Raw genomic sequence first — 54,687 nt, 5'->3', positions numbered from 1 at the left:
CGCGGCGGCTAGGCAGCGGCCCCTCCCCCGCGCTATGGGAGGGGCCATGCCGCAATCCGACCGCCCGACCGTCTACGTCCTCAACGGACCCAATCTGAACCTCTTGGGTCTGCGCGAACCCGAAATATACGGCACTGCGACGCTCGACGACATTGCCGACCTTCTCGAAGATCGTGCGCGTGAACTCGGACTCGCGATCGACATGCGCCAGTCCAACCACGAGGGGCATCTCGTCGACTGGCTGCACGAGGCACAGGCGGAAGCCGCCAAGGCGGTGCTGCTGAATGCCGCTGCCTACACCCACACCTCCATCGCCCTGCTCGATGCCATCAAGGCGATCAAGACGCCGGTGATCGAAGTCCACCTGTCCGATCCGACGCAGCGCGAGCAATTTCGCCATCATTCCTTCGTCGCAATGGGCGCGGTCGAGACAGTGCAAGGCCGCGGACCGCAGGGCTATGTCGATGCGCTGGAGATTGCCGCGCGCCTCTGACCGGGATGTTGATTGCCGACTCCGAACCGGCCCGCCCCCCTTGCCAGTCGGCCAAGCCCCGCGCATAGGGGCCGCAACCAGCAAACAAGGGGCATTCATGGCCGACAGCAAGGGTAGCACCGGGCGCAAGACCGGGATGAACGTAGATACCGACCTCGTCCGCGAACTCGCGGAACTTCTCTCCGAATCGGGATTGAGCGAGATCGAGGTCGAGGACGGCGAACGCAAGATCCGCGTCGCGCGCGGGGGCATGCAGATGCCTGCCTATCAGGCAATGCCGATGGCGCCCCCCTCTCAGCCGCAAGCGAGCGCCCCTCAGGGAAGCGCGAGTGACTCCGCAACGGGCGGAGAGGCCGAAAACGTCGCTGCCGATGCGCTGAAGTCACCCATGGTCGGCACGGCCTATCTCGCGCCCGAGCCCGATGCTGCCGATTTCGTGAAGGTCGGCGACAAGGTCGAAGCGGGCGACACGCTGCTCATCATCGAGGCGATGAAAGTCATGAACCCCATCACCGCGACGAAGGCTGGGACCGTGAAACAGATCCTCGTCGAGAATGCCCAGCCGGTCGAATTCGACCAGCCGCTGGTCGTGATCGGGTAACGACGCCATGGCAATTTCCCGGATCCTGATCGCCAATCGCGGCGAAATCGCCTTGCGCATCCATCGCGCCGCGCATGAAATGGGTATCGAGACGGTCGCCGTCCATTCGACCGCCGATGCCGATGCTATGCATGTTCGCCTCGCCGACCATGCAGTCTGCATCGGCCCGCCGCCTGCGAGCGAAAGCTATCTCAATGTGGCCTCGATCATCGCAGCCGCCGAGATCGCCCATTGCGACGCCATCCATCCCGGATACGGCTTCCTTTCCGAGAATGCGCGCTTCGCAGAGATCGTCGAAACGCATGACATCGCGTGGATCGGTCCCAAGCCCGAGCACATCCGCACGATGGGCGACAAGGTCGCGGCAAAGAAGAGCGCGGGTGAACTCGGTCTGCCGCTCGTGCCCGGATCGGACGGCGCGGTCGACAACGTGGAGGAAGCCGCCCGAATCGCCGAGGAAATCGGCTATCCGGTGATCATCAAGGCAGCGAGCGGCGGCGGCGGGCGCGGCATGAAGGTCTGCGACAGTCCCGAAAAGCTGCAGACGCTGATGCAGCAGGCCGGTAGCGAAGCGAAGGCGGCTTTCGGCGATGCCACCGTCTATATCGAGAAATATCTCGGCAATCCTCGTCACATCGAGTTCCAGATCTTCGGCGACGGCAACGGCAATGCGATCCATCTGGGCGAACGCGACTGCTCGCTTCAGCGCCGTCACCAGAAGGTGCTGGAAGAAGCACCCTCGCCCGTGATTACCGCCGAAGAGCGCGAGCGGATGGGCGGGATCGTCGCCAAGGCGATGGCAGATATGGGCTATCGCGGCGCGGGAACGATTGAGTTCCTCTGGGAGAACGGCGAATTCTACTTCATCGAAATGAATACGCGCCTGCAGGTCGAACATCCGGTGACCGAAATGATCACTGGCCTCGATCTCGTGCGCGAGCAGATCAGGATCGCTGACGGCAAGCCGCTTTCGGTGACGCAGGACGAGATCACCTTTACCGGCCATGCGATCGAATGTCGCATCAATGCCGAAGACCCGTTCACCTTCGCGCCCTCGCCGGGCAAGGTAAGCGCGTATCACGCCGCCGGCGGTATGCATGTGCGCGTCGATAGCGGGCTGTATGCGGGCTACTCGATACCGCCCTACTATGACAGCATGATCGCCAAGCTGATCGTCTATGGCCGCAACCGCGACAAGTGCATCATGCGCCTTCGTCGGGCGCTCGAGGAAATGGTCATAGAAGGCGTGAAGACCTCCATCCCCTTGCATCAGCAGCTGATTAAGCAGGACGACGTGTTGAGCGGCGACTATACGATCAAGTGGCTCGAGGAATGGCTCGCCGAACGGGACAGCGAAAAAGCCGAGTGAGCCTGTAACGGGCTTCGGTTTTTATTCAAACTTTCAGCCCGGCTCTCCGCTAGATCGGAACGCCTGGTGCGTGTTTCGCAGTGCGGATCGTTAGCGAGGTCTTGACGCTTTCCACATTTGGAGCAGGCGTCAACTTGCCGGTCAGGAATTCCTGAAAGCTTTGCAGGTCGCGGCAGACGATCTTCAGGATGAAGTCGATCTCCCCGTTCAGCATGTGACATTCGCGTACTTCGGGAAATTCGCGCATGGCGTTCTCGAATTCTCGCAGGGCGTCTTCTGCCTGGCTCTTCAGGCTGACCATGGCGAAGACGGTAATCGTGAAGCCGAGCTTCGACGGATCGAGATCGGCGTGATAGCCGCGGATGACGCCATCCTCTTCCAACCCCCTCACGCGCCGCAGACACGGCGGAGCGGTCAGGCCGACCCGATGCGCGAGTTCGACATTGGTGATGCGACCTTCGTCCTGCAATTCGGCTAGCAGCCGGCGATCGATTTCGTCGTATTTTTCCATTTGCTTCTCGTCCCTCGCGCAGTTTTCGCGCTCAGCCGGTGGCAAGAATCCTTCCGGATAGACAATGGCAGCATATCAGCCATTGCCAGAATTGCTAAGATTATTTCCTTAACCATCTTCCGTCCCGCTTTGTGACGCGCCGCGAGGTTTCGCGGCGGACGGCTATCAAACGTCCTAAATAACGCATTAAGGAAGCGCCGCGCCCTCCCGATGGGAAGGGGTCCGGGCAGCGAGACAGGGAGTGCCGCTTGTATATCGACGATCGCCTTAAAACGGTGCTGAGCCAGCGCGTTACGGGCGAGCGTGCGATCCGCACTCAATATCGTCAGTTGCTCGATATCATGGGCCATATCCATACCATGATCGACGACGAGCTGATGGCCGAAGCGTGGCAACGCATGGACGCGCTCGAAGCGCAAATCGCGGAGAAGGAGCGGGCGGCAATCCTGCGCGAGGCCGGCTGGCGCTTTCGCAATGCATCGCTCGCCTCGTACTTCGCCGGCGAATCGCCCGACATCGCCTCAGCTGCGCTGGGCAAGGTCAAATTGAGCCCGGAGGAATGGGCCGATCTCATCCCCGCCCTGCCGGTCCGTGCCCGCGGTTTCCTTCGCCTCCGCGACGATTTGCCGCCCGCAGCGACGCAGGTTCTCGAGCGGCTGGGCGTGCATGATCGCGCGCTTCCCTTGCCGGACAACTGGGTCGCCGATGATGCAGCGGCAGACCCGGCGAACGACGATGGGGCGGACATACAGGACGATACGCCGGAAGAGAGTGAAGCGGATGGTCCAGCAATCGACTTCGAGCGGGACGCGAGCCCGGTCGAGCGCGAACTGATCGAGTGCGAAACGGACAAAGCCAATGACAACATCACGTCGATCGGCGGCATCGTTCGCCGGATCGACGCTTACCGACAGAACCGCGAAGCGACCGAACAGCGCACTGCCAAGCGCAGGCAGCGCGACGATGCGGGCCCGTCGCACTTCCGTTTCCTCAGCGATGCCGAGGGTCGCATCGTCTGGGCCGATCCCGAGATCGCGCCGAGCGTCATCGGCGCTTCGCTGCTCGCCCAGCGAACGACCGGCGACACGTGGGAATTACGTCAGGCAATCCGGACGATGCAGCCGCTGGAGAATATCACGCTCGAACTCGTCGGGGCTCCAAGCATAACAAGCCGCTGGATCGTCCGGGCATTTCCGCAATTTGCCGATGCGACCGGCGCCTTCATCGGGCATGGTGGCAGCTTCTCCCGCGTCGCGCCGCCAGAAGTGCGCGCGGCGGGCATTAACCGCGAAGCCTCGGACCAGGTTCGCCAGATCCTTCATGAATTGCGCACCCCGGTGAACGCGGTTCAGGGCTTTGCCGAACTCATCCAGCAGCAGATGCACGGCAGCGTGCCGCATAATTATCGCGCGCTCGCCGCTTCGATTGCCGGCGACAGCGCCGCGATGATGGCCGGCTTCGAGGAGATCGAGCGCTTCGCCCGGCTCGAAACGGGCGACAGCATCATGGCGGAGGGCGAGTGCGACCTCCTGCCGATCGTCAAGCGACAGCTCGACCGCCTGCGCGGCGCGATGAGCGAGCGCGTACGCTATTTCGAAAGCCAGTTCGAAACGCGCAGCGCCGTCGTTGCCCTGAATTGTCCCGATCTCGAGTCGCTCAGCTGGCGCATCCTCGCGACCATTGCCGGCTGGTGCGAGCCGAGCGATGTTTTCGCCATCGGCATCCGGCAGGTGCGCGAAGGGCGCTTCACCCTGCTGTCGGTCGATCTTCCGGCCGCGCTGGCCGCACAGGAAGACGTGTTCGCATTGGAAGGCGTGACCGAGACCGGAGCGCCGGTGCGCAGCGGGATGCTCGGCGACGGGTTCGCCCTGCGCCTTGCACGCAGCGAGGCGCGGCGCGCGGGCGGCGACCTGCTACGCGAAAACGGCAATGTCGTGCTCGTCCTGCCCTCGCCCGATCCGGAACGCCGGGAAACTGGCGAGGAACTGACCACCGACGCCTAGGGTCGAACGGGAGCGCCCCGGCCCGCGAATGCGAATTTTGCGATGGATGCTTGCCAGCGCGAGCGCGCCGGGCTACGCGCTGCCGCAGTCAATCGGGGACGCCCTTTGCGGGCATCCGACCAAGCGGCATCAGGCGGGCCTGTAGCTCAGTTGGTTAGAGCTGGCCGCTCATAACGGCTAGGTCGCGGGTTCGAGTCCTGCCGGGCCCACCAGATGCACTTTGGCGTGGTCGTTCGGATTGGCTCCGGTCGGGGAGTGGCGCAGCCTGGTAGCGCACCTGTTTTGGGTACAGGGGGTCGCTGGTTCGAATCCAGTCTCCCCGACCAACTTACGCAGTCTCTTGCGCTTTCATGACTTAGATGAACCTCATATATAATGGCCGCCGAGATTAGCTGCATCGCTGAAATTGTCGGTCGTTAGGACTTGTTGAAGCGTCAAGACGGTCGACGATCTAAGGGGCCTCGGAAGATCGTATCTCGCTATCGGTCCGACGCGACATAATTTTATTGATTATGACCGAAAGCTCGCCGGACAAAGTCTTTACGAAGTATTCGGTCAGATGATTGGTGTCCCGATAGATCACTTGCCCACTACGTTCGACTGGACAAATTGAACCGGGACAGATTCGATCAGTAAGATCAAGGCCGGTTACCAGCCTTCTCGCGGCAATCTCACTATACTCTCCCTTATAACGTTCGGTATTTAAGGTGCCCGCGCGTTCGAAGCGGCAGTCTTGCGGCGGCAAGCCGAGCGACCGACGCCATTCCGCCCCCCAGCTCGCCTGTGACAAGCAAGCCACTACATCGAAGCCTGGTCGCGGATTGTCGCGTAGTTGGAGAACGTGGCTTCCAGAAGCAGTTAGTTCATCAAATAATTGACCCGTGCCAGTCCGCCAAGCTTCAGGGTCTACCGCGTAAGCTAGCGACCCTGTTACTACGACAAGCTCGGGGGCTAACTCCGATATGTATTGCAGTGCCGCGCCGCGCCATTGTTCACACTCGCGATAACGACGTCCCAGAGACTGGTAATAAAAGCTTACATGCGCCGGAGGACAGGCGACTTTTACCAGAGTGATCAATTTCCATCCCCGCCGCTCGGCGATCTCACGAATTGGCGTGAACCACTGCGCAGCGTGGCTGTCCCCAAGAAGGACGATCGTGCGACTGCCATTTTGAGTTCCAAAGCGGCAAGGACGTACCGCGCGCTCGTAGAAGTCTGCAACGCAGCCCGCATCGCGCAACGTCGTATTCTGAACCGCTGCCGCCGCGTAGACTTTCTGATCAGGCTGCATTTTCCAACCTTCGGCAGCCAATCGCCAAGTAAGAGCAGCGACGATGCCGACGCAGCTAAAGACGACGAGCATGGAGATAGATCGAAGCGGCTTGCTCGATAGCACTCGACTATGGCGGACAGGATTTTCAATGCAGTGGTAAGAGATTATCGCAACAATAAAAGAAATAGCGACAAGAAAGAGTCGCTCGATAATATGTTCTCCCGTCCCCAATTCGTCGGCCAATAGCAAGATAGGCCAATGCCAAAGGTAGAATGAATAGGATATCGTTCCAACGTAGCTTAGTGGTTTTACTTTCAGAGCCCTCGTCATCGGTCCGTCGTTCGTCCATGAACCTAGTGCGAGCAAAACGGTAGTTGCTATTACAGGAATCGCCGCTGCCGTGCCGGGAAACAGAGTTTGCTCATCGAATATTGACGCAGTCGCCAGCAAAATGACGAGAGCTGCGAACGATGCGAGGGACAGCCATCGATTTCCGCCATAAATACTAAACAGTCTCGTTGAGAGCGCCGCTGCGCCCCCGGCGGCGAACTCCCATATTCGTGTCGGCATCATAAAAAACGCGAAGGACTGATACGTGTCGGTCAACCAGACCGAGGAAGCGAACGACAGCGCACCAGCAAGGCCAATCCCCGATATTACGGCGAAATAAACGCCCTTTTGTGTTCGTCGACCTATCCTGGCGAATGCGAAGATAGTTAACGGCCAGATGAAATAGAATTGCTCTTCGACTGAAAGAGACCAAGTGTGCAGGAGTGGGCTCTCACTTAGATTATCGGCAAGATAATCCGTTTGCCTCCAAACGAACAAAAGATTGCTCGCATATACCGCGCAGGAGAGAACCGTATTGGCAAGCTCGGAATGTTGATAAGGAGAATAAATGAGCAAACCGGCCAGGCCGGTGAAGATCAGAACGACTATCATTGCCGGAAGCAGACGCCTGATGCGGCGAGCCATAAAATTAAGAAAGTCGATGCGCCCTTCCCTCAGAACTTCGTCGTACAGGATGGGTGTTATAAGAAAGCCGGAGATGACGAAGAAAACGTCGACACCTACAAATCCCCCAGACAATCCAGGGACCCCAGCGTGATAGAGGACGACGAGCAAAACCGCGATGCCACGCAAGCCTTGTACATCGTCGCGAAATGGCCGGACCGCGGACCTCCCACCCTTGCCGTGGAACATCGTAGAGACCGGTGAGGTTTGGCTTGCCATTGAATGTCGACCTCGTCCTCGCAACTAGTCGCTAACGCAGATCGACAAGACGCTCGTTAGTCTTTTGGGGCGCTTTCTATCCGCGCGAATTATCGCTTGCGTCAGACAGCGGAAGGTAGCTCGTCCGCAAGAATTTACCCGGTCCCGCCACGAGTAACGCAACGCTCCTAGGAAGGTTCGAACGCGAAGTAAAGTACGGGCAAAATTAGCAAATTTAAGAAAAGCCTAGACAGTCGGTCATCGTCGAATCGGCGTACGAGTTCCATTCAAACTGCGTGCGATATATCGATTTGCTTCCCTGTTTCCCGAACAGGAACAAGCGTTCAATGATTCAGTTCGACGATTTTTCGATAGTAGTCAGGTAAGCAAGTTTCGATGTTAGAGACTGCCTCATGTTATGATCCGCGAAGACGCGATTGAAGAAAGCTGGTTGGCATTATCGTTTCGCAAGATAGCCGCCCGACCATAGACCGCCGCGCGATCTGGGCGATTGCCGTCCCGGCGATGATCACCAATGTCGCGACCGCGCTGATCGGTCTCGGCGATATGTGGATCGTCGGGCGGATGGGCGATACCGCGGCGCAAGGCGCGGTGGACGTAGGAGCACGCCTGTTCGCGCTGCTTTTCACGGCGATGAACTTCCTCAAGACCGGGACGACCGGACTGGTCGCGCAGGCAGGCACGCGGGAGGGCGACACGGCGCAGGTCGGCGTGCTCGTGCGCGGCCTCTTCGTCGGTCTGACGATCGGGCTACTCCTGCTTCTCTTCAAACCCGTGCTTTTGCCCCTGCTGCTGTCGGCGCTGGGAGCGGAAGGTGACGTCCTTGCCGCCGCCGGGACCTATGCGGGGATCCGCTACTGGACCGCGCCCGGCGTCATGTGCAATCTCGCGCTTGTCGGCTTCATGGTCGGGCGCCGCCAGATGCGTGCGGTCCTGCTGATCGAGGTGGCCTACAATCTCGCCAATGTCGGGCTCGGCCTGTGGTTCGTGCTGAGCCTCGATTGGGGCATCGCAGGGATCGGATGGTCCAGTCTCATCGCGGAATATACCAAACTGGCGGTCATCGCCGCATTCCTTCGGCGGGATGCGGTCTTCACGCGGGTCGGGCGACTTCGCCTCGATGCAGCATTGATCGGCTGGCAAGCCGTTCGCCCGTTCCTGTCCGTCAATCGCGACCTGTTCCTGAGAACGATCGTCCTTATGGTGGCGCTGGCCGCCCTCACCCGGTTGAGCGCAGAGCGCGGCGATGCAGTGCTCGCGGCGAACGGCATTCTCTATCAGCTGTTCGTGCTGACCGCCCTGCTGCTGGACGGTTTCGAGAATGCGGCGCAGGTCCTGAACGGAGAACGTTTCGGAGAACGCGACGCCGCCGGCTTTCGCCACTATATTCGCGCGATCATCCTGCGCGGATTGGCGGTCGCCCTCGCTGTGTCGGCGGTCTTCATCATCCTGGGAAAGCCGATCATCGCCAGTTTCGCCGCGACACCCGCCGTTCTCGACGCGGCCTACGAGGTCTGGCCGTGGCTGCTTGCCTTTCCGGTCGCAGGCGTTCTCGGCTTCATCTTCGACGGCGTCTATGTCGCGGCGAGCTGGACGCGCGCGCTCCTCGTCTCGATGATCGGAGCCTCGCTGCTTTATGCTGTGAGCCTGTGGCTGACCTGGCCCTTGGGAAGCAACGGGTTGTGGATTTCCTTCACCCTGTTCCTGCTCGCACGCGCGGCGATCCAGGCGGTTATGCTGCGCCGTTTGTCGAGCAGGATCGCCTGACTATTCGCTCGGCTTGATCGGTCGCGGTTCGTTGGCGAGAATTGCCGTCACGGCGGTCCAGACTGCGACGTTCTGCCGCAACTGGGCGGGATCGATTTTGTCGAGCGTGTCGTCCGGCGTGTGATGCAGATCGAAATAGCGCGTTCCGTCCTGCTGCAAGTCGATGATCGCCGTTCCTCGTTCGCGGGCGATATTGATGTCCGCCCCGCCGGTCGCGACTTCAGCTGAAGGCGCGACGCCGAATGGTGCGACCGCTGCCGCGATGCGACGATAAAGATCGGGGTTGCTCTCGGTGAAATTGCTGTCGAAGCGCCAGATCCGGTCCGCCCCGAAATCACTTTCCAGTGCGACCGCGATGGGTTCGTCGGCATGGGCCGCGGCATAAGCCTTGCTGCCCCAGAGGCCGGTTTCCTCTGCGCCCGCGAAAAGAACGCGGATGGTGCGGAGCGGCTGACCGGCTTCCGCAACATGTTTCGCGGCCGCCGCGACGATCCCGCAACCCGCGGCATCGTCGAACGCGCCCGTCCCCAGATCCCAGCTATCAAGGTGACAGGCGAGCAAGACGGGCGGCAGCGAGGGGTCGCGACCGACGATCTCGCCGACGACGTTGCCGCTTTGCGTCTCGCCGAGCAGGCGGGGCGTCAGGACCAGCTTCATGGTGATGGCTCGCCCGTTCGCGCGTTCGAACATCCGGATTAGATTATCGGCATCGGGCAGCGAGAGTGCGCCCGCCGGAATGGGTTCCACACCTTCTGCGAAGGTCGTGCCGCCGGTATGGGGATTGCGGTGATAGTCGGTCCCCACGGAGCGGATGACGGTAGCGACCGCCCCCTTGCTGGCGGCTAGTGAGGGGCCGGTCCAGCGTGCGGGTCCGGCGAAACCGTATTGCGAACCGTCCTGCGTCGGGCTCATCGCGTGCGAGATAAAGGCGATCTTGCCGGCGAGGCTGCCTTCCGGCGCTGCTTGAAGCGCAGCATAGGTCGGGAAATAGACGACCTCCGCAGTAATCCCGTCCGGACCGGTCGAGGCCGAATTGCCGAGCGCGGCAATGGCGAGCGGCTGCGCAAAGGGAGAAACGATTTCCGCCTCTTCCTCGCCGCGCACCCAGGTATCCATCATGAAGGGCTCGTCCGCCACATTGGTAAAGTCGTTGGCGGTCAGCCATCGCTCGGCCCAGACGCGGCCGCGCGCCTCGGCTTCGGTACCTGCCTGACGCGGGCCGACTTCGGTCGTGATGCCTTCCACGAAATCGTAGGCGATGGTGTCTTCGCTCAGCGCCCGCTCGGCTTGCGGATTGGTCGAACCCGTCGCCTGAGCGTCGGCTTCGGCAGGGTTGATGGCAAGGGCGACAAGGGCGACGGGGGCCGCGAACGTTCTGAAAAAATCCATGGTCACAGGCGCATAGCGATGCCCGTGCCGAATGGAAAGCGGCCTCGGCCCGGCAAGCCCACCCCTTAGAGACCAAGGCTTGCTCCTTTGTCCGGCACGACCTATCTGGCGGCCAACGCATTTACCCACAATCGAAAGCGGCCATGCTGCCGCGCGAACGAGGAAACCGACCAATGGCCGCGCAATACGCCTATGTCATGAAGAACATGACCAAGACCTTCCCCGGTGCGAAGAAGCCCGTGCTGGAGAACATCAACCTGCAATTCTATCAGGGCGCCAAGATCGGCATCGTCGGTCCGAACGGGGCCGGCAAGTCGACGCTCATGAAGATCATGGCGGGCATCGATACCGATTTTCAGGGCGAGGCCTGGCCGGGCGAGAACATCACTGTCGGCTATCTGCCGCAGGAACCCGAACTCGATCCCGACAAGACCGTCCTCGAAAACGTGAAGGACGGTGCCCGCGAAACCGCCGACATGGTCGATCGCTACAATCAGATCGCCGCCGAGATGGCGGAGCCGGATGCCGATTACGAGAAGCTCGGCGACGAAATGGGCGAATTGCAGACCAAGATCGATGCGGTCGACGGCTGGACGCTCGACAACCAGCTCGAGATCGCGATGGAAGCGCTGCGCTGTCCGCCATCCGATGCAAGCGTCGCCAACCTGTCGGGCGGGGAAAAGCGCCGCGTCGCCCTCACCCGCCTGCTGATCCAGAAGCCTTCGATCCTGCTGCTGGACGAGCCAACCAACCACCTCGATGCCGAAAGCGTGGAATGGCTCGAGAACCACCTCAAGGAATATGCCGGCGCGGTCCTGATGATCACCCACGACCGCTACTTCCTCGACAATGTCGTGGGCTGGATTCTCGAACTCGATCGCGGCTCCTACTATCCTTACGAGGGCAATTACTCGACCTATCTGGAGAAGAAGTCGAAGCGCCTCGCACAGGAGGAACGCGAGGAATCCGGGCGGCAGAAGGCGCTGAGCGAAGAACTCGAATGGATCAGGCAGAACCCCAAGGGTCGCCAGACCAAATCGAAAGCCCGCTTGCGCAAGTTCGAGCAGTTGCAGGACGCGCAGAACGACCGCAAGCCGGGCAAGGCGCAGATCGTTATCCAGGTGCCGGAGCGGCTCGGCAGCCAGGTGATCGAGGCGCACAACATCTCGAAGGCGTTCGGCGACAAGCTGCTGTTCGAGAACCTCTCCTTCACCCTGCCGCCCGGCGGGATCGTCGGCATCATCGGTCCGAACGGCGCGGGCAAATCCACGCTGTTCAAGATCATCACCGGTCAGGAAGAGCCCGATAGCGGCCACATCAAGATCGGCGAGACGGTGCATCTGGGCTATGTCGACCAGAGCCGCGACGACCTCACCGCCAGCAACAATGTCTGGGAGGAAGTCAGCGACGGCCTCGACTACATGAAGGTCAACGGCCACGACATGTCGACCCGCGCCTATGTCGGGGCGTTCAATTTCAAAGGGCAGGACCAGCAGAAGAACGTCGGCAAGCTGTCGGGCGGAGAGCGCAACCGCGTTCACATGGCGAAGATGCTGAAACAGGGCGGCAACGTCCTGCTGCTCGACGAACCGACCAACGATCTCGACGTCGAGACGCTCCGCGCGCTGGAAGATGCGATCGAGAACTTCGCGGGCTGCGCCGTGGTGATCTCGCACGACCGCTTCTTCCTCGACCGCCTGGCGACCCATATCCTCGCTTTCGAGGGCGACAGCCATGTCGAATGGTTCGAAGGCAATTTCGAGGCTTACGAGGAAGACAAGCGCCGCCGCCTGGGCGATGCCGCCGATCGTCCGACGCGCCTGCAGTACAAGAAGCTGACACGCTAGGCGCCGTCGCCGGATTGCTCCGGCAAAATAATACGAGGGGGGTGATCGGTCTTACCGGTTACCCCCTTCTTGTTTGCTAAGGGATCGTCTTTCGCAACCGGGAATTGGGATTGGGCTCGTCGAATTCCGAGAACTTGGGTGCGAGTTTGCGCAGTTCGTAAAGGTCGTAGATCGAGAAGCCGACTTTCGAGAAGATAGGCAGGATGACGAAGAGGGCCACTTCGGTCGTGCTGTCGATGACGCCGATACCCGAAGGTCCCAGCGCCCAAACCGTGGGATAGCCGAGCCACATCAGGGTAAAATAAGTATTCACCCTCGTGAAGGCACCGCCGATTTCCGCGTTGTGGGCGAACGCCTCGCGCCTTACCCGTCCCCAGAGGATGCCCAATATCAAGGCGAGGCAGACGCAGCCAGTTGCGTACCAGAACCATTTCGCGGCGCTCTCGCCCGACAGGTCGGCGAACAGACCCGACAGGATCATGATGACGTCCAGTCCCACAAGCGTGAAGATCGTCGTCTTGTCGAGCGGCCTGAAGAACATGCCGGTCGATGCTAGGACGAACAGTATCAGCGGCGTCGTGACGAGCCAGTCGAGATAACGCGCAAAATAGACGGTCTGGCCGCTTACCTCGATCGTCCCCTGCCCCAGCGCCATCGCGGTATAGGCAAGCCCGGACCAGACCGGAATCATGATCGCGACGGCATATTCGTATTGCGGCACGTGGCGCGGATCGCGGCTCCAGAAGAAGAACAATACCGCGCCAGCGGCCATGCAGGCGACATAGGTCCAGAGCCAGGAAGTCTCGGTCAAGCTATTCTCCGATTGGGCCGCTCGACGTTGCAGCCACCTTCAAGCATCGAACCGGGGGCTTCACCGATCGTTCCGCGATAGCCGCCGCCAAATAACCTTAGTGGATTCTAGCACGAGCTCGCATTCATGGCCTAACCGGCCTGCTCCAAACCAAATCTGAGAGTTTCGCACGGCCTTAAGCCCGCGCCTACTCCGTCAGCACCGTGTTGATTGCATGAACGACGCCGTTGTCACCGGTAATATCGGCTTCCACCACCCTCGCTTCGACACCGTCGGGCGAAGTCACCATGATCTGGCCGCCTTGGTTGTTGATCGTCAGCGTTTCGCCTGACAATGTCTGAAGCTGCGTCTCGCCTTCGGCTATATCCTCGGCGCGGATAATCCGGCCCACGGCGTGCCGCTGTAAAATTGCGACAACCTGTTCCTGTGACATCTGGTCCAGCCCCTCTACCGCGCCGAATGCTTCGTCGATCGGGGCAAAGATGGTGACCGCGTCGGCGTTGGCGAGCGTTTCGCCGACGCCGTTGGACACCGCTACCTCAAGGAACCTATCGAGATTTCCGTTGGCACTCGCCGCCTCGACCACATCGACCGAGGACGGCGTCATGTCGCCGCTTACTTCGTCCGAGGCGGCGCTGTTATCTCCGGTAGTTGCGTCCCCGTCGGCCTCGGTCGAGCAAGCGACGAGCGACAGGGCGATGGCGCCGGTGGCAACAAGGGAGCTAAAGCTATGGGTCATCTTGATCCTTGTTCTCAACAATAGGCGATTTTTCCTTTCTTATATTCTTGGTTTGGGAAGTCGTTCCAGCGAGGTCGATGCAGCCCCGTCCGCCCCATTTGACTCGCCCGGCCTCGTTTGCGAGACTCACGCGTGAGGGCGCCCGGTACGCGGGCGCGACCATGACGGCGCCAATCCCCGTGCGCCGGACACACGAAATCCGAGAAGGACATATCATGCAGACTGCAAAACACGGTGACACCGTATTGATCGACTACGTCGTCAGCAAAACCGACGGGACCGTCGTCGGCAATACCGAGGAAGCCGGCCCCCAGGAAATCTCCATCGGCCAGGGCCAGACCTTCCCGCAGATCGAGGAAACGCTCACCGGCATGGAAGTCGGCAAGCAGGAAACTGTCGAAATCGACAGCGACAAGGCTTTCGGCCCGCGTCGTGACGAACTCGTGATCGATATTCCCCGTCAGAGCCTGCCCCCGGAACCCGAGCCGCAGCCCGGCATGGCTCTGCAGGCACAGCAACAGGACGGTACGCCGGTAACGCTCCATGTCGTGTCTGTTGGCGAAGAGTCGGTCAAGGCCGACGGCAATCACCCGCTCGCAGGCGAAGACCTGACTTTCGGCGTAACCCTGCGCGAAATCAAGCAGGCTGCCTGAGCGCGGTCCCGGCCCGCCGGTTCGAAGCACTGCGCTTCGGACCGGCGAGCCCGGCTTTATCCGAGACCGCTCGGCTCGGCGGAACTCGCATTCCAATCCCCGCCTGCCCTGTTCCAGGCGCGATCGTGAAAGTAATAGGCGAACGTCTGAACGAGCGGTTCAATGAGGCCGATCGCCAAAGCCGCCTGCCAGTTGCGGGTCAGAGCATAGGCCACGGCGATAGCGACGACCAAGTGCATGAGCGCGTAACTGGCCGTCTTCATGCAGGTAATCTTGAAACAGCTCGCGGGCGAATGGGACATCTCTATTTCCTAACTGCTTGAAGCAATCTGAAGCGAAGTATTCACTAAAACCAACCCGACATTCGGCGATTGGTTTCGTGCTGCCGGGCACGAACGCGCACCCGGCACTGCACCAGAACTATTTCATCTGTTCTTTTTGAGCCCCACTATGCGGCGGCGCCGGACCGAGCATCTTCTTCATTCCCGGGTCCTCCGTCGCGTTCCACAGGCGTGACGCAAGGATGCGCCCGGTTCGTGCAGCGGTGAGGTTGCAATACATGTCCGCGGCGATGTTTCCGCTGGCGTAGATATGCGACATGTCGAACGGCACGCCATCGGAGTTGGCCGGATACGCCGCCATTCCCGAGGCGACCATGCGGCACGTTGGAGCGCCACCGGGCGCGATTGCATTTTCCTACCGTCGGCCCAGCCCGGTAAAAGGGCGCCGTGATCGGCCGACTTCTCTCTCATGTAGATGCTGCCAACTCGCGGAAGCTATCGCGGGCGGCGGAGCTCGTTGTCGGCCTACGGTTTTGTATCGCCAGGACCGTGTTCCATGTGTTCCATCGCGTAGGATTTTTTGCCCCTTCCGCCCCGGAACTCTGCCATTTTGCCGGGTTCCCGAAAGTACGGTTCCGGCATTTGCAATTCGTCAAGAATTCTTGCCTAAACGATGGTCGAGACGAAGGGCGCAGCAGTGATCGACATCGAAGTCCAGAACGAAACGCACCAGACGAACGAGCGATTGCAGTTCGCGATCGTGCCGCGCATCGGCGAGGGAATTCGCCTGCGCGAACCGGACGGCTTCTGGGCTTCCTACGACATCATCGATCTCTGGTATCAGCAGGCCGAATACGGAAAGGTCTGGGTGCCCTACATCCACGTAAGAAAGACGCCGGGCGAAAAGGACGCGATGCCGCTCGCGCCGCTCGGCACTCACCGACAGGAGGCTGCACCATGCGCCATCTCATAAAGCGCGCCGGCAGCAAGGGGCGCATTGCCCAGTCGGACCCGCTCGCAGCACGCCCCTCCCGCCCGGATGTGGATGCGCTTGCCCGCGACCGGGGCGAGGAAGAGGACGATGTTCTCGAAGCGGCGGGAACGGTGAGCGAGACGACCGCAACCGCAACGCCCGCCGTCTCGACCACACGCCATAGCCTCGGAGCGCGGGTTTCCGCCCTCGCGCCGAAGGAGACGCGGCGACGGACTTGCCTGCTGGTCGATGATTCGCGCATGATCCGCAAGATTGCCCGACCCATCGTCGAGGCGTGCGGCTTTGCCGTCTCGGAGGCCGAAAACGGCGAAGAAGCACTGGCGAAATGCCGGATCGCCATGCCCGATCTGGTGTTGCTCGATTGGGACATGCCGGTCATGACGGGCATCCAGTTTCTCGATGCCCTGCGCGAACAGGACGGGGGCGATGCGCCCAAGGTCGTATTCTGTACCAGCAAGTCGGCGGGGCGCGACATGGATCGCGCTCGCTCGAGCGGGGCGGACGAGTACATCACCAAGCCCTTCGATCAGACGGGCCTGCTGGAGAAGTTGAAGCTTATCGGCGTCGTCTGACGCTTGCGGCGGTTCCTAAGGCACGATCCATTGACCGGACGGCTCGCGACTTTCCTCCTCGAAGGTCAGGAGCGCGCGGCGGTGCCCCTCATTTGCGAGGTGGAGCCAGTCCAGCTTCGTGATGACGATACGCAGGATCGCGAAATTGACGCGCGCCGGAGCAACGTCGGCTTCGCTCGGATTGACGCCCTCTATCGGGGCGGGAAGCCCAGAGGTCGGACTTTGACTTGTCGAGCTGGGACCCGCCTCGGCCATGTAGCAACGCCGCGCGAAGGTCGTGCTGTCGTTCCAGGCGGCGTCGGCTTCCGGGCTGTCCCGTTCGACGACCGCTCGCCCGGCGACACGTATCTGTATCTTGGCGTCCTTGTCGTAGAAAAGGACGCTAACCGCATCGCTGCTGTCGAATTGATCGACTTTCGGACTGCGCGCATCTGTATGGAAACGCAGCTGCCATTTTTCCGCGTCGAAAGCTCGCAGGATCATCACCCGTTGCGCCACACCCCCCTCGCCGTCCAGGCTCGCGACGACCGGAGAGTGAAAAGGAACCTTGCGGTTGCTCGCCCCCTCCGAGAGACGATGCCGGGCGTCGTCCATGATCGTTTCGAATGTCGGTTCCACGCCTTCGGCAAGCGCAGATAGCGGTGTCCAAGTCAATCGCGCCATCCGGATGGTTCATATATTCGTTAAGAAACATGAACGGAAAGCATCATGTCCGGTTCATGGACCGGTCAGTCGTCGTCCGATATACCCGCTTCATCGACAATGATCGCACGGGTGGGCGCGACCGAAACAGTGGAGAGCCACCGATGGCAGTGAATAACATTCTGAAAAAGAGCGGTTTCGGCATCATTGCCATCGCTTTGGCTGGCGTTGCCTGGCCTACGGCGGCAACCGCCTCCGCAGCATCGGCTTCGGTCGAGCAGCAGCGCGAACGTGGCCAACGAACGCTGGGCGACCGGCAACGCGCACGATCCGAACGTGGTCAGGCGCGGCAGGATCGGCGCGAAGTCAGACGGGAAATCGATCGGGAAGTCCGCCGCGAAGCTCCGCAAAGGCGCGACGTCTCACGCGACCTCGGTGAACGCCGGGCCGTTGCCCGCGAAGTCGTCCAGGAAAGAGCGGAGCGGGCCCAGCGCGTTCAGCAGGAACAACGCCGCGACCTGAGGGAAGCGCGGCGCGGGGGTGAACGCGACCTTCGCGAAAGCAGGCGTGGCGGCGATCGCGACCTTCGCGAAGCTCGCCGTGATGTCCGCCGGGACGCAATTCGCGAGACCCTGAGGGAAAGAGACCGCGATCAGCGCCGCGACGCTTATCGCGATCGCTACAGAGGCGACCGGGGCGACTATTATCGCGGCGACCGGGACCGGGACGGACGCTGGGACCGGCGCGGCGACAGGCGCGATCACCGCGACGACAGGCGGTGGGAGCGGCGCGGAGACCGCCACGACTATCGCGACCATCGTCGCTGGGACCGACGCGCATGGCGCAACAACCAGCGTTACGACTGGTTGAGGTATCGCAACCTTCATCGCAATCACTATCGCTTGGGTCGCTACTATGCGCCCTATCGCGGACACAGCTATAACCGGCTGAGTATCGGGATCTTTCTCGACAGTGGCTTCTTCGGCAGCCGCTACTACATCCGCGATCCCTGGTCCTATCGCCTGCCGGAGGTCTACGGGCCCTATCGCTGGGTGAGGTATTACGACGACGTTCTTCTCGTCGACATCTATTCGGGCGAAGTCGTCGACGTCATCTACGACTTCTTCTGGTAGGACTGCCGAATACCCCTGCTTGCCGGAACGAAGGATCGGAAGCGTTCCGGCAGGCACTATGGCCCCCGCTCATCTCGATGGCGGGGGCTTTTGCGTTTTCGCTCAATCGAGGCGGGTTCCGCGAACGCGATGCCCACCGAAAGGAAGCATCCTGAAAATGCCGAGCGTTTTGTCGAAGAAGGTATGCTTCAGCGCCCCGAGCGTATGAAGCACGATCAGATAGAGCATGATTTCGGCCCCTAGGGCATGCAGACCGCCGATGCGCTCGCCCGCTGCCATATCCTGTCCCACGGGAAGACCGGGGATGGTGAACAAGCCCCAATAGTCGATATCGCTGCCGAAATAGGAGATCGCCAGCCATCCTCCCAGCGGCAGACCGATCAGCAGCACATAGAAAATCGCATGCGTCGTGCGCGCGAGAACACGCTGCCATGTTGGAACCCGCTGCTCGATCGCCGGGAGCGGGTGCGTCAATCGCCAGATCAGCCGGATCAAGCTCAGTACGAGGATCGTGATGCCGAGCGACTTGTGCTGGGTCCACCACCACCCGGCAGACGCTTCGGTTGCATGCTCTGCGGCTTCGGCGAGCCGCCAATTGGTTATCACCGCAATCGCGATAAGCCAGTGAAGCAGCATCGCCACGCGACTGTAGCGCTCCTTCGATCGATCGAGAATTTGCATAGCCTCTCCCATTCTTGATGGAGCAACGGCATACGCTCTTATCCGCGCGGAACAAGAGTTGCCGCTTGCTCGCCCGCCAACCATCGCTATCAGACGCGTTGATGTCGCAATCGATGAAGCATCCGGACCAGGCGGCGATCGCCCGCATCGGCGCAAAGGTGACGCAGCGGTTGACGAGCGATCCGCAAGCCTATCGCCTGCCGACGGAGACGGCGGAAATCTACGCCATCGGCGATTTTCTCACCCCGTCGGAGTGTGCCCGCTTCATCGCGATGATCGACGAGGTCGCGCAGCCCAGCGCAGTGTTCGAGGTCGACTATGCGTCGCAGTTCCGCACTTCCTATTCCGGCAATTTCGATCCGGCCGACCCCTTCGTGCTGGCAGTCTCCCGGAGGATCGACGACCGGCTCGGCTTGGATTTCGAGATCGGCGAGACGATTCAGGGTCAAAGATACCTGCCGGGGCAGGAGTTCAAGCCGCACAATGACTGGTTCTACACCGACCAGCCTTACTGGGAGGGCGAGAAAAAGCGGGGCGGACAGCGCAGCTGGACCGCAATGGCTTTCCTCAATGAAGTCGAGGAAGGCGGTGCGACGCACTTTACCGAAGCGCGGCTCGCCATCGATCCCAAGCCCGGCGTCCTCCTCATCTGGAACAACGCTCTGCCCGACGGGTCGCCCAATCCTGGCACGATGCACGCAGGCACACCGGTCCTTGCAGGAGAGAAATATGTCCTCACGCGCTGGTATCGCACGCGCAAATGGGATTAGCGGCTAGCCGGACCTATTGCCGGCGCCATCAAACGGCAGAGTGATCGTCGCGCGAAAGCCGCTCTCGGCGAAAGTCGTATCGATCCTGCCGCCCACTCCGCGCAGGACGTTCTCCATCAGGCGCGTGCCCATTTCCCCGCCCTTAACAGCGTTCGCATTCGTCTTCGGCAGGGCCGGGCCGTGCGATTCGATCCAGTGAATGACCAGTTGCTCGTCGTCGCTTTCCCAGTCGACATGGACCCGCCCTTCCGACTGGCCGAGCGATCCGTATTTCAGCGCGTTGGTAGCCATTTCATGGATGGCCAGGCCGATCGGGGTGACCCAGCGACGCGGCAGAGGCGTCTTCGAGCCGACGATTTCCAGCCGATCCTCGCGCGACGTCCGATAGGGTGCAAGCACCTCGCAGACGAGTTCACAGAGATCGACCCGTTCCCCGGTCGCACTCAATTCGGTGCTCGAAGCACGATGCGCCGCTGAAAGGGCCTGAATGCGGCTCGTGACCTTCTCGACGAGCCGGTCGACACTGGTTTCGTTTCGCCCAGACAGCCGCACGATGGCGATGACAACGGAGAACAGATTGTCGGCGCGATGCTTCATTTCGCGCGCGATGTCGCCGCTCGTATCGGCTCGCTCGCGCTCCGCCAGGAGATCGGTGATGTCCCACTGCGAACCGTAAAAATAGGCGAGCTTGCCGTCCTCGCCATAGACGGGTCCGACATGGACGGCGTTCCAGAATGCAGTTCCGTCCTTCTTGTAATTCAATATGTCGACGACCCGCACGCGCTCCTGCGAAACCGCTTCGCGCAACTTGGCGACCGCCTGCGGATCGGTTTGCTCTCCTTGGAGGAAGCGGCAGTTGCGCCCCAGTATCTCGTCCCGGCTATAGCCGGTCAGTTCGACGAATGCCTCGTTCACGTAGATGATCGGGCAATCCTCGGCATAGGGATCGCTGACGCACAGAGCCATGCGTGTCTGCTCGGTCGCCTCGATGAACAACTGCGCGGGATCGATGCGCAAATCGCCGGGATCGGCGTTGCCCTCGCCTATCGAATCAGTTGAGGGGTACTCGGCGTCGACCTGTTCGGGGACGACGTTCTGTGCAGACAAATCGCTCCGTTCTTCGCGCTCCATCCCGCCCGTTCCCGATTCCGCGTTACGTCGTGACTAATGCATTCTTAATCAGACGCCGCGAGTTTTCAATGCCATAGAGCGCGATGAAACTACCCATGCGCGGCCCCTGGCTCGAACCGAGGAGTATTTCGTACAGCGCCCGGAACCAGTCGCGCAGGTTCTCGAACCCGTATTCCTCGCGCTTGCCGATTTCATAGACGATGGTCTGGATATCCTCCGCCTCGGTATCGCCATTGAGCGCGGCAAGCCGACGATCGAGTTCCTCCAGCGCGGCGCTCTCGCTTTCGGTCGGAGGCCGTCGGCTGAGTTGCGGGGCGATGAAGGTCCGGTTGTAGCGAAGCGCGCTGCGGACGAGTTCGGCCAGTTCGGGCTGGCTGTCCGGTTCGGCGACATCGACGTAATTGCCGAGATAGGACCACACCTGTTCTTCCGTCGCTTCCGCCCCCAGCACGCCGACGAGGTTCAGGAGCAGGCTGTAGGACACCGGCAGGCTATCGCCCGCCCCCGGTGCCTCTTCCGCCTCGTAACCGCCATTCACGCGCAGCAGGTGCCAGACCGGGTTGCCGAGCTGCTTGTCGAGATCCTGTTCGGCGAGGCGTTCGCGAAACTGCCAGTAATCGTCCACTGCGCGCGGGACGACGCCGCCATGCAGTTGCTTGGCGCTTTTGGGGTTCGGGAAGATGTAGAAGCCGAGGCTTTCCTCGGTGCCGAAGTCGAGCCATTCCTCGATCGTCAGCCCGTTGCCCTTGGACTTGGAAATCTTCTCGCCCTTCTCGTCGAGGAAGAGTTCGTAGATGAGCCCGTCCGGCTTGTTGCCGCCCAGCACGCGCGCGATCTTGCCCGACTGGATACCGCTGTCGGTCAGGTCCTTACCGTACATCTCGTAATCGACGCCGAGCGCGACCCAGCGCATCGCCCAATCGACCTTCCATTGCAGTTTCGCCTGACCGCCGAGCGCGGACTGTTCGACAGTCTCGCCGGTCCCGTCGGTAAAGCGGATGAGCCCTTTCTCGGCATCGACGACCTCGACCGGAACCTGCAGGACCGCCCCGCTGCTCGGAGAGACAGGCAGGATCGGCGAATAGGTCTGACGGCGTTCCTCGCGCAGCGTCGGCAGCATGATGTCGAGGATTGCCTGATTGTTCGCGAGCACGTTGCGCAGGGCATCGTCGAACGCCCCCGAATTGTACCGCTCGGAGGAACTGACGAATTCATAGTCGAAGCCGAAGCGGTCGAGAAATTCGCGCAGCTTGGCGTTGTTGTAGGCAGCGAAACTCTCATGCGTGGTATCGAACGGATTGGGAACCCGGCTGAGCGGGAGGTGCAGATTGTCCTGCAAAAGCTGCTGGTTGGGGACGTTGTCCGGCACCTTGCGCAGCCCGTCCATATCGTCGGAAAAGGCGACGAGGCGTGTCTTGCCGTCCTCGGGCCGCGCACCGATCAGCGCTTCGAACGCCCGGCGGACCAGCGTCGTGCGCAGCACCTCCTGAAAGGTTCCGATATGCGGCAGGCCGCTGGGACCGTAACCCGTTTCGAACAGCACCGGCGAACCGTCGGGTTTCGTGCCGTCGGGATAGCGCTTGAGCAGGCGTTGCGCCTCCTGAAAGGGCCAGGCCTTGGAAGAACGTGCGGCGTCGATCAGTTCGGTCATGCTCATGGCGTTATCCTCTTGCCGCTTGGGCCTGCTTTCGCAAGCGCGAAGTGACTCGCAATCATTCATCTTCACCAGCTTCAAACTGAACCGATGGAACACATGGAACACGGTCTTGGCAAAGGAAACCGGTGGGGCGCGAAGCCAGCCAAACACGGTTCGTGAAAGGTCAGAGGTGTGATGGTCCGAAGCATGAGGGGCACGCTATCACCCGCAAGACAATGTAGGACATGTTTACTTTTCGTTCCGCGCACCCCACTACCGTCAAAGTGAGCGAACACGGCCATTGCGACGACCCGGCGGCGATCGACATTCCCGCGCTTCATGCCACCCATGCGGGCATCTGGCTGCGTTCGCCCGACGGTCGCACGAGCGGCATCGCGAAAGGCGAGGCGATCAACCACGCCGCGGACACGCCCCTCCTGCTCGTCAATGCGCCGCTGGTCGCGACGCGGCTCGGTTATCCAGACCTTTCGGGACTGGACCTGCTCGAACTCTTCGCCTTCGTTCACCCCGCCCGTTTTTGCGTGCCGACGCCCAAGGGGCTTGCCGATGCGCTCGATCTGCCCGTGCCGGAAAGCGACGACGAGGCGCCGCTGCTTCTGCAACGCGCCGCTGCCAAGCTGTTCGCGACCTGCGAAGCGACCCATTGGCCGGAACGCGAAGGTGCCTGGAGCGCGCTGCAATCGCTCGCCCGGTTGCGCTGGCCATGGGCGCAATTCCTCAATCGCCATGTCGCGAAGCCTCAGCGCGCCGAGAAGTGGCTGTTCTCCAAGCTTAGTGAATGGGAAGAGAGCGCCGAGCGCCCGCAGCCGCGCCAGTTATCGCTGTCGGAGAACGCGATTTCCGAGCAGCTCGCTCAGCTGACGGGAGCCTCCGCAGAACGGCGCGAGGGGCAGCGCGATTTCGCCATCGATGCCGGCAAGATGTTCGATCCGCGCATTGCCAAGGGGGTGCCCCATTTGCTGCTGGCTCAGGCGGGGACCGGCACGGGCAAAACGCTCGGCTATCTCGCGCCCGCCTCCCACTGGGCGGGAGAAAGCGGCGGCACGGTCTGGGTCTCGACCTTTACGAAGAACCTGCAGCGCCAGTTGCGGCAGGAAAGCCGCCGCGCCTGGCCGGAGCGGCGCGCCGACGGGTCGCGCCCCGTCGTCGTGCGAAAGGGCCGCGAGAATTACCTGTGCCTTCTGAATCTCGAGGATGCGCTGCAAGGCGGGTTTGCCGGGCGTCCCGCCATCCTGGCGCAGCTCGTTGCGCGCTGGGCGGCCTATACCAGCGATGGCGACATGATCGGCGGCGACCTGCCCGGCTGGCTGGGCACGCTGTTCAGGAAACGCGGCATCGCCTCGCTGACCGATCAGCGCGGCGAGTGCGTCTACGCCGGCTGTCCGCATTACCGCAAATGCTTCATCGAGAAGAGCGTGCGCGCCGCCGCAAGGGCCGATCTCGTCATCGCCAATCACGCGCTCGTGATGATCAATGCCGCCCGGTCGCGCGACCCGGCGAATGCTCCCAAGCGGATAATCTTCGACGAGGGCCATCATGTCTTCGACGCTGCCGATGGCACTTTTGCCGCCGCGCTCACCGGGCGGGAAACGGTCGAATTGAAGCGCTGGCTGCTCGGCCCGGAACGCAAGAACAAGGGAAGAAGGCGCGGTCTCGCCGCACGCCTGAGCGACGTGTCGAGCTATGACGAGGCGGGCGGCGAAGCGATCGAGGCCGCGATCGAGGCGGCGCGCGCCCTTCCCGAAAGCGGCTGGATCGAACGACTGGCCGAACATTTGCCTGACGGACCGATCGAAGCGCTACTCGCGGCGGTGCGCGACACGACCTATGCGCGCGACGAATCCGGCGGGCAGGAAGCGGGCTACGGCATCGAGACGGAAGCGGCGCAATTGCCCGGCGAACTCATCGAACAGGCGGGCCATGCGCTCGGCGCGCTGTCCGCCATTCGCCTGCCGCTCGTCAAGCTGGCAGGGCGGATCGAGGCGATTGCCGAAGCCGCACCCGACTGGCTCGATGCGCAGGGGCGTGCGCGCCTCGAAGGAGCGCGCCATTCGCTGGCCTGGAGGATCGACCTTTTGGCGGCGTGGATTGCCCTGCTCGACCGGCTCGGCGGGCCGGTGGACGAGAAGTTCGTCGACTGGCTGTTCGTCGACCGCAACGATGCGCGCGAATTCGACGTCGGCATCCATCGCTGCTGGCTCGATCCAATGGAGCCCTTCGCGCGCACCGTCCTCGATCAGGCGCATGGCGTCATGCTCACTTCCGCGACGCTGGCCGAACGCGGCGAGGACGGCTTCGACTGGCAATCCGCGATCGAGCGAAGCGGCGCTGCCCATACCGAGGCGCGCCCCCTCCTCACCCATGCGGAAAGCCCGTTCGATTATGCAAACCGCGCCGAAGTGCTGATCGTGACTGACATAAAGCGAGGCGACCTGGCCGGACTCGCCGGGGCCTATGCGCGCATCATCGAGACGACGGGCGGCGGCGTCCTTGGCCTGTTCACGGCGATCCGCCGCCTGCGCGCCGTTCATGGCCGCATTGCCGATCGCCTCGCGCGTGCGGGCCTGCCGCTGTTCGCGCAGCATATCGACCCGATCGACACGGGCACGCTGACCGACATCTTCCGCGACGATCCTGCCGCGAGCCTGCTGGGGACGGACGCCTTGCGCGACGGCGTGGACGTGCCGGGCAATTCTCTCCGCTGCGTCGTCATGGAGCAGGTCCCCTGGCCACGCCCGACGATCCTGCATCGTGCGCGCCGCGCCGCTGCTGCGGACCGTGGCGGTTCGGGGCAGGCTTACGATGATCGCATCATCCGCGCACGGCTCGCCCAGGCCTTCGGACGCCTGATCCGCAGCAAGGACGATCGCGGCCATTTCGTCGTCCTCTCGCCCGCCTTTCCCAGCCGGCTGAAGAGCGTTTTTCCGGCCGGCACGCCGATCCATCGCGTTACGCTCGACGAAGCTCTTGCGCGATTGGCCGGCGAACCCGATAGGGATGCAATGGACGGAGACGATGACTTCCTGTCCGCGCTATCAGGGGCGAATACCGCATGAAGATCCTCGGCATCCTCCGTCACGCCAAGTCCGACTGGAGCGATTCGCGCAAGGCGGATTTCGAGCGCGGTCTCAATGAACGGGGCAAGCGCGGGGCGCGGCTGATGGGCGAGCATATTGCGCATCACGGCATCCGGTTCGACCGGATCGCCGCCAGCCCGGCGCAGCGGGTGAAGGATACGCTGGAAAGCGCGCTTCCCGGCCGCGACGTGCATTACGACCGCCGCCTTTACCTCGCCTCGACCGATACAATCTGCGAAGTCCTGTCCGAAGTGGACGGCGATCCGCGCGCCATCCTGTTGTCGGGACACAATCCGGGTCTTCAGGACATGCTGTTTACCCTCGTCGCCCCGAATGCGGAAAACGCCTTGTTCGACGAGGCGAAGGTCAAGTTTCCGACCGCGAGTTTCGCGGTCTACGAACTCGACATCGACAAGTGGTCGGACATCCGACCGGAGTGCGGGAAGCTGGTGCATTTCGCCCGGCCCCGCGACCTCGATGCCTCGCTCGGTCCGGAGGACTGATCAAGATTACCTAGAACAGCGAGGCCTGCCTTGCATGGCCCGACCACGGCTCGTCGGTCCGGTCGATCGTCAGTTTCCCGGCATAGGGCGCGCAAAGCTCCATAGCGGCGTCGGGCGGCCCGGCGGTCCATAGCTCGTAACTGGCAGGTTCGAGGACGACCGGCATTCGGCTGTGCACGTCGGCGGCGTCTCCGCTGGCATCGGTCATCACCATCGAATAGACGCGGCCCCATTGCGGGCTTTCGTCCCAAATGCCGGCCACTGCGAAGAGCGGCGTGTCCGGCAGGCTGAGCCAGGTGCGCGTCATTGCGCCCTTCTTGCCCTCCGCCTCGGCCCAGGCGCTCAGCGGAATGAGGCAGCGGCGCTTCACGAAACTCTTGCGCCAGAAGAAGCTGTCGAGCTTGTCGGTGCGCGTGTTGTTGACCGGCTTGGGCTTCAGCGCCTCGCCCTTGGCGTTCTTGCGCTCCAGCGGAAAGCCCCAGTGCATCGCCTGCACCTCGCCTGACGCGACGACGAGGCCCGGATAGCCGGGATAGACCTCGCTCCCGAGATTGGCGCCGCCGGCCCGGTCGACCGCCCGGAACCACTCCGCCACTTCGCCGACGCTCTGGGCCATACGATAGAGATTGCACATGCTGCTCGCTCAGACCCCCGCATTGCCGACGACGAAGCAGGCGGCGGCGACCAGCGCCCCTGCGAGCCGGTTGGAGCGGAACCTGTCGAGCGGATTGGCGGCATCCGCGGGATCGAGGGTCGCGACCTGCCAGGCGAGATGCCCTGCGGCCGGAACGAGCGCGATCAGCGCCACCCAGTCGGCGCGATAGAGCCAGAAGGCGAGCGCCCAGAACGCGACGGCGGCAGCGTAGAACAGGGCCGTTCCCGCGCGAACCTTCTCGCCCATGCGCAATGCGGAGGAGCGGATGCCGACCAAAGCGTCATCCTCCCGGTCCTGCAGCGCATAGATCGTGTCGTAGCCCACGACCCAGCACACCGCCCCGGCATACATTGCGAAAAGCGCATCGAAATTGTCGCTGCGAAACTCGCTCCAGCCGACGAGCAGGCCCCAGGTGAAGACGAGGCCGAGCCAGACCTGCGGCCACCAGGTGATCCGCTTCATGAATGGATAGGCTGCGACCAGCGCGAGGCTCGCCAAGGCGACGATCTGCGCGCGAAGCTGAAGCTGCAACAGGACGATGAGCCCGACAAGGCACAACAGGCCGAGCCAGATCCACGCATCGCGGCGGCGCACCCGGCCACTCGCGACGGGCCTGCTGGCGGTGCGCGCGACCTGCCGGTCGAGATCGGCATCGACGATGTCGTTATAGACGCAGCCCGCCCCGCGCATCGCGATCGCGCCGAGCAGCAACCATGCGAGCAGGGCGAACTGCCAGCCCGCCCCCGCCAGCCAGACGCCCCAGACGCAAGGCCAGAACAGCAGCCACCAGCCGATCGGGCGATCGAAGCGCGCGAGCGCGGCATAATCGCGCACCCGGCGCGGGAGCAGTGCCATCACTCCGCCATGCTGGCTGTCCGGGACGCTGTTCTCGTTCATGCTCAGGCGCATCTAGCGGGAAGCGCAGCGCTCGTCTAATGGCGCGATGCGATGGTCCACCAACCCCGAACCCCGGCATGGCCTCCGAAAAGCGCGCCCCGCCTGTTCCTCGCCGAGGTGCTGAGCGAGGGCGGCGTGATGACGCTCGAGGGGAATCAGGCCAATTATCTCGGGAGGGTCATGCGTGTTTCCCCGGGCGACAACGTCATCCTGTGCGACGATGTAACCGGCGAATGGGCCGCCAGCGTCGTGGAGGTGGAAAAGCGGCGGGTCACGTTGCGCGTCGAAAGCCGGTTGCGTCCGCGAGAGGCCGTGCCCGACTTCTGGCTGTGCCCCGCCCTTTTGAAGAAGGACCGCTTCGACATGGTCCTCGAAAAGGCGACGGAACTCGGCGTCGGGCGGATTGCGCCAATTCTCACCAGCCGCTGCGTCGCGGACAAGCTCAATCCCGAGCGCGCCCGCACCATCGTCACCGAAGCGGCGGAACAATGCGCCCGGACCGCCCTGCCCGAACTCGCTACGGTCGCGAAGCTCGAAGTCCTGCTGCGCGAGTGGCCGCAGGAGCGCATTCTGTTCTTCGCCGACGAGGATGGCGGCGAACCGGCCGCCCCCGCCTTTCGCCGCGAGAAGGCGCCCGCCGCGCTCGTCATCGGGCCGGAAGGCGGCTTCGACGATGCAGAGCGAGCCGCGATCCGCGCCTTGCCGCAAGCGCGCCCGATCAGCCTCGGCCCGCGTATATTGCGGGGCGAGACCGCAGCCATCGCCGCGACCGCCCTGTGGATGGCCGAAGCGGGCGATTGGGGAGCAAATGAATAAATTGCTTCCCTCGCAACGCCCTGTTTTCTAACGCGCGCTGCATGAGCACGCGCAACACGTCCGAGAGCGACGATCCGGTCATCGAAACCCGCGACCAGCTGATCGCGCCGATGCAGGCGGGCGAAAAGCGCAAGGAAGACTGGCGCATCGGGACCGAGCACGAGAAGCTGGTCTATCGCACGACCGACCATGCCGCACCGTCCTATGACGAGGAAGGCGGCATTCGCGACATCTTGCTCGCCATGCGGCAATTCGGCTGGGAGCCGGTCGAGGAAGCGGGCAAGGTCATCGCCATGCGCGGCAGTGACGGCACGATCAGCCTCGAACCCGCAGGCCAGCTCGAACTGTCCGGCGCCCCGCTCGAGAACCTGCACGAAACTTGTGCGGAAACCGGACGGCACCTTGCGCAGGTGAAGGAGATCGGGCGCAAGCTCGGCGTCGGTTTCCTCGGCCTCGGAATGTGGCCCGACAAGACCCGCGACGAACTGCCGATGATGCCCAAGGGGCGCTACGAGATCATGAAGCGGCACATGCCGCGCGTCGGCACGCTCGGCCTCGACATGATGCTGCGAACCTGCACCATCCAGGTCAATCTCGACTATTCGAGCGAGGCTGACATGGCGAAGAAATTTCGCACCGGCCTCGCCCTGCAACCGCTCGCCACCGCCCTGTTCGCCAATTCGCCCTTTACCGAGGGCAAGCCCAACGGCTTCCTCTCCTATCGCAGCCATATCTGGTCCGACACCGATCCCCATCGGACCGGGATGCTGCCCTTCGTGTTCGAGGACGGCTTCGGGTACGAACGCTGGACGGACTACATGCTCGATGTGCCGATGTATTTCGTTTATCGCGACGGCAAGTATATCGACGCGGCGGGCCTCAGCTTCCGTGACTTCCTGAACGGCGAACTGTCCGTCCTGCCCGGCGAGAAGCCGACGCAGAGCGACTGGTGGGATCACCTGTCCACCGCCTTTCCGGAAGTGCGCCTCAAGAGCTTCCTCGAAATGCGCGGGGCCGATGGCGGTCCGTGGAGCCGCATCTGCGCCCTGCCCGCCTTCTGGGTCGGCCTGCTCTACGATCAGGGCGCGCTCGATGCCGCGTGGGATCTGGTGAAGGACTGGAGCATGGAAGAACGCGAAGCCTTGCGCAACGCGGTCCCGAAGCAGGCACTCAACGCGCCCCTGCCCGGCGGCGGAACGCTACGCGACCTGGCGCGGGACGTGCTCGCCATCGCCCGGTCCGGCCTGTCGGCCCGCAAACGCCTCAATGGCAGCGGCGACAACGAGACGGGCTTTCTCGAAACGCTCGACGAGATCGTTGCTAGCGGGAAGGTTCCCGCTGAGCGGCTGCTCGACAAGTATCACGGCGAATGGGACGGCAACGTTTCGCGCGTCTACAAATACAGCTTCTGACGGCTCCGCCGGTTTACCGGAAGGCGGTAATCCGGCCACTGTCGTCGAGGACGTAAAGCGTTTCGTTGGCAACGACGGGCGCGTTGCTGATCGGTGCGTCCAGTTCGGTGAAGAGTGACGTCGATCCCTCTCCCACGCTCGCCCGATGGATCTCGCCCTCAGAATTGGCAATCCAGAGCTGGCTTCCCGCGAGCACCGGTCCTACCCAGAAAATCGGCCCCTCGCGGTCTTCGGGATCGCGATATTGAGCGAGTTCGGTGATCCAGCGCACCCGGCCCGTACCGCGCGCAATCGCCAGCAGCATGGCATCGTTCGACAGGGTGAAGATCCATTCGCCAGCGATCGCAGGAGTGGAGATTCCCGACAGGTTCAGTTCCCAGATGCGCTGGCCGGTGACGAGTTCGTAGGCTGCCATGCGGCCGCCCTGGCCAAGGGCGTAGACCCTGCCATTATCGATAATCGGATCGGCGTCGATATCGGTCAGCGAGCCGACCTCGGTCGAGATGGAGGTGCGGGCCAGTGCGTCGGACCACAGGACGCGGCCATTCTCGTAGCGATAGGCGGAGAGCTCGCCCGAACTGTAGCCGGCGATGACCGTCCCCTGCCCGACGGACGGGGCGGCCACGCCGAACACGCCGGCCTGCGTGGTCGATCCGGATTCCTGCCATTGCTGCGATCCGTCCGCAGCGCTCAGGGCGAAAATCTGGTTGTCCTGCGTCATGACGAAAACGTTTCCGAAGGCGATCGTCGGCGCACCGCGCAGCGGGCCGGACGGCTTGACCTTCCATTTGAGGGTTCCGGTCGCGGCATCGAGCGCCATGACCTCGCCCGCGCCATTCGTTGCGTAGACCGTGTCCCCGGCATAGGCGACGCCGCCGCCGAAGGCTACGTTGCGCAGGCTGTTGTCGATCTCGCTGCGATACTGCCACTGGCGGGTTCCGGTGGCGGCATCGAAGGCATGGACGACGCCGTCCGTGTCCACGACGAACAGCGAGCCGCCGCCTACGACCGGCGCCGCGGCAAGCCGTCGCCGCTCGGTCGAACCGGCGATCGTTGCAGTCCAGGCTCGTTGCGGATTCTCGCCCAGCGCAAGGTGGCCGTAAGCCTTGTTGGCCGTGCCGCTCGTCTGCGCCCAGTCGGTGTTGACCGTCGCGGCAGGCACGGTGACCGGGACGTTCTGCAAGGCAGGATCGACCTGCGCGCTGCTTTCGATCCGGGAGAGGACCGGCATCCGCTCGCCCACCGTCGGCGTCGTCTTCTTGCCGTCGCCTCCGCCGAACAGGCCGCCGCTGCACGCCGTGACCGAGGCAAGCAGGAGCGCGGTGCCGAAGATGCGGAAAGGTCGTTTGTTATTGCTCATCACGTGGGAAAGCCCTCGGTCTCTCGAAATGCGCCGGCGATCAGACCGGCATCGTGGTTCGTTTATCGGTGTTTACCGCTAGGTCAGGAATCGCTCGCCGTAGCTTCGCCCGCTTCGGGCGTGGTCGTTGCCGTGCCGCTGATGACGTTGGCAGGATCGTCGATCGAATCGACCCCCATCAGGCCCGCCATCTGCCGGGCGCGCGATTGCAGCGTCGGCGGCGTCTCGTCGTCCTGCGCGATCTGCGCGAACAAGGCGCCGGCCTCCTGCCGCTTGCCCTGCGCGACGAGCGCCATCGCCTTCATCTCCGCCGCGCTGGCGAAGAACGGACGACCGGGCTGCGCCGCCGCGTCGAGCAGTCGGATGGTTTCCGCGGGTTCGAGGCGGTCGTACATCGTGCTGACCTGCCGGACGCGCGCAAGCTCGCGGATCTCGTCCGGAACGCTCGCATCATCGGCAATGGCTTCGAACATCTGCGCTGCGGCCTGCGTCTTGCCGTCTTGCAGTGCGATGGAGGCCTGCCCCATCAGAGCAATCGCGCGTGCCCCTTCCCGCTCGCCGGTGGCCAGCGGTTCGAGTGCCTGCGTGGCGGCGCTAAGGTTGCCGGCTTCTTGCTGGTCGAAAGCGGTGACCAGCGTTTCTGAATCGCGTTCGCGCGCACCTTCCTGCGCATTGTTCCAGTAGAGGTAGCCGCCGAATGCGAGCAGCGCGACCCCGACCACGGCGAGCAGCGGCGCGCCATAGCGCTTGCCGAACGCCGCCATGTCGTCCTGCCGCACGGCCTCGTCGACCTCGCGCATGAGGACATCGCCCTCTGCCGCCTCGCGCCGGGCTTTCTTGTCGTTCGCTTTCGGATTGGTCGGTGTCAGCGCCAAGGCAAAAACTCTTTCTCGTTGATCTGGATCGGCGGGCGGGACAAACGCCCCCGTCGCCCGCGTGCCATGCCTTTAGGGACTGGCAGGGACAAGGGCAATGGTCTGACACGGCAAGTGAACGACCGGTGAAGCGCCCGGCAAATCGCACCTCGCGAAATGCGTTACCAATCGTCGCGGCGCATCGCGCTCGAATAGAGGCGGCGATAGGTCGCCACCATCCGTTCCTCGTCATAATCGGCCAACGCCTTTTCGCGGTTCGCCTTGCCGATGGAATGACGCAAGTCGGAATCCTTAGCCAGCCTCTCGACGACAGTCTGGAGCGTCTCGACATCCTTGTGCGCGGCGAGAAAAGGGCGGTTTTCCTCAGCCACCATCTGCCCGAGGCTGCCATTGTCGAACGCTGCGAGGGGGAGCCCGGCGGCCATTCCGCGCACGGCGTCGAGCCCCGCCCGCTCGCTGTGAGACGCCAGGGCGAAAATATCGAAAAGCCCCAAAATCTGCGACATTTCAATGATTTTCCCGGGCAAGTGAACCCGGTGATTGATGCCCCGCCTGTCAGCCTCTTGCGCCACTTTATCGCGCTCCGGTCCTTCGCCGACGACCACCAGATGCCAGTTTTCCGGCAGTGCAGCGCAGATCGCGACGAGGGAGGCGATATCGGCCGTCCCGTCCAGCGGTCCCGTCCATCCCAGCCAGCACTCGCCCTTCCTCTTGATGAGGCCCGGCAGGCTGTCATTCGCCGGGCGGAACGCGAACTTACAAACCGGGACCCCTGGCGGGATATGCTTCACCCTGCCAAGCGGCTGCTGCCACGCGACGAGCGCGGCTTCCTCTATCCGCTCGGACGAAACGACCAGCCCCGCCGCCTTGCCGAACGCGAAGCGACGATACCACGTAGCTGCCATCCCGCCCTCCAGCGCGGCGTCTCCGATCTCGTGATGCACAAGCGGCGGCAGGTCCATCGCGTCCTTGAACAAGGTATGCGCCATCGCCGCATCCAGCGCATCGCGCCCATGGGTCAGGACGAGGTCGAAGGGCTGCATGGCCCGCGCCAGCCGGGACAGCCTGCCGGGCAACGGCAATCCTCGAATGGGCGGAAAGTCCGTGGGATAAGTGACTGATATTGAACCGCCGATCCCTGCTACTTTCGACGGTGAGCCTTGGTCGGCCGTCACTACGACATGCTCGACCTTATTGCCGAACGCCCTCATCAGAATACTGTCGCGTTCCGCCGCCATCCCGTCGGGAAAGCGGCAATGAACATGCAGGAACCGGGGCCGTCCCGACCGCTGGCTCATCGACGGCTTTCTGCTGCAACGCGGTCGAGCAGCCTCTCGATCGCCTCCACGGCTTCCGGTTCGTCGAGCGTCGGGGCATGGCCGGTATCCGCCACCGTGACGGTCTCGGCATCGGGCAAGCGCCGCTTCATCTCGTCGAAGGTCGCTTGAGAAAGAAGATTGGACAAGGCTCCGCGCACCATCAGGACGGGCCGGTCCTTCATGGCGTCGAGCGCGGGCCAGAGGTCGGCAGGCGCGGCGGCATCGTCCGATTGCAGGATCGGCTCCGCAATCTTCATGTCGTAATCGAAGCTGATCCGGCCATTCGGGCCGAGCACCATCACGCGCTTCGCCATCGCGATCCAGTCCTGCGTCGCATAGCCGGGATGAGCCTCGCCATGCGTATCGGCAAGCGCGCGCGCTGCGTGAATCCATGTAGGAAAGTTGCGCCCCTGCCCGACATACTCTCTGATCTTGTCGAGGCCCGCAGCCTCGATTGCCGGACCGATGTCATTGAGGACGACGCCCGCCAGCCGGGAAGCATCCTGCGCCGCCTGAACCAACGTCATCAATCCGCCCATCGAGGTGCCGATCGCGACGTAGCGGTCGATCTTTTCCTGATCGAGCAGAGCCTGAACGTCGCGCACGTATTGCCCCACATTGTAGCTTTCGCTGCCGGTCGCGTAATTGCTGTCGCCGCGCCCGCGCATTTCCGGGACGATGACGCGCCACTCGCCCGAGAAGCGCTCGGCAAATCCTGCGAAATCGCGCACATTGCGGGTCAGACCGTGCAGGCAGAGGATCGGCGGACGCTTGTCGCTGACATCGTCGCGCGCTGCATAGTCGCGGAAATGCAGCGTCAGACCGTCCTCGCTCGTCCAGTTGCCATCTACGAAATGATCGGATGTCATGGCATTGCTCGCTACCGCTGCGCGCGGTCGAGCGCAACCGACGAACATGCAGGCGCTGCCCTTGCCATATGGCGGGCGATAGCGATAGCGCGGGGGCCAACCATGACCGATTACCGACCCGACACGCCCATCTTAAGCCTCGCCCCTTGGCTGGCCGACCCCGTTACGCCCGCCGCCTTCCCGGAATGTACGCTGCGCCATCGTGCAGAGGGACCGGCTGCGCAAATCGGCCTCGACGGGTTGAGTGATGACGAGTGGCTTGCGCATTTCTGCCGGTTCGAACCGCTGGCCGATAATTTGCCCGAGCCGCTCGCGCTCAAATATCACGGTCATCAGTTTCGCGTTTACAATGCGGACCTCGGTGATGGTCGCGGGTTCCTGTTCGCGCAGATGCGCGACGAGGGCGGGCGGCTGCTCGACCTTGGAACGAAGGGTTCGGGCCAGACACCCTATAGCCGGGCGGGCGACGGAAGGCTCACACTGCAGGGCGCGGTGCGCGAATTGCTGGCGACGGAGATGCTGGGCGCGCTCGGCGTCGATACCTCGCGAACCTTTTCCATCGTCGAGACAGGCGAGCAGCTGGAACGGCACGACGAGCCATCCCCTACCCGCTCCGCAGTGCTGACGCGGCTCAGTCACGGCCATATCCGCATTGGAACGTTCCAGCGCCTTCTCGCCCATGACGAACCCGATCAAATGCGCGAACTCGTGGCCTATTGCCTCGAACAGTTTCCCGGCCCCCTTCCGCCCGCCGATGCGCCGGAACGCGAGGAACCCGCGGTCATCCTGATGCACCAGGTCGTCGAGCGGCTGGCCGATCTTGCGGCGAGCTATATCGTGGCTGGGTTCGTCCACGGCGTCCTCAACACCGACAACATGAATATCAGCGGCGAGAGTTTCGACTACGGACCGTGGCGCTTCCTGCCGGAATGGAACGGTGGTTTCACGGCAGCCTATTTCGATCACGCCGGTCTTTACGCCTTCGCCCGCCAGCCTGAAGCGATTCACTGGAATTGCGGACAGCTGGGCGTTGCGCTGCGATTGCTGGTGGAGGCGCCGCCGCTGATCGCGGCGCTCGAACGATTCGGTGCGCTCTATCAGCAAGCGGTCGGGCGGCGCTGGTGCTGGCGGCTGGGCCTCGTTCCCGGCAGTGACGAGGAGAACGCGGCGCTCGTCGCGGCTTCCGAACAGGCGATGCGCGATGCGGAGATCGGCCCGGACACCTTCTTCTATCGCCACCGCTCGGGCCGGGCAGCCGAAGGAGCGCTGGCCGAAGCCTTGGCTCCGTTCGAAGCCGTCGCTGGCGAGGCGGAGTACTGGGAGCGCGAGATCGAAGGCGCCAGTCATCCGGCCAGCCTCGTCCACAGCGAAGTGGAACGCATCTGGTCGGCGATCGCACAAGACGACGACTGGTCGCCGCTTCACGACAAGCTCGCCTCGATCCGGGACCTCGGCAATGCACTCGGCCCGCGCCCCCTCGCGAAGGGTCATCTGGCCAGCGACAGCGATCCGTAATCTTACAGATTGGTTTTATGTGAGCGCTGTGGCAGGGCGCGCAGTGACGTGACCCACGGACGAACGGAACATTCCGAGAGAGGTAAGCGACATTCTTAAGTCCTATGAGCCGGCGACCGGCAAGGAAATCTGGCAGGGCGAAGCCGGCGATGTCGAACAGGCCGTTGCCCGCTCCAGGGAGGCTTTTCCCAAATGGGCGACCACGCCGCTTGCCGTCAGGATCGAGATGCTGCGCCGCTTCGCCAATGTCGTACGCAAGCACGCCGACGACTTCGCCGAACTGATCGCGCGCGAAACTGGCAAGCCGCTCTGGGAAGCGCATACGGAAGTTCAGGCAGTCGTCGCAAAGGTCGATATTTCGGTTACCGCCTATGCCGAGCGGACCGGCCAGAAGAAGCTCGACAGCGCGCTGCAAGGCTCGGCTGCGCTGCGGCACAAGCCGCATGGCGTGATGGCCGTGCTGGGCCCGTACAATTTCCCAGCGCATCTTCCCAACGGACACATCGTTCCCGCCCTCATCGCGGGCAATACCGTCGTCTTCAAACCGAGTGAGAAGACCCCCGTAGTCGGCGAATTCCTCGTGCGGTGCCTGCACGAGGCCGGCATCGACGACGGCGTTGCACAGGTGCTGCATGGCGGACCGGAAGAGGGCAAGCAGCTCGTCGCGCACAAGAGCGTCAACGGTGTCCTCTTTACCGGTTCGGCGCGTGCCGGGATCGCGATCAACCGCGCGCTCGCTTCGGACCCGAGCAAGATCGTCGCGCTGGAAATGGGCGGCAACAATCCCATCGTCGCCATTCCGACGCCCAAAATCGAGGATGCCGCGGCGACCATTATCCAATCGGCCTTTACCACGGCGGGGCAGCGCTGCACCGCCGCCCGGCGGCTCATCGTGACCGCCGACTTTTATGACGAGATCGTCCCCGCGGTCCGGGCCTTGGCCGACAGGCTCATCCTCGACGAACCCTTCGCCGATCCCGCTCCGTTCATGGGGCCTGTCATCGACAACGAAACCGCCGATCTGCTGAGCGAAAGCTTTCTTGCGCTAATGAGCCGCGGCGGTCGCCCGATCAAGCATCTGAAGCGGCCCGATCCCGATCTGCCGCTGCTCAGCCCGAGCATCATCGACACGACCGAAATCGAGGAGCGGCCCGATATCGAACTTTTCGGTCCGTTGCTGCAGGTCATCAAGGTCGAGGATTTCGACGCCGCCATATCCGAGGCAAACAATACGCGTTACGGCCTGTCCGCATCGCTTCTGGGCGGACAACCGAAGGATTTCGAACGGTTCTGGACCCAAATCAGGGCAGGCATCGTGAACTGGAACAGACCCACCAACGGCGCTTCTTCCGCGGCGCCGTTCGGCGGCATCGGCCTGTCGGGCAATCACCGTCCGGCGGCCTTCTATGCAGCCGATTACTGCGCCTATCCCGTGACGAGCACCGAAATGGTACAGCCGCGCGCCTCAATCGGCGTCGGGCTGCGCGACAAGTAGCGCTCCAAGCAACCTCGACAATCGACACCTAGCGCATCGCGCAAATAGAAACGCCCACCGTCGGCTGGGCCGAGCGGTGAGCGCTTCCGTTACGATCCGGTGGGGATCGCTTGCCGGTCGCGGGTGGGCGCGACCGAACCTTGTCCGGGCTTAGCGGCAGCGTGTAGCGGAACGGTCGATCGTCCGACCGAGCAGCGCGCCACCGGCGGCACCCAAAATGGCACCGAGCGTGCGGTCGTTCCCGCGGCCCATCACCTCATGTCCGATCAGACCGCCGACGCCGGCACCGATCAGAAGGCCGGTCGTGCCGTTTTCCTTCTTGCAGTAGTAGCGGCCATCGCGTTCGCGCCAGATGCGCGTGTCGCGGTGAACGGGCTCGCCGTAATTGCGATAGTCGCCGCGATCATAGCGGTCGTAACGATCGTAGCGGTCGCCATGCCCGTGACCATGTCCGCGACCCCGCTTGCGCGGCTTGTGCTCAGCCACCTGATCGTTCCAGGCGGGCATCGGCTGCGCCACGGCGGTGTTCATGCTGGAGAAACCGGCGGACGGCAATTCCGCCGCTCCGACCGGAGCCGTCAGGGTCATTGCTGCCGCAGAGGCGGTCAGTGCGAGAGTCTTGAAGAGATTGCGTGTCATAGTCTTGCTCCTTCCTTGAGCAACTGGAACCGGTCACAGCCTCCTCCCACGAGGGTCGGTTGCAACGGCCGGTTCGAGTCGCCGTCGATTGGTATGTTCATCTTTAAGGTTACAAAGCTGAACAACACGCAACCACTGTTCAGGAAAATCGGTTCTGCGATGAACCGAGTGTCGGCAGCCGACGAATTGTTGTTTGCGCCCGGCATCGGCCGGCACTAACGCCCGCGAATGAATCGCGGCCCCGTCATATCAGAGCAGAAGATCGGCCCGGTTTCGGGCGTTTCCGCCTACGTTATCTGGGGTTTGCTACCCCTCTATCTGCTGCTGGTAATCGAGGTGCCCGCGCTCGAACTCGTTTCCTGGCGAATCGTCTGGACCGTTCCGGTCTGCCTGCTGATCGTCATGCTCCGCCGCCAGGGACGCGAGATTGCCGCGGCCTTGCGCGACAAGAGAGCGCTCGGCTGGCTCGTCCTCAGCGCGGGCCTGATCGCGGCGAACTGGCTCATCTATATCTGGGCCATTCAGCATGAAGCCGTGCTCGCCGCGAGCCTTGGCTACTACATCAATCCGCTGCTGAACGTCGTGCTCGGCACCGTCTTTCTCGGTGAAAGCCTGTCCCGCCGACAATGGCTGGCCGTCGCCATCGCCGCAATCGGCGTCGGCATTCTTGCATGGGGCGCCATCGGGACGTTATGGATCAGCCTTGGCCTGGCGATGAGTTTCGGAACCTACGGCATCGTTCGCAAGCAGGTGAGCGTCGGCGCCCTTCCCGGCCTTACCATCGAATCGCTGCTGCTGTTCGTCCCGGCTAGTGCCGTCGTCGTTTATTACGCCGCATCGCCCATCGGTTCGTCCTTCGACGATTCGCTGCTTCTGGGCAGCGCGCTCGCCTTCGGAGGCGTCGCGACCGCCGTGCCCTTGCTGCTATTCGCCATTGCCGCACGACGGATGCCCTATTCGACCCTGGGTTTCATCCAGTTCCTCGCGCCGAGCATCGTCTTCGTCCTCGGCTTGACGGTGTTCGAGGAACCCTTGCTCGAGGAAGAAGTCTATAGCTTCGTCGCGATCTGGCTCGCCGCGGGCATTTTCGTCTGGGACCTGCTTGCGCGGCGGCGCGTCGGGCGGGTCTAGCCGACGAACGTCCAGCGCAGCGTTTCGCCGGCATGAAACGGGACGATCTTGTCCGTCCCTCCATCCAGTTCGTCCACCACCTGAGTATTGCGGCGCTCCAGCGTCACCGTGCCCTCGTTCAAGGGCAGCTTGTAGAAGGTCGGTCCATTGACGGAGGCGAAGGCTTCGAACCGATCGAGCGCTTCCTCCTCCTCAAACACCGTGGCGTAACTCTCGAGCGCATGGGGCGCGTTGAAAATTCCCGCACACCCGCATGCCGATTCCTTAGCATGCCGGGCATGAGGCGCACTGTCCGTGCCGAGGAAGTATTTCGCCGAACCCGAGGTTGCCGCTTTTCGCAGCGCAAGCCGATGCTTCTCGCGCTTTGCGACAGGCAGGCAATAGGCGTGAGGGCGAATGCCGCCGACCAGCAGCGCGTTGCGATTGATCTGGAGATGCTGCGGAGTAATAGTTGCGGCGATCCCGGGACCCGCCCTTTCGACGAAATCGACGGCATCGCTGGTCGTGATATGTTCGAAAACGACGCGCAAACTGGGGTGCCGCTCGACGAGAGGCGCGAGGATGCGCTCGATGAAAACCGCTTCGCGATCGAAGATGTCGACATCGTCATCGGTGACTTCTCCATGGATCAGCAACGGCATGTCGACTTCGGCCATGCGGTCGAACACCGGGTCGAGATGCGCGACATCGCTGACCCCGTGGGCGGAATTGGTCGTCGCATTCGCCGGATAGAGCTTGGCGGCGGTAAAGATTCCGCGCTCGAACCCCGCAATAAGGTCGTCGGCATCGCAGTCGTCGGTAAGGTAGCAGGTCATCAGCGGCGTGAAGTCACAGCCCGCCGGAACCGCATCGAGAATCCGACTGCGATAGGCGTTCGCAGCTGCGCTGCTCGTCACGGGCGGCGAGAGATTGGGCATGACGATGGCACGCGCGAACTGGCGCGCGGTATGGGGCACGACGGCGCGCATGGTTTCGCCATCGCGAAAGTGGAGATGCCAGTCATCGGGTCGGCGAATGGTGATCCTGTACATAGCGCCCCCTTACCATCTCGCGTGGCGAGCGCCAGCCACCCAACAATCGCTGGACGACGACGGATGCGTCCCTATGTCCTTACGGACGCAATACAGGGTCGCCTATCCTTACGTCGAGCGGCCCGACAAAGACAGGAGCGCCCACCCATATGGCATCGCCCCGCCTCAAATCTCGCGCCATCATCCGCCTCTCTCCCCAGGACGATGGCGAGGACGTGCGCGCTTTTCTGCAAGGTCTCGTCACGAGCGACGTCACCCGCGACTTGCCTGTCTGGGCCGGTTTGCTTTCGCCGCAGGGCAAGGCGATGTTCGACTTCATCGTCTGGCCTTCGGGAGAGAGCGAAATACTGCTCGACTGCGAACAAAGTGTAGCTGACGATCTGGTGGAGCGGCTGTCGGTTTATCGACTGCGCCGCAAAATCGCCATCGAACGTGATGATAAGGCTGGCGTTTTCTGGCAGAAGCAGCTCGGTGACGGGGCTGCCCCCGATCCACGCCTAACAGGTCTGGGCGAACGATGGATTGCGCCGGTTTCACCCGACGATGAGGCCGTGGACGCGGAGTGGCTCGAACATCGCTTGCGGTTGGGCGTGCCCGAAGGACGCGACGAACTTGGCGATATCCTGTGGCTCGAAACCAATGCCGCGGAACTGAACGGCGTCAGCTTCTCTAAAGGCTGTTTTATCGGTCAGGAAAACACTGCGCGCATGAACTGGCGGCAGAAAGTCAATCGGCGGCTGGTGGTCGTGCGCTTGGACGCATCAGACGAGAAACGCCGAGTGACTTCCTATCCCGAGCTAGGTTTCGCAGTCGATCACCTGAAGGTGGCAGACATCGACCGATCGATCCTGCCGGAATGGCAGGCTGAAGCCCTCGTCAAACAGGATGAGGCGTCGGCGCAGGACTGATCGCGCGAGCCAGCATTTCCTCCGCGCGATCGCGCGCGGCGGCGCGCGGCAGGTTCAGGGAACGGGCAAGCTGCGCTCCCATAAGGGCATCGCCAAGCGCCAGCAATACAAGCGTCAGCGTGTTTTCGTGCACCTTCATAATGTCGCCATCATGCCTCATGGCTTCTTCCGGGGCGATCTCGTCGACGAGGTGATGGATCGTCTCGACGATGGGGTCGAGCGCGTCCTCGTTGCCGGTCAGCAACATCCACCCGGCAAGCGCTCCTGCTCCCTCCGCATCGAACGCGTCGAATGCAAGATCGACGACCTCGCGCGGGCTGCCGGTCCCTTCCCGATTGGCGTGGACGGCGTCCTTGATCGTCGCGCAGACCACTTCCGCAAGATGCGCTGCGAGCGCCTTCTGCAGGCCAGCGGCCGAACCGAAATGATGCAGGAGGTTCGCATGCGTTCGCCCGATCCTGCCGGACACGGCCTTGAGCGTCACGGCTTGCGGTCCGGCTTCGATCAACAGGCTACGGGCAGCCTCAAGCGCGGCAAGCCGCGATTCTTCCGGAGAGAGGCGTTTTCTGGTCGACATGATCTATCCGGCAACTGATACTTCGCGGCGGGTGATCGGGTTACTTCCCAATGACCCGCCACGCAAGCTGCCCGCGATCTCGCTTGCGCTGCTCGATCAAGCCACGCGGGCAAGCGGGTTCGGATCGTCGTCCATGCCGCCCGAGGCGTCTTCCTGAAGATCCAGCTCGTAGCAAGCCACGGGGTCATGGCCGCCCCGCGCCAGGCTGAAGCCCTTACGAATGACGCCGGTGGGCCGGAACCCCGCCTTGCGCAGGACACGCCCGGACGCAGGATTGTCGAGAAAGTGCGAGGCCGTGAGGTGCTTGTGCCCAAGCAGCCTTGCGATCCGGACGACCGTCTGCGCCGCTTCGGTCGCGAAACCATGCCCGCGATACTCCTTCGACAACCAGTAGCCGATCTGGACCTTGCCGGTTTCTTCGTCGATCCCCATTCCCGCTTGTCCGATCAGCCCGCTGCCGGGCAGGATTACTGAGAAGTTCGGCAAATGCGGCTGGCGCTCCAGCGCGACATAGTCTTTGGCATCTTGCTCGCGATAGGGCCACGGAGCGGTCGCAAGATTGCGCACGGTGGCCTCGTTCGCGATGGCACCATGAATCGCTTCCCAGTCCTCGTAGAAAACGGGCCGCAAAAACAGCCTTTCCGAACGGTGGAACATTGCCTCTTTCTCCCGGTCTTGCAGCGCGCCCCTACCGGACGCGCGTGACGGTTTCGTGATTCCCGCCGGGCCGATCCGGCGAAAATGCGAAAGGGAGAAACGACAAAAGGGAGACGGGGCGGCCCCATCTCCCTTTCAAATGTTCGATCGGTATTCGCGATCGGGACCGTTCCGTCTGGACGGTCCCGTCATCGAACCATCCGGTTATTCCGCAGCCTGCGCCGCCATGTCCACGGACACGAAGGTACGACCAAGTTTGCCTTTCTTGAATCGCACGCGGCCGCCTTCGAGCGCGAACAGGGTATGGTCTTTGCCCATGCCCACATTGACGCCCGGATAGTATTTCGTGCCGCGCTGACGAACGATGATGTTGCCCGGAACGACAGCTTCGCTGCCGAACTTTTTCACGCCGAGACGCTGACCCGGTGAATCGCGACCATTGCGCGAGGAGCCGCCTGCTTTTTTATGTGCCATGGTCTCGTATCCTTACTTCGTCTCGTCGGCTTTTTTCGCCGCGGTCTTCTTTGTGGCCGGCTTCTTCGCCGCGCCCGTCTTCTTCGGAGCTTCGCTCTTCGTTGCAGCCGCTTCGGAAGCGGTACCCTTCTTCGGCGCTGCCTTCTTCGCCGGAGCGGTCTTCTCGGATGCCTTCGTGTCGGCGTCCTGCTTCGTTGCCGGAGCGGTATCCGCCTTCTTCTCGGCAGCCTTCTTCGGAGCAGCCTTGCTGTCGCCGACCGAAGTAATGCGCAGCAACGTCATCTGCTGACGATGGCCGGCCTTGCGACGATAGTTGTGACGGCGACGCTTCTTGAAGACGACGACCTTCTCGCTCTTGGCCTGGGCGATGATTTCCGCGGAAACGGTAACCTTGCCCGCATCGGAAAGCGTGTCGCCCTCGCCTGCCAGCAGGACGTCGCCCAGCGTGATGGTATCGCCCGCCTCGCCGGCGAGTTTCTCGACTGCTATCTTGTCTCCGGCAGCAACCCGGTACTGTTTGCCGCCTGTACGCACGACTGCGAACATGGTGATTCCACTCTCAATCTAATTGTGTGACGACTTACATAGAAAGCCGCGTGCCGAGCCGCAATGCACGAATGCCTGTCGCCTCGAAGAACGGTGCCGTTAGGCGATCGGAGGCTGCAAGTCAACGTCCATCCGAGGCAAAAAGTGATGCCGCCCCGCCTTCGACGCGTGCCATCGGGGAAAACGATTGATATGGGAATGGGATGACCATTCCTCGTCGATCAAGCAACTGTCCGATGCGCCTTGTCCCCGTTGCGGCATTCCTTGCCCTGACTGCCTGTGCCGGTTCGGCGGACGACTATCCTTCGCTCGCGATCCGCGATGTCGAACGCATTGACTATGCCGAGATCGGTTCGTCGGACGAGAGCGATGTCGCAGCGCCGGTCGCGTCGCAGGAGGTCATCGAGCGCGTTGCGGCCCTGCGCGCGCAGGCACTGGCGGACCACGCGAACTTCGTCGAAGCTGCCCCGGTAGCGCGGCGCCTCGTTCGTGCGGGAGCCGGAGCCGATCCGACGAGCACGGCGCGCCTCTCTGCCGAAGTCGCGATTTCCGACCTTTCCTCGCTGCGGTCGCAGACAGCCATTCCGCTGGCTGATCTCGACGCAATGCTCGTCGCGGCGAGCATTGCGCTCGAACCGACGGCCGAAATCGCGGAAGCGCGCGATGCGGTTGTCCGACTCATCGCCGAAGAAGATCAGGTGTTGAGCGAATTGCGCGCCATCCTCTGACAGCGGCGCTTTAGGTCCAGCGCGACAGGTCGAGCCGGTCTTCCGCCCGCGGCTCGATCCACTCCCAAGTGCCGCCCCGCTTTTCCCGCTTCCACAGCCAGCTGGCCGATTTCAGGTGATCCATGAGAAAATCGACCGCGTCGAAGGCGGCCCGGCGATGAGGTGCCGCCGCCATCACGAGGACGATCGGTTGCCCGCGCGTCATGACGCCAATCCGGTGCCAGACAAGCACGCCATCGAGCGCGAAGCGGGATAATGCTTCCTGCGCCAGTTCGCGGATCGCCGGTTCGGTCAACGGTGCGTAATGCGTCAGTTCGAGCGCCTGGGTCTCTCCGTCGTCGCGGACCTTTCCGAGAAAGCTGGCGATCCCGCCCGACAGGCGGTTGATGTTCGAGAACGCGGCTTGCGCCTCGCCAACGCTGAGACCCTTGTCGAGCACGCGAGCCTCGACCGGCGCAGCCAGAGAAATCCTAGCCACCGCTCACCGGCGGCAAGAGGGCGACTTCGGAACCGTCCTTCGCGGACAGTGCCTGTTTGTCGGCAAGAACCACTCCGTCGAGGCTGATATGGGCGCGATCACCGCGCAGTTCCTCGGCGATACGCGGTTCGACGCGTTGCGCTAGGCCCTCCCAATCGAGGGGAGCCTCGAACTCCTCTTCGTCCCGCCCAGCCCAGTCGGCGAATTTTCCGAGATAGACGATCCGAACCATGCCTTAGCCGCCCGTCGTCGACATATGGCGCGGCTGTGCTGGCTCCTGCCCCGCACGCTCGATGCGGAAATCGTGACGCTCCGGCTTGATCCGCAGCGCGCGGTCCATCGCTTCGTCAAGCGCAACGTCCGCATCGTCACTTCGTAGCGCAGCGCGCAAATCGACTTCCTCTCCACCGCCAAGACAAGGATAGAGCTTTCCGGTCGTCGTCACGCGCATCCGGTTGCAGCCGGCACAGAAATTGTTCGTCAGCGGGGTGATGAAGCCCAGCCGCCCGCCCGTCTCGACGACATCCACATAACGCGCCGGACCGCCTGTCCGGTGTGTGGTCGGAACGAGCGTCCAGCGCTGTTCCAGATCGCGGCGTACCACGTCGAGCGGCAAATAGTGATCGATCCGGTCGCCATCGACCTCGCCCAGCGGCATGACCTCGATGAGCGTGACCTCGTGCCCATGCATGTGAGCCCATTCGACGAGCCGCGGAATTTCAGCTTCGTTGGTATCCTTCAGCGCCACGGTATTGAGTTTAATCCTCAGTCCGGCATCTTTCGCCGCTGCGATCCCTTCGAGCACCCCCTCGAGCGCATCGCGCCGGGTCAGCCGCGCGAACAGCTCGCGGTCGAGCGTATCGAGCGAAACATTCACCCGCCTGACCCCCGCCGCCGCAATCGCTTTGGCATAGCGAGCGAGTTCGGTTCCGTTGGTCGTAAGGGTCAATTCCTCGAGCCCGTCCCCCAGCCTTTGGCCCAGACGTTCGACGAGGGTGACCATGTCGCGCCGCACCAGCGGCTCGCCGCCCGTCAGCCGGATCTTCGTGATACCGCGCGCGATAAAGGCATTGGCCAGCCGCTCCAGTTCCTCGAGCGAAAGGACGTCCTTCTTAGGAAGGAACTGCATCATTTCCGGCATGCAGTAGGTGCAGCGAAGGTTGCAGCGATCGGTAACCGACAGCCGGAGGTAGGTAATCTGTCGGGCAAAGCCGTCGACCAGCGGGGCGCTCGGCTGGTCCGTCACAGGCGCACCCCTTCGCGATGGGCCGGGAGATATTGTCCGGTAATCGCTCTCGCTCGTGCGAGGTAACTGGTCATTGCGTCGATCGCGGCGGGATCGCTGGCTCCGATCATGTTGACCCGCTTGGGTGCATGGCGGCGCGCCAGGGTACGCACGGCCCCGCGACGCCAGTCCGTATGTTCGTAATCGGCGTCCGGCAAGATGAAGAGAACGGCATCATGATTTGCCAAGGCCTCTTCGGCCCTGACGACACAGGTTGCATGAAAGGCGGCAGCGCTGGATAGCGCATCGCCCGGCAGGTCGGCAGCTTCGATGACCGCCTGCCCGCTCACGTCCGACGCTCGCGGCGAAGGGTCATTCCGATACGTTCGTTCCCTTCGGCAATGGCGAGCTTCACGATGTCGACCACCACCGCGCGCACCCGCTTGTCCTGCGCGAAGATCGTGTGCGCAATATGGTCGCCGACCGCCTCGATCAGCTTGAAATGGACGTTCGCCGGGAGGTTCTGCGCCGCGTCCTTGAGGTCCATGTAGTTCTTGCTCATGTCGAGCGGCGTGTCGGGGTCATAGCGATCCGCCACCTCCATCTCGGCCGAAACCGAAATTCTCAGAGGTTGCGGCTTGCCAGTCTCCTCGGAATATATTCCTGTGAGGACATCCACTTCCAGATCGGCGACGTTGAGGGTGAGCGCGTCGCTCATTGGTTCACGCCCTCGCCATCCTGCGACCAGCGCGCGAACAGCGCCGTTGGCAGAAGGCGTCCATCCTGTCCCTCTTCGCGCACCGCCAGTTCGCCATGTTCGACCTGGCCCGGCAGATCGGCGAACAGTTCGCGCATCAGACCGGCGAGTGCCAGCGAGGACATCCGGACAGCATAGACGGTGAGAAACAGGAAGCGGCTTTGCTCGTCGAGCAGGCGGCGGCAATCGGCGAGCAAACCCGGAAGGTCCGCTTCCAGCCGCCACGTTTCGCCGTTCGGACCGCGACCGAATTTCGGCGGGTCGAGGATGATCCCGTCATAGCGTCGCTCGCGGCGCACCTCGCGTGCGGCGAACTTGCTCGCATCGTCGATGAGCCAGCGGATCGGGCGGTCGTCCATATCGGACAGCTTTGCATTCTCGCGCGCCTGTGCAACCGATTTCTTCGATGCATCGACATGAACGACCTTCCCGCAGTCGCTCAATGCGAGGCTGCCGACACCGGTATAGCCGAAGAGATTGAGGGTTTCCGCCTCTTCCACGCCGGCAAGGCGTTCGCGCATCCAGCGCCAGACCGGAGCCATGTCGGGAAAGAACTGCAGGTGGCGGAACGGCGTCGGTTGCGCAGTAAAGCGAACGTCGTCCCATGCGAGCTCCCAGCCGTCGCGCGGGAGTTCGGGCGCATCGCTCCAGCGACCGCCACCGTCCTCGTCCGAGCCGGGCGTAAACTCGCTATGCGCCGGCCAGTCGGCAATGCGCGGTGTCCACATCGCCTGGGGTTCGGGCCGGATGAACCGGTAATCTCCGAACTGCTCCCATTTGCGACCATGGCCGCTATCGAGCAGGCGATAGGCGTCCCAGCCCTCGCCGACCATGAGGCGCGGTTCAACGACAAGCTGCGCCATCAGTTGGACGGGGTCGCATTGTCGGCGATGAAATCACGCACGGTCTCGTAATGACCGGGCAGGCTGGTGCAGCGTTCCTGCCGTGCGAACAAATCACCGACGCGCGCAGGCAGGCTCGGCCTGAAACCGGTGGCACGCTCGACGGGATCGCGGAACTTGGCAGGGTGCGCCGTTGCAAGGGTAACAATCGGAACCTCGGCAGGGCAGTCCTGCATCCGCGCGGCGTGTAGCCCGATCGCCGTATGCGGATCGAGTATCTGACCGCAATTCTCGCTCGCCCAACGCATCGCCTGGGCCATCTCGCTTTCGTCTGCCCGGCAACTGGTGAATAGCTCGGCTGCTCCGCCAAGCTGCCGCTCGGTCAGCTTCAGCGCCTTTTCTGCATCAAAACCCTTCATCTGCTGCGCCAGCGCCACGCCGTCGCGATCGCCGCAATCGAACAGCAATCGCTCGAAATTGGAACTGACCTGAATGTCCATCGAAGGCGCAGAAGTGGGAGTGACTTTTCCGGCGGAGTAGTCGTTCTGCGACAAGGCCCGATGCAGGATGTCGTTGACGTTGGTCGCCACGACCAGCCGCTCGATCGGCAGACCCATGCGCGCCGCCACGTAGCCGGCGAACACGTCGCCGAAATTGCCAGTCGGAACGCTGAAGGCAACGCGGCGATCGGGCGCGCCAAGTTGCAGCGCGGCCGCGAAATAATAGACGATCTGGGCCATCAGCCGCGCCCAGTTAATCGAATTGACGGCACCGATGCGGAAACGGCTTGTCAGAGCCTCGTCGACGAACATGCGCTTCACCATGGCCTGCGCGTCGTCGAAGCTGCCTGCAATCGCGATATTGTGAACGTTGGGCGCGTTCACCGTGGTCATCTGGCATCGCTGGACGTCGGATATGCGCCCCTCGGGATGGAGCATGAAGATGTCGATGTTATCGCGGCCTGCGACCGCATCGATGGCGGCGGACCCGGTATCGCCGCTCGTCGCGCCGACGATGGTCAGTTGTTGCTGGCGCCGGGTCAGGAAGGTTTCGAACAGCAGGCCCAGAAGCTGCAGCGCGACGTCCTTGAACGCAAGCGTCGGCCCATGGAACAGCTCGAGCAGCCAGTGCTGCGCATCGAGCTGAACCAGCGGGGTCACGGCGACATGGGCGAACCGGCCATAGGCCTGGCCGCACAAATTGCGCAGTTCGTTCTCGGAAAGGCTTTCGCCAACGAATGGCAGCATGACCCGGGTTGCCAGTTCGGGATAGGACAGACCGCGCATCGCGGCGATCTCTTCCGCCGGGAAACGCGGCCATTCGATCGGCAGATAAAGTCCACCGTCGCTCGCAAGGCCAGCGAGCGTGACATCCTCGAAGTCGAGCGCCGGTGCGCTTCCGCGGGTGGAGATATATTCCATGCGGTCCGGCGGTTAGCGCCCTCGAACTCGCGCGGCAAGCGAGAGGGGCTTTGCGCTCGTCAATCTGACCTGTTGCGCCGTTTAAGCGCGAGTATGTAGATCACGAGGGCCGTCAAAGCGAAGAAGAACCACTGCCCGGCATAGGCAAGGTGATTGTTCGGCAAGTCCGCCGGGTCGGGCCGTGCCAGCGGCTGCAATCCCTCTGGCGGTTCGCGAAGCTGGACCTGTGCGCCATCCTCTCCACCCGGAACAATGAGCCCGGCGACCAGCCCTCCAGCCCATGCGTCGTAAGAGGGTTCGCGCGACCAGCCCAGCCTGACGTCAACCGGACCGGGCGCCGTCGAACAGCGTGCAACATGGGCGAAGCCAGATTGCCCCTGTTCGTTGCGGCCCGCACCGGAGCGACGCGACAGGACTTCCACGCACTCGAAAGCTGTCGGATGGAACAGGTCGGCCTCGTTTATCGCACCGCCGTCTTCTGCAGGAAAAGGTTGGGGTTCGCCGCTTTCCAGCGCCGCTTCGTATCGCGCGATGAGCGCTTCCTTTTCGCCTTTCCGACCGAGTTGCCAGAAACCGAGCGCAACCATGATGGCGCAAGCGGTGACAACGACGATTGTCGGGACGATCGGCACGTTGCGCGTCATTTCGTTGCGTCACCTTCAGCATCATCGCGCGCCTCACTGCGTGCTTCGCCCGCGCTGTTGCGAAACTCGCTGAAGAGCAGCAAGGTCTTCGCTACGCGAAGGCCGGCAAGAACGCTGACGGTGGTCAGGGGTATCCAGATCACTGCATGGACCCAGAAGGGCGGGCGGACGGCGGCATCGAGCCACAGGGCTAGCCCGACCAGCACGGCTCCGATGACGAGCGTAAGGAAGGCGGCAGGCCCGTCACCGACATTGAAGCGATCGTAATCGAGGCCGCAGACCCGGCATCGCGATGCGAACTTAACCGGTCCCACGAACAGGGTACGCGCTCCGCAATGCGGACAGCAACCGAAAAGGGCAGCCTCCACGATCGAAGGCTGCCCCTTGTCTTTCGGCGTGTTATCGCCCGGTTGCATCAATGATATGCAACGCCCGCGCTGCCCCAGACGTAAACGACGATGAACAGGAACAGCCAGACGACGTCGACGAAATGCCAGTACCAGGCTGCTGCCTCGAAACCGAAATGCTGGCGCGGTGTGAAGTGGCCCTTATAGGTGCGCACGAGGCAGACGATCAGGAAGATCGTGCCGACCAGCACGTGGAACCCGTGAAAGCCAGTCGCCATGTAAAAGGCGGAACTGTAGGTGTTGCCGCCGAATTCGAACGGCGCATGGGCATATTCGTAAACCTGGATGGTCGTGAACAGCGCGCCGAGCAGGACGGTCGCCCAGAGGCCCTTCTTCAGTCCTTCGCGATCGCCGTGAATGAGCGAATGGTGCGCCCAGGTTACGGTCGTGCCAGAGCAAAGCAGGATCAGCGTGTTGAGCAGTGGCAATTCGAACGGATTGATGACCGACTCGATGGCGACAGGCGGGAACGTACCCCCGATCACTTCGCTCAATTCGCTCGGGAACAGTGAGAAGTCGAACCAACTCCAGAACCAGCCGACGAAGAACATGACTTCCGATGCGATGAACAGGATCATCCCGTAGCGCATGTGCAACTGGACGACAGGCGTGTGGTCGCCGGCCTGCGCTTCTTTCACGATATTCGAGAACCAAGCGAAGAACGTCGCGATCAGTCCCGCAATGCCGAGGCCCAGAACCAGCCAGTGCGAGGGGAACTCCTCGGGATGCATGTACATGACTATGCCGCTGGTGAAGGTCAGTGCTGAGATCGAGCCGACCAGCGGCCAGATGTCGGGTGGCAGGATGTGGTATTGGTGATTGACGTTGCCGGCCATGAGTTGCGTCCTGTTGGTATTTCCCTGACGCCCTTAAAGGGGCGATAGCGTGCGGTAAAGGGGCTTAGGAACCCGCGCTTTCTTCCGAAGCGTCGTCTGTCCTGTGGAAGGTATAGCTTAGCGTGATCTGCTCGACATCCTTCGCGTTCTCATCCTCGAGAATTGCCGGATCGACGTAGAACAGAACGGGCATCCGGACCGTTTCGCCCGGCTGCAACGTCTGTTCCGTGAAGCAGAAGCACTGAATTTTATTGAAGTATTTACCCGTATATTCGGGCTCGACATTGAAGCTCGCCGTGCCGGTTATCGGGATGCTGCTCTCGTTCTCGGCGACGTAGAACGCCATGTCCCGCTCGCCGATCTGAACCGTTTCGGTGGAACGCTCGGGGCGAAAGCGCCACGGAATGTCGCGCGCCACGCTGCCGTCGAAGCGGATCGAAATGGTCCGGGCTCCCGCGGATGCGGCGAGCCGCGCTGCCATGTCGGCATCGGCTTCGCTCGCCCGCTGCGTCGTTCCGCCGAAACCCGTCACGCGGCAGAACATGTCGTAAAGCGGCACCGCAGCGTAACCCAGTCCGAGCATCGCCGCAGCGAGCAGCGCCGCGAACAGACCGGTTCGAACATTGGGATCCATCATCCTAGTCTCCCATCCTTGCGATGGTGATGGCGTAGAACAGCACGACGAAGAACAGCAGGATCCCGCCGATTACCCAGTTACGGCTCTTCTGCCGCTGCTTGAATTCCTTTTCCTCTTCGGGCGTCATGATGTCACTCCCGGCAATGGCCAGTGTTGATAGGCTGCGACCCGGTCGAATACGAGCAGGCCGAACAGCGCGAAAAGATAGATGATGCTGAATGCGAATAGGCGCTTTTCCGGCGTCATGCGATCGCCCTCGACCGCTTCGCGAAATGCGACCGGAATCGAAAGGGCGACGAAAGTGAGCGACAGCAGGAGCGCGCTCACCCCGTAGATTGCCCCCGTACCGCCGATCAGCCACGGCGAAATCGCGATCGGAACCAGCAACAGCGCGTAACCGAGGATCTGGCGGCGCGTCGAACGCTCACCGCGAACGACGGGCATCATCGGAATGCCCACCTTCGCATAATCGGACTGGACGAACAGCGCGAGGGCCCAGAAATGCGGCGGCGTCCAGAAGAAGATAATCGCGAACAGCAGTACCGGCATGGCCGTCACTTCGCCCGTCACCGCGATCCAGCCGATAAGGGGCGGAAACGCTCCTGCACCGCCGCCGATCACGATGTTCTGCGGGGTGCGCGGCTTCAGCCAGATCGTATATACAACCGCGTAATAGACGATCGAAACTGCGAGGATAGCGGCAGCCAGCCAGCCAATCGCCAGACCCATGGTGACGACGGAGGCAACGCTCAGCAGAATGCCGAAATCCCGGGCATCCTCGCGGCGCATCCGGCCACCCGGCAGTGGGCGTTTCGCAGTGCGTTTCATGCCAGCATCGAGATCGGCTTCCCACCACTGGTTGAGCGCCGCCGCCCCGCCTGCGCCCAGTGCAATGCATAGGATGGCGGTAAAGGCGAGGACCGGGTGAAGGTTTCCCGGTGCCGCAAGCAAGCCGCAGATCCCGGTGAAGATGACCAGCGTCATCACGCGCGGCTTCGTCAGCGCGAAGAAGTCGCGCCATTCTGCCGGTAGCGTCTGTTTCGTGATGCTCGTCATCAAGGAAACCCGGTTGTGCGGTCCTTTTGCAAAGGGGCGCAGCTTGCGCCGCGCCCCCCAAGTGTAACAGAAGGTTCGGCAGGGCGGATGTTCCGCTCCTGCCTGACCTTATGCGGTTGCCGGCTTGTCGCTGACCGGCATGTGGTTGTGATAGTCGTGATGATCCTCGATCACCGGCAACGTTTCGAACTGGTGGTAGGGCGGCGGGCTCGACAAGGTCCATTCGAGCGTCGTCGCACCTTCGCCCCAGTAATTCGCTTCGGCACGGCGACCGGCGACGAAGGCGTAGATGATGTTCACGAAGAAGATTACGACCGATGCCGCCACGATGATGTAGCCGAGGCTCGCCACGTGGTTCCACTGCGCATAGGCGGCAGCGAAGTCGGGATAACGTCGCGGCATACCCTGCATTCCGAGGAAGTGCATCGGGAAGAACACGATGTTCACGCCGATGAAGAACACCCAGAAGTGGACGTGCGCAAGGAACTCGCTGTGCCAGCGGCCACTGATCTTCGGGAACCAGTAATACCAGCCTGCGAACATCGAGAAGACGGCACCCATCGACAGAACGTAATGAAAGTGCGCAACGACGTAGTAGGTGTCGTGCAGATTGTCGTCGATGCCGCCATTGGCGAGAACGACGCCGGTCACGCCGCCGACCGTGAAGAGGAAGATGAAGCCCAGCGCCCAGACCATGGGCGACTTGAACTGCAGGCTTCCGCCCCACATCGTTGCGATCCAGCTGAAGATCTTCACACCGGTCGGAACCGCGATGACCATGGTCGCCGCCGTGAAGTACATCTTCGTGTTCACGTCGAGACCGACGGTGTACATGTGGTGCGCCCACACGACGAAGCCGACCACGCCGATCGCGACCATGGCGTAGGCCATGCCGAGATAGCCGAAAACGGGCTTGCGGCTGAACGTCGCGACGATCTGGCTGATCATGCCGAAGCCCGGCAGGATCATGATGTAGACTTCGGGGTGACCGAAGAACCAGAAGAGGTGCTGATAGAGGATGGGATCGCCACCGCCCGACGCGTTGAAGAACGTCGTGCCGAAGTTACGGTCAGTCAGCAGCATCGTGATAGCCGCAGCCAGCACCGGCAGGGCGAGCAACAACAGGAACGCCGTTACCAGAACCGACCATACGAACAGCGGCATCTTGTGCAGCGTCATGCCAGGAGCACGCATGTTGAAGATCGTCGTGATGAAGTTCGTCGCACCGAGGATCGAGCCCGCACCTGCGAGGTGAAGCGAGAAGATCGCGAAATCGACTGCCGGTCCGGGCGATCCAACATCGGTTGATAGCGGTGCATAGACCGTCCAGCCCGTACCCGCGCCCATGCCGGTTCCACCGGGCACGAACATGGAGAACAGAAGGCTGAAAAAACCGGCTACGGTGAGCCAGAAGGAGATGTTGTTCATGCGCGGAAACGCCATATCCGGTGCGCCGATCATCAGCGGCACGAACCAGTTGCCGAAGCCGCCGATCATCGCCGGCATCACCATGAAGAAGACCATGATGAGGCCGTGCGCCGTGATGAACACGTTCCACATGTGAAGGTTGGCGTTGACGGAAGCCTCTCCGCCCAGAAGATCGACCCAGAAGCCGAGATACTGGATACCTTCGGCAGCCAGCTCGGCGCGCATAATCCCCGAAATCGCACCGCCGACGACGCCGGCGATGATCGAGAAGATCAGGTACATCGTGCCGATGTCTTTGTGGTTCGTCGACATGAACCAGCGCGCGAAGAAGCCCGGCTTGTGATCGGCGTGATCATGGGCGCCGTGGGCGTGGTCTTCGCTATGAGCCTGATAACCTTCAGCGGTGGTAGCCATTTTCTCTGTCTCTTCTTACGATAATTTCTCTGAACACGCTCGGACCGAAGCGATTAAGCTCCGGCCGTGCCCGTCTCCAGATCGTCGTCGATTGCTTCTTCGATCGTGTCGGTCGTCTCAATATCGTCGGCGCTCGGGCCAACTTCAACTGCCGCGTCTTCTTCGGTTGCTTCCTCTCCGCCGAGCGTGCCGCCCTGCGCAAGGACCCATTGCTGCCACTGCTCGAACGGCAGGGCCTCGACTGCAATCGGCATATAGGCATGGCGCGCGCCGCATAGCTCGGAACATTGCCCGTAATAGATGCCCGGCTCCTCGATCGTGAGCATGCGTTCGTTGAGGCGTCCGGGAACGGCGTCGAGCTTGAACCAGAGCGACGGTACCGCGAAGGAGTGGATCACGTCAGCGGCCGTCGTCTGCAGGCGGATCGGCACGCCGACCGGCAGGACCAGGCGGTTATCCGCCTCGAGCTGTGCGGGAAAACCCTTCGCCCGTGCTTCGTCCTCCGGCA

58 protein-coding genes and 2 tRNA genes (1 of these 60 running past the window's edge) are annotated in these 54,687 nt (G+C 62.6%); 22 read left to right on the top strand and 38 right to left on the bottom strand.

From position 1 onward, the window contains the following. The first annotated feature begins 46 nt into the window (after positions 1-46). The 3 genes from GRI38_RS02580 to accC all read left to right on the top strand — a co-directional run bounded on the left by GRI38_RS02580 (position 47) and on the right by accC (position 2,463). A complete protein-coding gene (locus GRI38_RS02580; protein WP_160681418.1) occupies positions 47-493 on the top strand; it encodes a type II 3-dehydroquinate dehydratase in 447 nt (148 codons plus the stop codon). 97 nt (positions 494-590) lie between these two features. Then, positions 591-1,094, top strand: coding sequence for an acetyl-CoA carboxylase biotin carboxyl carrier protein (gene accB / locus GRI38_RS02575; RefSeq protein WP_237487319.1), 504 nt, complete (start codon positions 591-593; stop codon positions 1,092-1,094). Positions 1,095-1,101: 7 nt separating this feature from the next. Next, positions 1,102-2,463 carry an acetyl-CoA carboxylase biotin carboxylase subunit gene (accC, locus tag GRI38_RS02570; RefSeq protein WP_160681417.1) on the top strand — a complete coding sequence of 454 codons (1,362 nt, stop codon included), beginning with the start codon at positions 1,102-1,104 and terminating at the stop codon, positions 2,461-2,463. A 49-nt stretch (positions 2,464-2,512) separates the two neighbouring features. On the opposite strand, the gene GRI38_RS02565 is transcribed toward accC, so the two are convergent. Continuing rightward, positions 2,513-2,974: an Lrp/AsnC family transcriptional regulator gene (locus GRI38_RS02565; protein ID WP_160681416.1), complete on the bottom strand. Its 462-nt coding sequence runs from the start codon at positions 2,972-2,974 to the stop codon at positions 2,513-2,515. Between the two features lie 248 nt (positions 2,975-3,222). On the opposite strand from GRI38_RS02565, the gene GRI38_RS02560 reads away from it, so the two are divergent. The 3 genes from GRI38_RS02560 to GRI38_RS02550 all read left to right on the top strand — a co-directional run bounded on the left by GRI38_RS02560 (position 3,223) and on the right by GRI38_RS02550 (position 5,303). Further along, positions 3,223-4,977: a histidine kinase dimerization/phospho-acceptor domain-containing protein gene (locus GRI38_RS02560; protein WP_160681415.1), complete on the top strand. Its 1,755-nt coding sequence runs from the start codon at positions 3,223-3,225 to the stop codon at positions 4,975-4,977. Positions 4,978-5,112: 135 nt separating this feature from the next. Further along, a tRNA-Ile gene (locus tag GRI38_RS02555) sits at positions 5,113-5,189 on the top strand. A 37-nt stretch (positions 5,190-5,226) separates the two neighbouring features. After that, a tRNA-Pro gene (locus GRI38_RS02550) sits at positions 5,227-5,303 on the top strand. Between the two features lie 125 nt (positions 5,304-5,428). Here GRI38_RS02550 and GRI38_RS02545 read toward each other — a convergent pair. After that, the gene (locus GRI38_RS02545) at positions 5,429-7,483 is read right to left on the bottom strand and encodes an acyltransferase family protein (RefSeq protein WP_160681414.1); all 2,055 of its coding nucleotides are present in this window, start codon (positions 7,481-7,483) and stop codon (positions 5,429-5,431) included. A 504-nt stretch (positions 7,484-7,987) separates the two neighbouring features. Between GRI38_RS02545 and GRI38_RS02540 the strand changes: the two genes are divergently transcribed. After that, positions 7,988-9,250, top strand: a complete 1,263-nt coding sequence (locus tag GRI38_RS02540) for an MATE family efflux transporter (RefSeq protein WP_160681413.1) — start codon at positions 7,988-7,990, stop codon at positions 9,248-9,250. Here the strand turns inward: GRI38_RS02540 and GRI38_RS02535 are convergent, their stop codons facing one another. Then, positions 9,251-10,639 carry a M20/M25/M40 family metallo-hydrolase gene (locus tag GRI38_RS02535; protein WP_160681412.1) on the bottom strand — a complete coding sequence of 463 codons (1,389 nt, stop codon included), beginning with the start codon at positions 10,637-10,639 and terminating at the stop codon, positions 9,251-9,253. It abuts the gene before it with no gap. Between the two features lie 173 nt (positions 10,640-10,812). Between GRI38_RS02535 and ettA the strand changes: the two genes are divergently transcribed. Then, on the top strand, positions 10,813-12,486 hold the full coding sequence (ettA, locus tag GRI38_RS02530; protein ID WP_160681411.1) for an energy-dependent translational throttle protein EttA: 1,674 nt from the start codon (positions 10,813-10,815) through the stop codon (positions 12,484-12,486). A gap of 76 nt (positions 12,487-12,562) precedes the next feature. Here ettA and GRI38_RS02525 read toward each other — a convergent pair whose 3' ends face one another. Together GRI38_RS02525 and GRI38_RS02520 are read right to left on the bottom strand one after the other, a co-directional pair. Then, on the bottom strand, positions 12,563-13,297 hold the full coding sequence (locus GRI38_RS02525) for a bacteriorhodopsin (RefSeq protein ID WP_160681410.1): 735 nt from the start codon (positions 13,295-13,297) through the stop codon (positions 12,563-12,565). A gap of 187 nt (positions 13,298-13,484) precedes the next feature. Continuing rightward, a complete protein-coding gene (locus GRI38_RS02520; RefSeq protein ID WP_160681409.1) occupies positions 13,485-14,036 on the bottom strand; it encodes a fasciclin domain-containing protein in 552 nt (183 codons plus the stop codon). Positions 14,037-14,251: 215 nt separating this feature from the next. Here GRI38_RS02520 and GRI38_RS02515 point away from each other — a divergent pair, with 215 nt between their 5' ends. After that, positions 14,252-14,689, top strand: a complete 438-nt coding sequence (locus GRI38_RS02515) for an FKBP-type peptidyl-prolyl cis-trans isomerase (protein ID WP_160681408.1) — start codon at positions 14,252-14,254, stop codon at positions 14,687-14,689. Between the two features lie 56 nt (positions 14,690-14,745). Here the strand turns inward: GRI38_RS02515 and GRI38_RS02510 are convergent, their stop codons facing one another. Together GRI38_RS02510 and GRI38_RS02505 are read right to left on the bottom strand one after the other, a co-directional pair. Next, positions 14,746-14,991: a DUF2061 domain-containing protein gene (locus GRI38_RS02510; protein ID WP_160681407.1), complete on the bottom strand. Its 246-nt coding sequence runs from the start codon at positions 14,989-14,991 to the stop codon at positions 14,746-14,748. A gap of 118 nt (positions 14,992-15,109) precedes the next feature. After that, a complete protein-coding gene (locus tag GRI38_RS02505; RefSeq protein ID WP_337191262.1) occupies positions 15,110-15,376 on the bottom strand; it encodes a manganese catalase family protein in 267 nt (88 codons plus the stop codon). A 267-nt stretch (positions 15,377-15,643) separates the two neighbouring features. On the opposite strand from GRI38_RS02505, the gene GRI38_RS02500 reads away from it, so the two are divergent. Together GRI38_RS02500 and GRI38_RS14260 are read left to right on the top strand one after the other, a co-directional pair. Then, complete coding sequence (locus GRI38_RS02500) at positions 15,644-15,943, top strand: hypothetical protein (protein WP_237487318.1); 300 nt, start codon at positions 15,644-15,646, stop codon at positions 15,941-15,943. After that, positions 15,928-16,536 carry a response regulator gene (locus tag GRI38_RS14260; protein WP_160681405.1) on the top strand — a complete coding sequence of 203 codons (609 nt, stop codon included), beginning with the start codon at positions 15,928-15,930 and terminating at the stop codon, positions 16,534-16,536. Before GRI38_RS02500 ends, GRI38_RS14260 begins: the two co-directional genes overlap by 16 nt. Before the next feature lie 15 nt (positions 16,537-16,551). Here the strand turns inward: GRI38_RS14260 and GRI38_RS02490 are convergent, their stop codons facing one another. Further along, positions 16,552-17,199 (bottom strand): PNPOx family protein, encoded by a 648-nt coding sequence (locus tag GRI38_RS02490; protein ID WP_237487317.1) that lies wholly within the window; start codon positions 17,197-17,199, stop codon positions 16,552-16,554. A 29-nt stretch (positions 17,200-17,228) separates the two neighbouring features. Between GRI38_RS02490 and GRI38_RS02485 the strand changes: the two genes are divergently transcribed. Then, entirely contained in the window at positions 17,229-18,311 is a 1,083-nt protein-coding gene (locus tag GRI38_RS02485) for an RcnB family protein (RefSeq protein WP_237487316.1), read from the top strand. Between the two features lie 102 nt (positions 18,312-18,413). On the opposite strand, the gene GRI38_RS02480 is transcribed toward GRI38_RS02485, so the two are convergent. Next, positions 18,414-18,992 (bottom strand): cytochrome b, encoded by a 579-nt coding sequence (locus tag GRI38_RS02480; RefSeq protein WP_160681404.1) that lies wholly within the window; start codon positions 18,990-18,992, stop codon positions 18,414-18,416. A 113-nt stretch (positions 18,993-19,105) separates the two neighbouring features. Between GRI38_RS02480 and GRI38_RS02475 the strand changes: the two genes are divergently transcribed. Next, the gene (locus tag GRI38_RS02475; RefSeq protein WP_237487315.1) at positions 19,106-19,762 is read left to right on the top strand and encodes a prolyl hydroxylase family protein; all 657 of its coding nucleotides are present in this window, start codon (positions 19,106-19,108) and stop codon (positions 19,760-19,762) included. A 3-nt stretch (positions 19,763-19,765) separates the two neighbouring features. On the opposite strand, the gene GRI38_RS02470 is transcribed toward GRI38_RS02475, so the two are convergent. Both GRI38_RS02470 and GRI38_RS02465 read right to left on the bottom strand, forming a co-directional pair. Continuing rightward, on the bottom strand, positions 19,766-20,869 hold the full coding sequence (locus GRI38_RS02470; RefSeq protein WP_160681402.1) for a PAS domain-containing protein: 1,104 nt from the start codon (positions 20,867-20,869) through the stop codon (positions 19,766-19,768). A gap of 46 nt (positions 20,870-20,915) precedes the next feature. After that, positions 20,916-22,550, bottom strand: coding sequence for a lysine--tRNA ligase (locus tag GRI38_RS02465; RefSeq protein ID WP_160681401.1), 1,635 nt, complete (start codon positions 22,548-22,550; stop codon positions 20,916-20,918). 224 nt (positions 22,551-22,774) lie between these two features. On the opposite strand from GRI38_RS02465, the gene GRI38_RS02460 reads away from it, so the two are divergent. Then, complete coding sequence (locus GRI38_RS02460) at positions 22,775-25,606, top strand: ATP-dependent DNA helicase (protein ID WP_160681400.1); 2,832 nt, start codon at positions 22,775-22,777, stop codon at positions 25,604-25,606. Continuing rightward, positions 25,603-26,130, top strand: a complete 528-nt coding sequence (locus tag GRI38_RS02455; RefSeq protein WP_160681399.1) for a SixA phosphatase family protein — start codon at positions 25,603-25,605, stop codon at positions 26,128-26,130. The genes GRI38_RS02460 and GRI38_RS02455 overlap by 4 nt, the downstream gene beginning before the upstream one ends. 10 nt (positions 26,131-26,140) lie before the next feature. On the opposite strand, the gene GRI38_RS02450 is transcribed toward GRI38_RS02455, so the two are convergent. Together GRI38_RS02450 and ubiA are read right to left on the bottom strand one after the other, a co-directional pair. Then, positions 26,141-26,764 carry an SOS response-associated peptidase gene (locus tag GRI38_RS02450; RefSeq protein WP_160681398.1) on the bottom strand — a complete coding sequence of 208 codons (624 nt, stop codon included), beginning with the start codon at positions 26,762-26,764 and terminating at the stop codon, positions 26,141-26,143. A gap of 9 nt (positions 26,765-26,773) precedes the next feature. Continuing rightward, positions 26,774-27,682 (bottom strand): 4-hydroxybenzoate octaprenyltransferase, encoded by a 909-nt coding sequence (ubiA, locus tag GRI38_RS02445; protein WP_160681397.1) that lies wholly within the window; start codon positions 27,680-27,682, stop codon positions 26,774-26,776. Between the two features lie 51 nt (positions 27,683-27,733). Here ubiA and GRI38_RS02440 point away from each other — a divergent pair, with 51 nt between their 5' ends. Further along, a complete protein-coding gene (locus tag GRI38_RS02440; protein ID WP_160681396.1) occupies positions 27,734-28,498 on the top strand; it encodes a 16S rRNA (uracil(1498)-N(3))-methyltransferase in 765 nt (254 codons plus the stop codon). 41 nt (positions 28,499-28,539) lie between these two features. Then, entirely contained in the window at positions 28,540-29,910 is a 1,371-nt protein-coding gene (locus GRI38_RS02435) for a glutamate--cysteine ligase (protein ID WP_160681395.1), read from the top strand. Positions 29,911-29,923: 13 nt separating this feature from the next. On the opposite strand, the gene GRI38_RS02430 is transcribed toward GRI38_RS02435, so the two are convergent. The 4 genes from GRI38_RS02430 to GRI38_RS02415 form a co-directional block, all read right to left on the bottom strand. Further along, the gene (locus tag GRI38_RS02430) at positions 29,924-31,270 is read right to left on the bottom strand and encodes an outer membrane protein assembly factor BamB family protein (RefSeq protein WP_160681394.1); all 1,347 of its coding nucleotides are present in this window, start codon (positions 31,268-31,270) and stop codon (positions 29,924-29,926) included. A gap of 83 nt (positions 31,271-31,353) precedes the next feature. Then, entirely contained in the window at positions 31,354-32,145 is a 792-nt protein-coding gene (locus tag GRI38_RS02425; protein ID WP_160681393.1) for a tetratricopeptide repeat protein, read from the bottom strand. 161 nt (positions 32,146-32,306) lie between these two features. After that, on the bottom strand, positions 32,307-33,443 hold the full coding sequence (locus tag GRI38_RS02420) for a glycosyltransferase family 4 protein (protein ID WP_160681392.1): 1,137 nt from the start codon (positions 33,441-33,443) through the stop codon (positions 32,307-32,309). Then, positions 33,440-34,333 carry an alpha/beta fold hydrolase gene (locus GRI38_RS02415; RefSeq protein WP_160681391.1) on the bottom strand — a complete coding sequence of 298 codons (894 nt, stop codon included), beginning with the start codon at positions 34,331-34,333 and terminating at the stop codon, positions 33,440-33,442. Before GRI38_RS02415 ends, GRI38_RS02420 begins: the two co-directional genes overlap by 4 nt. 102 nt (positions 34,334-34,435) lie before the next feature. On the opposite strand from GRI38_RS02415, the gene GRI38_RS02410 reads away from it, so the two are divergent. Both GRI38_RS02410 and astD read left to right on the top strand, forming a co-directional pair. After that, complete coding sequence (locus GRI38_RS02410; RefSeq protein WP_160681390.1) at positions 34,436-35,848, top strand: protein adenylyltransferase SelO family protein; 1,413 nt, start codon at positions 34,436-34,438, stop codon at positions 35,846-35,848. Positions 35,849-35,939: 91 nt separating this feature from the next. Continuing rightward, a complete protein-coding gene (gene astD, locus GRI38_RS02405; protein ID WP_337191261.1) occupies positions 35,940-37,343 on the top strand; it encodes a succinylglutamate-semialdehyde dehydrogenase in 1,404 nt (467 codons plus the stop codon). Between the two features lie 150 nt (positions 37,344-37,493). Here astD and GRI38_RS02400 read toward each other — a convergent pair whose 3' ends face one another. Next, entirely contained in the window at positions 37,494-37,982 is a 489-nt protein-coding gene (locus tag GRI38_RS02400) for a glycine zipper 2TM domain-containing protein (protein WP_237487314.1), read from the bottom strand. Between the two features lie 228 nt (positions 37,983-38,210). Between GRI38_RS02400 and rarD the strand changes: the two genes are divergently transcribed. Continuing rightward, complete coding sequence (gene rarD / locus GRI38_RS02395; protein WP_160681389.1) at positions 38,211-39,113, top strand: EamA family transporter RarD; 903 nt, start codon at positions 38,211-38,213, stop codon at positions 39,111-39,113. Here the strand turns inward: rarD and pyrC are convergent. Beyond that, a complete protein-coding gene (gene pyrC, locus GRI38_RS02390; RefSeq protein WP_160681388.1) occupies positions 39,110-40,144 on the bottom strand; it encodes a dihydroorotase in 1,035 nt (344 codons plus the stop codon). The genes rarD and pyrC overlap by 4 nt on opposite strands. Before the next feature lie 149 nt (positions 40,145-40,293). Between pyrC and ygfZ the strand changes: the two genes are divergently transcribed. Next, entirely contained in the window at positions 40,294-41,052 is a 759-nt protein-coding gene (ygfZ, locus tag GRI38_RS02385) for a CAF17-like 4Fe-4S cluster assembly/insertion protein YgfZ (RefSeq protein ID WP_160681387.1), read from the top strand. Here the strand turns inward: ygfZ and GRI38_RS02380 are convergent. The 4 genes from GRI38_RS02380 to rplU form a co-directional block, all read right to left on the bottom strand. Continuing rightward, complete coding sequence (locus tag GRI38_RS02380) at positions 41,021-41,629, bottom strand: TetR/AcrR family transcriptional regulator (protein WP_160681386.1); 609 nt, start codon at positions 41,627-41,629, stop codon at positions 41,021-41,023. The genes ygfZ and GRI38_RS02380 overlap by 32 nt on opposite strands. 96 nt (positions 41,630-41,725) lie before the next feature. Next, positions 41,726-42,286: a GNAT family N-acetyltransferase gene (locus tag GRI38_RS02375; RefSeq protein WP_160681385.1), complete on the bottom strand. Its 561-nt coding sequence runs from the start codon at positions 42,284-42,286 to the stop codon at positions 41,726-41,728. Between the two features lie 204 nt (positions 42,287-42,490). Beyond that, entirely contained in the window at positions 42,491-42,760 is a 270-nt protein-coding gene (rpmA, locus tag GRI38_RS02370; protein WP_160681384.1) for a 50S ribosomal protein L27, read from the bottom strand. Positions 42,761-42,772: 12 nt separating this feature from the next. Beyond that, on the bottom strand, positions 42,773-43,306 hold the full coding sequence (rplU, locus tag GRI38_RS02365) for a 50S ribosomal protein L21 (protein WP_160681383.1): 534 nt from the start codon (positions 43,304-43,306) through the stop codon (positions 42,773-42,775). A gap of 236 nt (positions 43,307-43,542) precedes the next feature. Here rplU and GRI38_RS02360 point away from each other — a divergent pair, with 236 nt between their 5' ends. Continuing rightward, complete coding sequence (locus tag GRI38_RS02360) at positions 43,543-44,034, top strand: hypothetical protein (protein WP_160681382.1); 492 nt, start codon at positions 43,543-43,545, stop codon at positions 44,032-44,034. Between the two features lie 10 nt (positions 44,035-44,044). Here GRI38_RS02360 and GRI38_RS02355 read toward each other — a convergent pair whose 3' ends face one another. The 15 genes from GRI38_RS02355 to coxB all read right to left on the bottom strand — a co-directional run. Next, positions 44,045-44,512 carry a molybdenum cofactor biosynthesis protein MoaE gene (locus GRI38_RS02355; RefSeq protein WP_160681381.1) on the bottom strand — a complete coding sequence of 156 codons (468 nt, stop codon included), beginning with the start codon at positions 44,510-44,512 and terminating at the stop codon, positions 44,045-44,047. Then, positions 44,505-44,744: a MoaD/ThiS family protein gene (locus tag GRI38_RS02350; RefSeq protein WP_160681380.1), complete on the bottom strand. Its 240-nt coding sequence runs from the start codon at positions 44,742-44,744 to the stop codon at positions 44,505-44,507. The genes GRI38_RS02355 and GRI38_RS02350 overlap by 8 nt, the downstream gene beginning before the upstream one ends. A gap of 3 nt (positions 44,745-44,747) precedes the next feature. Beyond that, a complete protein-coding gene (gene moaA / locus GRI38_RS02345; protein WP_160681379.1) occupies positions 44,748-45,758 on the bottom strand; it encodes a GTP 3',8-cyclase MoaA in 1,011 nt (336 codons plus the stop codon). Continuing rightward, a complete protein-coding gene (locus GRI38_RS02340; protein WP_160681378.1) occupies positions 45,755-46,087 on the bottom strand; it encodes a Rossmann fold domain-containing protein in 333 nt (110 codons plus the stop codon). Before GRI38_RS02340 ends, moaA begins: the two co-directional genes overlap by 4 nt. Next, positions 46,084-46,455 carry a dihydroneopterin aldolase gene (locus GRI38_RS02335; RefSeq protein ID WP_160681377.1) on the bottom strand — a complete coding sequence of 124 codons (372 nt, stop codon included), beginning with the start codon at positions 46,453-46,455 and terminating at the stop codon, positions 46,084-46,086. Before GRI38_RS02335 ends, GRI38_RS02340 begins: the two co-directional genes overlap by 4 nt. After that, positions 46,452-47,357 carry a class I SAM-dependent methyltransferase gene (locus GRI38_RS02330; protein WP_160681376.1) on the bottom strand — a complete coding sequence of 302 codons (906 nt, stop codon included), beginning with the start codon at positions 47,355-47,357 and terminating at the stop codon, positions 46,452-46,454. The genes GRI38_RS02335 and GRI38_RS02330 overlap by 4 nt, the downstream gene beginning before the upstream one ends. Further along, positions 47,357-48,757, bottom strand: a complete 1,401-nt coding sequence (thrC, locus tag GRI38_RS02325; protein WP_160681375.1) for a threonine synthase — start codon at positions 48,755-48,757, stop codon at positions 47,357-47,359. The genes GRI38_RS02330 and thrC overlap by 1 nt, the downstream gene beginning before the upstream one ends. A gap of 59 nt (positions 48,758-48,816) precedes the next feature. Beyond that, the gene (locus tag GRI38_RS02320) at positions 48,817-49,401 is read right to left on the bottom strand and encodes an SURF1 family cytochrome oxidase biogenesis protein (RefSeq protein ID WP_160681374.1); all 585 of its coding nucleotides are present in this window, start codon (positions 49,399-49,401) and stop codon (positions 48,817-48,819) included. Then, positions 49,398-49,817: a DUF983 domain-containing protein gene (locus GRI38_RS02315; RefSeq protein ID WP_160681373.1), complete on the bottom strand. Its 420-nt coding sequence runs from the start codon at positions 49,815-49,817 to the stop codon at positions 49,398-49,400. The genes GRI38_RS02320 and GRI38_RS02315 overlap by 4 nt, the downstream gene beginning before the upstream one ends. After that, entirely contained in the window at positions 49,817-50,644 is an 828-nt protein-coding gene (locus GRI38_RS02310) for a cytochrome c oxidase subunit 3 (RefSeq protein WP_160681372.1), read from the bottom strand. The genes GRI38_RS02315 and GRI38_RS02310 overlap by 1 nt, the downstream gene beginning before the upstream one ends. Before the next feature lie 64 nt (positions 50,645-50,708). Beyond that, on the bottom strand, positions 50,709-51,281 hold the full coding sequence (locus GRI38_RS02305; RefSeq protein WP_160681371.1) for a cytochrome c oxidase assembly protein: 573 nt from the start codon (positions 51,279-51,281) through the stop codon (positions 50,709-50,711). Between the two features lies 1 nt (position 51,282). Continuing rightward, positions 51,283-51,408, bottom strand: coding sequence for a hypothetical protein (locus GRI38_RS14205; RefSeq protein ID WP_272916419.1), 126 nt, complete (start codon positions 51,406-51,408; stop codon positions 51,283-51,285). Then, on the bottom strand, positions 51,405-52,337 hold the full coding sequence (locus tag GRI38_RS02300; protein WP_160681370.1) for a heme o synthase: 933 nt from the start codon (positions 52,335-52,337) through the stop codon (positions 51,405-51,407). Before GRI38_RS02300 ends, GRI38_RS14205 begins: the two co-directional genes overlap by 4 nt. A 108-nt stretch (positions 52,338-52,445) precedes the next feature. Further along, entirely contained in the window at positions 52,446-54,179 is a 1,734-nt protein-coding gene (ctaD, locus tag GRI38_RS02295; protein WP_160681369.1) for a cytochrome c oxidase subunit I, read from the bottom strand. 53 nt (positions 54,180-54,232) lie between these two features. Next, positions 54,233-54,687 carry the end of a cytochrome c oxidase subunit II gene (coxB, locus tag GRI38_RS02290; protein ID WP_160681368.1) on the bottom strand. The gene runs 625 nt beyond the window's last position, so only the last 455 of its 1,080 coding nucleotides appear in the window; its start codon lies beyond the right edge, outside the window; the stop codon is at positions 54,233-54,235.

It is taken from the genome of Parapontixanthobacter aurantiacus (assembly GCF_009827635.1).
GTDB lineage: Bacteria > Pseudomonadota > Alphaproteobacteria > Sphingomonadales > Sphingomonadaceae > Parapontixanthobacter > Parapontixanthobacter aurantiacus.
Note: the sequence above shows the minus strand (reverse complement) of the source record. Positions and strands in the feature narration are given on the sequence as shown.

Bases quoted from the DNA above. Each gene is read 5' to 3' on its own strand.
- GRI38_RS02580 (WP_160681418.1), top strand. From the start codon at position 47: ATGCCGCAATCCGACCGCCCGACCGTCTACGTCCTCAACGGACCCAAT.
- accB (WP_237487319.1), top strand. From the start codon at position 591: ATGGCCGACAGCAAGGGTAGCACCGGGCGCAAGACCGGGATGAACGTA.
- accC (WP_160681417.1), top strand. From the start codon at position 1,102: ATGGCAATTTCCCGGATCCTGATCGCCAATCGCGGCGAAATCGCCTTG.
- GRI38_RS02565 (WP_160681416.1), bottom strand. From the start codon at position 2,974: ATGGAAAAATACGACGAAATCGATCGCCGGCTGCTAGCCGAATTGCAG.
- GRI38_RS02545 (WP_160681414.1), bottom strand. From the start codon at position 7,483: ATGGCAAGCCAAACCTCACCGGTCTCTACGATGTTCCACGGCAAGGGT.
- GRI38_RS02540 (WP_160681413.1), top strand. From the start codon at position 7,988: ATGATCACCAATGTCGCGACCGCGCTGATCGGTCTCGGCGATATGTGG.
- GRI38_RS02535 (WP_160681412.1), bottom strand. From the start codon at position 10,639: ATGGATTTTTTCAGAACGTTCGCGGCCCCCGTCGCCCTTGTCGCCCTT.
- ettA (WP_160681411.1), top strand. From the start codon at position 10,813: ATGGCCGCGCAATACGCCTATGTCATGAAGAACATGACCAAGACCTTC.
- GRI38_RS02520 (WP_160681409.1), bottom strand. From the start codon at position 14,036: ATGACCCATAGCTTTAGCTCCCTTGTTGCCACCGGCGCCATCGCCCTG.
- GRI38_RS02515 (WP_160681408.1), top strand. From the start codon at position 14,252: ATGCAGACTGCAAAACACGGTGACACCGTATTGATCGACTACGTCGTC.
- GRI38_RS02510 (WP_160681407.1), bottom strand. From the start codon at position 14,991: ATGTCCCATTCGCCCGCGAGCTGTTTCAAGATTACCTGCATGAAGACG.
- GRI38_RS02500 (WP_237487318.1), top strand. From the start codon at position 15,644: ATGGTCGAGACGAAGGGCGCAGCAGTGATCGACATCGAAGTCCAGAAC.
- GRI38_RS14260 (WP_160681405.1), top strand. From the start codon at position 15,928: ATGCGCCATCTCATAAAGCGCGCCGGCAGCAAGGGGCGCATTGCCCAG.
- GRI38_RS02490 (WP_237487317.1), bottom strand. From the start codon at position 17,199: ATGGCGCGATTGACTTGGACACCGCTATCTGCGCTTGCCGAAGGCGTG.
- GRI38_RS02485 (WP_237487316.1), top strand. From the start codon at position 17,229: ATGAACGGAAAGCATCATGTCCGGTTCATGGACCGGTCAGTCGTCGTC.
- GRI38_RS02480 (WP_160681404.1), bottom strand. From the start codon at position 18,992: ATGCAAATTCTCGATCGATCGAAGGAGCGCTACAGTCGCGTGGCGATG.
- GRI38_RS02475 (WP_237487315.1), top strand. From the start codon at position 19,106: ATGAAGCATCCGGACCAGGCGGCGATCGCCCGCATCGGCGCAAAGGTG.
- GRI38_RS02465 (WP_160681401.1), bottom strand. From the start codon at position 22,550: ATGAGCATGACCGAACTGATCGACGCCGCACGTTCTTCCAAGGCCTGG.
- GRI38_RS02460 (WP_160681400.1), top strand. From the start codon at position 22,775: ATGTTTACTTTTCGTTCCGCGCACCCCACTACCGTCAAAGTGAGCGAA.
- GRI38_RS02455 (WP_160681399.1), top strand. From the start codon at position 25,603: ATGAAGATCCTCGGCATCCTCCGTCACGCCAAGTCCGACTGGAGCGAT.
- GRI38_RS02450 (WP_160681398.1), bottom strand. From the start codon at position 26,764: ATGTGCAATCTCTATCGTATGGCCCAGAGCGTCGGCGAAGTGGCGGAG.
- ubiA (WP_160681397.1), bottom strand. From the start codon at position 27,682: ATGAACGAGAACAGCGTCCCGGACAGCCAGCATGGCGGAGTGATGGCA.
- GRI38_RS02440 (WP_160681396.1), top strand. From the start codon at position 27,734: ATGGTCCACCAACCCCGAACCCCGGCATGGCCTCCGAAAAGCGCGCCC.
- GRI38_RS02435 (WP_160681395.1), top strand. From the start codon at position 28,540: ATGAGCACGCGCAACACGTCCGAGAGCGACGATCCGGTCATCGAAACC.
- GRI38_RS02430 (WP_160681394.1), bottom strand. From the start codon at position 31,270: ATGAGCAATAACAAACGACCTTTCCGCATCTTCGGCACCGCGCTCCTG.
- GRI38_RS02420 (WP_160681392.1), bottom strand. From the start codon at position 33,443: ATGAGCCAGCGGTCGGGACGGCCCCGGTTCCTGCATGTTCATTGCCGC.
- GRI38_RS02415 (WP_160681391.1), bottom strand. From the start codon at position 34,333: ATGACATCCGATCATTTCGTAGATGGCAACTGGACGAGCGAGGACGGT.
- GRI38_RS02410 (WP_160681390.1), top strand. From the start codon at position 34,436: ATGACCGATTACCGACCCGACACGCCCATCTTAAGCCTCGCCCCTTGG.
- GRI38_RS02400 (WP_237487314.1), bottom strand. From the start codon at position 37,982: ATGACACGCAATCTCTTCAAGACTCTCGCACTGACCGCCTCTGCGGCA.
- rarD (WP_160681389.1), top strand. From the start codon at position 38,211: ATGAATCGCGGCCCCGTCATATCAGAGCAGAAGATCGGCCCGGTTTCG.
- pyrC (WP_160681388.1), bottom strand. From the start codon at position 40,144: ATGTACAGGATCACCATTCGCCGACCCGATGACTGGCATCTCCACTTT.
- ygfZ (WP_160681387.1), top strand. From the start codon at position 40,294: ATGGCATCGCCCCGCCTCAAATCTCGCGCCATCATCCGCCTCTCTCCC.
- GRI38_RS02380 (WP_160681386.1), bottom strand. From the start codon at position 41,629: ATGTCGACCAGAAAACGCCTCTCTCCGGAAGAATCGCGGCTTGCCGCG.
- GRI38_RS02375 (WP_160681385.1), bottom strand. From the start codon at position 42,286: ATGTTCCACCGTTCGGAAAGGCTGTTTTTGCGGCCCGTTTTCTACGAG.
- rpmA (WP_160681384.1), bottom strand. From the start codon at position 42,760: ATGGCACATAAAAAAGCAGGCGGCTCCTCGCGCAATGGTCGCGATTCA.
- rplU (WP_160681383.1), bottom strand. From the start codon at position 43,306: ATGTTCGCAGTCGTGCGTACAGGCGGCAAACAGTACCGGGTTGCTGCC.
- GRI38_RS02360 (WP_160681382.1), top strand. From the start codon at position 43,543: ATGCGCCTTGTCCCCGTTGCGGCATTCCTTGCCCTGACTGCCTGTGCC.
- GRI38_RS02350 (WP_160681380.1), bottom strand. From the start codon at position 44,744: ATGGTTCGGATCGTCTATCTCGGAAAATTCGCCGACTGGGCTGGGCGG.
- GRI38_RS02335 (WP_160681377.1), bottom strand. From the start codon at position 46,455: ATGAGCGACGCGCTCACCCTCAACGTCGCCGATCTGGAAGTGGATGTC.
- GRI38_RS02330 (WP_160681376.1), bottom strand. From the start codon at position 47,357: ATGGCGCAGCTTGTCGTTGAACCGCGCCTCATGGTCGGCGAGGGCTGG.
- thrC (WP_160681375.1), bottom strand. From the start codon at position 48,757: ATGGAATATATCTCCACCCGCGGAAGCGCACCGGCGCTCGACTTCGAG.
- GRI38_RS02320 (WP_160681374.1), bottom strand. From the start codon at position 49,401: ATGACGCGCAACGTGCCGATCGTCCCGACAATCGTCGTTGTCACCGCT.
- GRI38_RS02315 (WP_160681373.1), bottom strand. From the start codon at position 49,817: ATGCAACCGGGCGATAACACGCCGAAAGACAAGGGGCAGCCTTCGATC.
- GRI38_RS02310 (WP_160681372.1), bottom strand. From the start codon at position 50,644: ATGGCCGGCAACGTCAATCACCAATACCACATCCTGCCACCCGACATC.
- GRI38_RS02305 (WP_160681371.1), bottom strand. From the start codon at position 51,281: ATGATGGATCCCAATGTTCGAACCGGTCTGTTCGCGGCGCTGCTCGCT.
- GRI38_RS14205 (WP_272916419.1), bottom strand. From the start codon at position 51,408: ATGACGCCCGAAGAGGAAAAGGAATTCAAGCAGCGGCAGAAGAGCCGT.
- GRI38_RS02300 (WP_160681370.1), bottom strand. From the start codon at position 52,337: ATGACGAGCATCACGAAACAGACGCTACCGGCAGAATGGCGCGACTTC.
- ctaD (WP_160681369.1), bottom strand. From the start codon at position 54,179: ATGGCTACCACCGCTGAAGGTTATCAGGCTCATAGCGAAGACCACGCC.